This window comes from Sphingorhabdus sp. Alg239-R122, assembly GCF_900537065.1.
GTDB lineage: Bacteria > Pseudomonadota > Alphaproteobacteria > Sphingomonadales > Sphingomonadaceae > Alg239-R122.
The window spans coordinates 1-46,801 of the sequence record NZ_UNRC01000014.1 but is presented as its reverse complement, the minus strand read 5'-3'; the positions used below and the strand labels follow the sequence as shown (position 1 = coordinate 46,801).

General features: G+C 55.1%; 53 protein-coding genes and 2 pseudogenes. 27 read left to right on the top strand and 28 right to left on the bottom strand.

Annotated elements, in window-relative coordinates; translation table 11 throughout:
- A partial coding sequence (locus G6Q15_RS11430) for a PH domain-containing protein (RefSeq protein WP_164118898.1) occupies positions 1 to 265 on the top strand: 265 nt, incomplete at its 5' end.
- Positions 266 to 416: 151 nt separating this feature from the next.
- Here G6Q15_RS11430 and G6Q15_RS11425 read toward each other — a convergent pair.
- Positions 417 to 941 carry a hypothetical protein gene (locus G6Q15_RS11425; RefSeq protein WP_240330871.1) on the bottom strand — a complete coding sequence of 175 codons (525 nt, stop codon included), beginning with the start codon at positions 939 to 941 and terminating at the stop codon, positions 417 to 419.
- 56 nt (positions 942 to 997) lie between these two features.
- Between G6Q15_RS11425 and G6Q15_RS11420 the strand changes: the two genes are divergently transcribed.
- On the top strand, positions 998 to 2,758 hold the full coding sequence (locus tag G6Q15_RS11420) for a DUF885 domain-containing protein (RefSeq protein ID WP_164118896.1): 1,761 nt from the start codon (positions 998 to 1,000) through the stop codon (positions 2,756 to 2,758).
- 21 nt (positions 2,759 to 2,779) lie between these two features.
- On the opposite strand, the gene G6Q15_RS11415 is transcribed toward G6Q15_RS11420, so the two are convergent.
- The 9 genes from G6Q15_RS11415 to G6Q15_RS11375 all read right to left on the bottom strand — a co-directional run bounded on the left by G6Q15_RS11415 (position 2,780) and on the right by G6Q15_RS11375 (position 10,129).
- The gene (locus G6Q15_RS11415) at positions 2,780 to 3,367 is read right to left on the bottom strand and encodes a hypothetical protein (RefSeq protein ID WP_164118894.1); all 588 of its coding nucleotides are present in this window, start codon (positions 3,365 to 3,367) and stop codon (positions 2,780 to 2,782) included.
- A gap of 71 nt (positions 3,368 to 3,438) precedes the next feature.
- The gene (locus G6Q15_RS11410) at positions 3,439 to 3,969 is read right to left on the bottom strand and encodes a demethoxyubiquinone hydroxylase family protein (RefSeq protein WP_240330870.1); all 531 of its coding nucleotides are present in this window, start codon (positions 3,967 to 3,969) and stop codon (positions 3,439 to 3,441) included.
- Between the two features lie 5 nt (positions 3,970 to 3,974).
- Positions 3,975 to 4,502, bottom strand: a complete 528-nt coding sequence (locus G6Q15_RS11405; RefSeq protein ID WP_164118892.1) for a disulfide bond formation protein B — start codon at positions 4,500 to 4,502, stop codon at positions 3,975 to 3,977.
- Positions 4,502 to 5,848, bottom strand: coding sequence for a S41 family peptidase (locus G6Q15_RS11400; RefSeq protein WP_164118911.1), 1,347 nt, complete (start codon positions 5,846 to 5,848; stop codon positions 4,502 to 4,504). Before G6Q15_RS11400 ends, G6Q15_RS11405 begins: the two co-directional genes overlap by 1 nt.
- A 171-nt stretch (positions 5,849 to 6,019) precedes the next feature.
- Positions 6,020 to 7,243, bottom strand: a complete 1,224-nt coding sequence (locus G6Q15_RS11395; RefSeq protein ID WP_164118890.1) for a peptidoglycan DD-metalloendopeptidase family protein — start codon at positions 7,241 to 7,243, stop codon at positions 6,020 to 6,022.
- 3 nt (positions 7,244 to 7,246) lie between these two features.
- A complete protein-coding gene (locus G6Q15_RS11390; protein ID WP_164118888.1) occupies positions 7,247 to 7,669 on the bottom strand; it encodes a 23S rRNA (pseudouridine(1915)-N(3))-methyltransferase RlmH in 423 nt (140 codons plus the stop codon).
- Between the two features lie 37 nt (positions 7,670 to 7,706).
- The gene (rsfS, locus tag G6Q15_RS11385) at positions 7,707 to 8,045 is read right to left on the bottom strand and encodes a ribosome silencing factor (protein WP_164118909.1); all 339 of its coding nucleotides are present in this window, start codon (positions 8,043 to 8,045) and stop codon (positions 7,707 to 7,709) included.
- 183 nt (positions 8,046 to 8,228) lie between these two features.
- The gene (locus G6Q15_RS11380; protein ID WP_164118907.1) at positions 8,229 to 8,861 is read right to left on the bottom strand and encodes a nicotinate-nucleotide adenylyltransferase; all 633 of its coding nucleotides are present in this window, start codon (positions 8,859 to 8,861) and stop codon (positions 8,229 to 8,231) included.
- A 5-nt stretch (positions 8,862 to 8,866) separates the two neighbouring features.
- Positions 8,867 to 10,129: a glutamate-5-semialdehyde dehydrogenase gene (locus G6Q15_RS11375; RefSeq protein ID WP_240330868.1), complete on the bottom strand. Its 1,263-nt coding sequence runs from the start codon at positions 10,127 to 10,129 to the stop codon at positions 8,867 to 8,869.
- A 289-nt stretch (positions 10,130 to 10,418) separates the two neighbouring features.
- Here G6Q15_RS11375 and G6Q15_RS11370 point away from each other — a divergent pair, with 289 nt between their 5' ends.
- Complete coding sequence (locus tag G6Q15_RS11370) at positions 10,419 to 11,639, top strand: peptidoglycan DD-metalloendopeptidase family protein (protein ID WP_275897600.1); 1,221 nt, start codon at positions 10,419 to 10,421, stop codon at positions 11,637 to 11,639.
- A gap of 19 nt (positions 11,640 to 11,658) precedes the next feature.
- Positions 11,659 to 12,078, top strand: a complete 420-nt coding sequence (locus tag G6Q15_RS11365; RefSeq protein WP_240330867.1) for a polymer-forming cytoskeletal protein — start codon at positions 11,659 to 11,661, stop codon at positions 12,076 to 12,078.
- Between the two features lie 5 nt (positions 12,079 to 12,083).
- Here the strand turns inward: G6Q15_RS11365 and G6Q15_RS11360 are convergent.
- A pseudogene (locus G6Q15_RS11360) lies at positions 12,084 to 12,884 on the bottom strand (ATP-binding protein); the annotation flags it as partial.
- Between the two features lie 58 nt (positions 12,885 to 12,942).
- On the opposite strand from G6Q15_RS11360, the gene G6Q15_RS11355 reads away from it, so the two are divergent.
- Positions 12,943 to 13,374, top strand: a complete 432-nt coding sequence (locus G6Q15_RS11355; protein ID WP_164118882.1) for a hypothetical protein — start codon at positions 12,943 to 12,945, stop codon at positions 13,372 to 13,374.
- 325 nt (positions 13,375 to 13,699) lie between these two features.
- Here the strand turns inward: G6Q15_RS11355 and G6Q15_RS11350 are convergent, their stop codons facing one another.
- From G6Q15_RS11350 to G6Q15_RS11340, 3 genes are all read right to left on the bottom strand, one after another.
- Positions 13,700 to 14,068 carry a hypothetical protein gene (locus tag G6Q15_RS11350; RefSeq protein WP_164118880.1) on the bottom strand — a complete coding sequence of 123 codons (369 nt, stop codon included), beginning with the start codon at positions 14,066 to 14,068 and terminating at the stop codon, positions 13,700 to 13,702.
- The gene (locus G6Q15_RS11345) at positions 14,043 to 14,543 is read right to left on the bottom strand and encodes a type II toxin-antitoxin system antitoxin SocA domain-containing protein (RefSeq protein WP_164118879.1); all 501 of its coding nucleotides are present in this window, start codon (positions 14,541 to 14,543) and stop codon (positions 14,043 to 14,045) included. The genes G6Q15_RS11350 and G6Q15_RS11345 overlap by 26 nt, the downstream gene beginning before the upstream one ends.
- 63 nt (positions 14,544 to 14,606) lie before the next feature.
- Positions 14,607 to 15,572, bottom strand: a complete 966-nt coding sequence (locus tag G6Q15_RS11340; protein WP_164118877.1) for an IS1595 family transposase — start codon at positions 15,570 to 15,572, stop codon at positions 14,607 to 14,609.
- A 108-nt stretch (positions 15,573 to 15,680) separates the two neighbouring features.
- Here G6Q15_RS11340 and G6Q15_RS11335 point away from each other — a divergent pair, with 108 nt between their 5' ends.
- Together G6Q15_RS11335 and G6Q15_RS11330 are read left to right on the top strand one after the other, a co-directional pair.
- Positions 15,681 to 15,902, top strand: coding sequence for a DUF6471 domain-containing protein (locus G6Q15_RS11335; RefSeq protein WP_164118875.1), 222 nt, complete (start codon positions 15,681 to 15,683; stop codon positions 15,900 to 15,902).
- A 29-nt stretch (positions 15,903 to 15,931) separates the two neighbouring features.
- Positions 15,932 to 16,762: a hypothetical protein gene (locus G6Q15_RS11330; protein WP_205518160.1), complete on the top strand. Its 831-nt coding sequence runs from the start codon at positions 15,932 to 15,934 to the stop codon at positions 16,760 to 16,762.
- A 73-nt stretch (positions 16,763 to 16,835) separates the two neighbouring features.
- Here the strand turns inward: G6Q15_RS11330 and G6Q15_RS11325 are convergent.
- Positions 16,836 to 17,561 (bottom strand): annotated as a pseudogene (locus tag G6Q15_RS11325) (magnesium chelatase domain-containing protein); the annotation flags it as partial.
- Positions 17,562 to 17,741: 180 nt separating this feature from the next.
- On the opposite strand from G6Q15_RS11325, the gene G6Q15_RS11320 reads away from it, so the two are divergent.
- The 8 genes from G6Q15_RS11320 (at position 17,742) to dapE (ending at position 23,430) form a co-directional block, all read left to right on the top strand.
- The gene (locus tag G6Q15_RS11320; RefSeq protein WP_240330866.1) at positions 17,742 to 18,053 is read left to right on the top strand and encodes a hypothetical protein; all 312 of its coding nucleotides are present in this window, start codon (positions 17,742 to 17,744) and stop codon (positions 18,051 to 18,053) included.
- 149 nt (positions 18,054 to 18,202) lie between these two features.
- Positions 18,203 to 18,337 (top strand): 50S ribosomal protein L34, encoded by a 135-nt coding sequence (gene rpmH / locus G6Q15_RS11315; protein ID WP_164118872.1) that lies wholly within the window; start codon positions 18,203 to 18,205, stop codon positions 18,335 to 18,337.
- A 46-nt stretch (positions 18,338 to 18,383) separates the two neighbouring features.
- Positions 18,384 to 18,848 carry a ribonuclease P protein component gene (gene rnpA / locus G6Q15_RS11310; protein WP_345940299.1) on the top strand — a complete coding sequence of 155 codons (465 nt, stop codon included), beginning with the start codon at positions 18,384 to 18,386 and terminating at the stop codon, positions 18,846 to 18,848.
- On the top strand, positions 18,845 to 19,054 hold the full coding sequence (yidD, locus tag G6Q15_RS11305; protein WP_164118870.1) for a membrane protein insertion efficiency factor YidD: 210 nt from the start codon (positions 18,845 to 18,847) through the stop codon (positions 19,052 to 19,054). The genes rnpA and yidD overlap by 4 nt, the downstream gene beginning before the upstream one ends.
- A 66-nt stretch (positions 19,055 to 19,120) precedes the next feature.
- Positions 19,121 to 20,896, top strand: a complete 1,776-nt coding sequence (yidC, locus tag G6Q15_RS11300; RefSeq protein WP_164118868.1) for a membrane protein insertase YidC — start codon at positions 19,121 to 19,123, stop codon at positions 20,894 to 20,896.
- Positions 20,896 to 21,513 carry a ribosome biogenesis GTP-binding protein YihA/YsxC gene (gene yihA, locus G6Q15_RS11295; RefSeq protein WP_164118866.1) on the top strand — a complete coding sequence of 206 codons (618 nt, stop codon included), beginning with the start codon at positions 20,896 to 20,898 and terminating at the stop codon, positions 21,511 to 21,513. Before yidC ends, yihA begins: the two co-directional genes overlap by 1 nt.
- A gap of 115 nt (positions 21,514 to 21,628) precedes the next feature.
- Positions 21,629 to 22,297 carry a glutathione S-transferase family protein gene (locus G6Q15_RS11290; RefSeq protein ID WP_164118864.1) on the top strand — a complete coding sequence of 223 codons (669 nt, stop codon included), beginning with the start codon at positions 21,629 to 21,631 and terminating at the stop codon, positions 22,295 to 22,297.
- Positions 22,294 to 23,430 carry a succinyl-diaminopimelate desuccinylase gene (gene dapE, locus G6Q15_RS11285; protein ID WP_164118862.1) on the top strand — a complete coding sequence of 379 codons (1,137 nt, stop codon included), beginning with the start codon at positions 22,294 to 22,296 and terminating at the stop codon, positions 23,428 to 23,430. Before G6Q15_RS11290 ends, dapE begins: the two co-directional genes overlap by 4 nt.
- A 20-nt stretch (positions 23,431 to 23,450) precedes the next feature.
- On the opposite strand, the gene G6Q15_RS11280 is transcribed toward dapE, so the two are convergent.
- The 3 genes from G6Q15_RS11280 to G6Q15_RS11270 are packed head-to-tail and all read right to left on the bottom strand — an operon-like array spanning position 23,451 to position 26,023.
- Positions 23,451 to 24,050 carry a Smr/MutS family protein gene (locus G6Q15_RS11280; protein WP_164118860.1) on the bottom strand — a complete coding sequence of 200 codons (600 nt, stop codon included), beginning with the start codon at positions 24,048 to 24,050 and terminating at the stop codon, positions 23,451 to 23,453.
- Positions 24,047 to 25,327, bottom strand: a complete 1,281-nt coding sequence (locus G6Q15_RS11275) for a murein transglycosylase A (protein WP_164118858.1) — start codon at positions 25,325 to 25,327, stop codon at positions 24,047 to 24,049. Before G6Q15_RS11275 ends, G6Q15_RS11280 begins: the two co-directional genes overlap by 4 nt.
- 24 nt (positions 25,328 to 25,351) lie before the next feature.
- On the bottom strand, positions 25,352 to 26,023 hold the full coding sequence (locus tag G6Q15_RS11270) for a Tim44/TimA family putative adaptor protein (RefSeq protein ID WP_164118856.1): 672 nt from the start codon (positions 26,021 to 26,023) through the stop codon (positions 25,352 to 25,354).
- 344 nt (positions 26,024 to 26,367) lie between these two features.
- Between G6Q15_RS11270 and secB the strand changes: the two genes are divergently transcribed.
- The 4 genes from secB (at position 26,368) to G6Q15_RS11250 (ending at position 30,350) form a co-directional block, all read left to right on the top strand.
- On the top strand, positions 26,368 to 26,883 hold the full coding sequence (secB, locus tag G6Q15_RS11265) for a protein-export chaperone SecB (RefSeq protein ID WP_164118854.1): 516 nt from the start codon (positions 26,368 to 26,370) through the stop codon (positions 26,881 to 26,883).
- 32 nt (positions 26,884 to 26,915) lie between these two features.
- Complete coding sequence (gene murJ / locus G6Q15_RS11260; protein ID WP_164118851.1) at positions 26,916 to 28,511, top strand: murein biosynthesis integral membrane protein MurJ; 1,596 nt, start codon at positions 26,916 to 26,918, stop codon at positions 28,509 to 28,511.
- Positions 28,511 to 29,503, top strand: coding sequence for a tryptophan--tRNA ligase (trpS, locus tag G6Q15_RS11255; protein ID WP_164118849.1), 993 nt, complete (start codon positions 28,511 to 28,513; stop codon positions 29,501 to 29,503). Before murJ ends, trpS begins: the two co-directional genes overlap by 1 nt.
- Before the next feature lie 112 nt (positions 29,504 to 29,615).
- Positions 29,616 to 30,350, top strand: a complete 735-nt coding sequence (locus G6Q15_RS11250) for a DUF4136 domain-containing protein (RefSeq protein ID WP_164118847.1) — start codon at positions 29,616 to 29,618, stop codon at positions 30,348 to 30,350.
- Here G6Q15_RS11250 and dut read toward each other — a convergent pair.
- Positions 30,343 to 30,795: a dUTP diphosphatase gene (gene dut, locus G6Q15_RS11245; protein ID WP_164118845.1), complete on the bottom strand. Its 453-nt coding sequence runs from the start codon at positions 30,793 to 30,795 to the stop codon at positions 30,343 to 30,345. The two genes, G6Q15_RS11250 and dut, sit on opposite strands and share 8 nt — an antisense overlap.
- On the bottom strand, positions 30,782 to 32,023 hold the full coding sequence (gene coaBC / locus G6Q15_RS11240; protein ID WP_164118842.1) for a bifunctional phosphopantothenoylcysteine decarboxylase/phosphopantothenate--cysteine ligase CoaBC: 1,242 nt from the start codon (positions 32,021 to 32,023) through the stop codon (positions 30,782 to 30,784). The genes dut and coaBC overlap by 14 nt, the downstream gene beginning before the upstream one ends.
- A gap of 281 nt (positions 32,024 to 32,304) precedes the next feature.
- On the opposite strand from coaBC, the gene G6Q15_RS11235 reads away from it, so the two are divergent.
- Positions 32,305 to 33,057 carry a carbonic anhydrase family protein gene (locus G6Q15_RS11235; RefSeq protein ID WP_164118840.1) on the top strand — a complete coding sequence of 251 codons (753 nt, stop codon included), beginning with the start codon at positions 32,305 to 32,307 and terminating at the stop codon, positions 33,055 to 33,057.
- A gap of 106 nt (positions 33,058 to 33,163) precedes the next feature.
- Here the strand turns inward: G6Q15_RS11235 and G6Q15_RS11230 are convergent, their stop codons facing one another.
- The 3 genes from G6Q15_RS11230 to G6Q15_RS11220 are packed head-to-tail and all read right to left on the bottom strand — an operon-like array spanning position 33,164 to position 36,009.
- Positions 33,164 to 33,673, bottom strand: a complete 510-nt coding sequence (locus G6Q15_RS11230; RefSeq protein WP_164118838.1) for a hypothetical protein — start codon at positions 33,671 to 33,673, stop codon at positions 33,164 to 33,166.
- 52 nt (positions 33,674 to 33,725) lie between these two features.
- Positions 33,726 to 35,276, bottom strand: coding sequence for a 2-polyprenylphenol 6-hydroxylase (gene ubiB / locus G6Q15_RS11225; protein ID WP_164118837.1), 1,551 nt, complete (start codon positions 35,274 to 35,276; stop codon positions 33,726 to 33,728).
- Position 35,277: 1 nt separating this feature from the next.
- Complete coding sequence (locus G6Q15_RS11220) at positions 35,278 to 36,009, bottom strand: class I SAM-dependent methyltransferase (RefSeq protein ID WP_164118835.1); 732 nt, start codon at positions 36,007 to 36,009, stop codon at positions 35,278 to 35,280.
- A 111-nt stretch (positions 36,010 to 36,120) separates the two neighbouring features.
- Between G6Q15_RS11220 and mutM the strand changes: the two genes are divergently transcribed.
- The 5 genes from mutM to G6Q15_RS11195 all read left to right on the top strand — a co-directional run bounded on the left by mutM (position 36,121) and on the right by G6Q15_RS11195 (position 40,701).
- Complete coding sequence (gene mutM, locus G6Q15_RS11215) at positions 36,121 to 36,933, top strand: bifunctional DNA-formamidopyrimidine glycosylase/DNA-(apurinic or apyrimidinic site) lyase (protein WP_164118832.1); 813 nt, start codon at positions 36,121 to 36,123, stop codon at positions 36,931 to 36,933.
- Between the two features lie 158 nt (positions 36,934 to 37,091).
- Complete coding sequence (rpsT, locus tag G6Q15_RS11210) at positions 37,092 to 37,355, top strand: 30S ribosomal protein S20 (RefSeq protein ID WP_164118830.1); 264 nt, start codon at positions 37,092 to 37,094, stop codon at positions 37,353 to 37,355.
- Positions 37,356 to 38,019: 664 nt separating this feature from the next.
- On the top strand, positions 38,020 to 39,474 hold the full coding sequence (gene dnaA, locus G6Q15_RS11205; protein ID WP_240330872.1) for a chromosomal replication initiator protein DnaA: 1,455 nt from the start codon (positions 38,020 to 38,022) through the stop codon (positions 39,472 to 39,474).
- A gap of 25 nt (positions 39,475 to 39,499) precedes the next feature.
- The gene (locus G6Q15_RS11200) at positions 39,500 to 40,267 is read left to right on the top strand and encodes a HesA/MoeB/ThiF family protein (RefSeq protein ID WP_164118826.1); all 768 of its coding nucleotides are present in this window, start codon (positions 39,500 to 39,502) and stop codon (positions 40,265 to 40,267) included.
- A gap of 26 nt (positions 40,268 to 40,293) precedes the next feature.
- Positions 40,294 to 40,701, top strand: coding sequence for an MAPEG family protein (locus G6Q15_RS11195; protein WP_164118824.1), 408 nt, complete (start codon positions 40,294 to 40,296; stop codon positions 40,699 to 40,701).
- Here the strand turns inward: G6Q15_RS11195 and G6Q15_RS11190 are convergent.
- A complete protein-coding gene (locus G6Q15_RS11190) occupies positions 40,698 to 41,399 on the bottom strand; it encodes an NAD-dependent deacylase (RefSeq protein WP_164118899.1) in 702 nt (233 codons plus the stop codon). The two genes, G6Q15_RS11195 and G6Q15_RS11190, sit on opposite strands and share 4 nt — an antisense overlap.
- A 41-nt stretch (positions 41,400 to 41,440) precedes the next feature.
- Here G6Q15_RS11190 and dapB point away from each other — a divergent pair, with 41 nt between their 5' ends.
- Together dapB and nth are read left to right on the top strand one after the other, a co-directional pair.
- On the top strand, positions 41,441 to 42,169 hold the full coding sequence (gene dapB, locus G6Q15_RS11185) for a 4-hydroxy-tetrahydrodipicolinate reductase (protein ID WP_164118822.1): 729 nt from the start codon (positions 41,441 to 41,443) through the stop codon (positions 42,167 to 42,169).
- A gap of 5 nt (positions 42,170 to 42,174) precedes the next feature.
- Positions 42,175 to 42,825 carry an endonuclease III gene (gene nth, locus G6Q15_RS11180; RefSeq protein WP_164118820.1) on the top strand — a complete coding sequence of 217 codons (651 nt, stop codon included), beginning with the start codon at positions 42,175 to 42,177 and terminating at the stop codon, positions 42,823 to 42,825.
- On the opposite strand, the gene G6Q15_RS11175 is transcribed toward nth, so the two are convergent.
- The 4 genes from G6Q15_RS11175 to G6Q15_RS11160 all read right to left on the bottom strand — a co-directional run.
- A complete protein-coding gene (locus G6Q15_RS11175; protein WP_164118818.1) occupies positions 42,826 to 43,281 on the bottom strand; it encodes a nuclear transport factor 2 family protein in 456 nt (151 codons plus the stop codon).
- Positions 43,265 to 44,512, bottom strand: coding sequence for a dicarboxylate/amino acid:cation symporter (locus tag G6Q15_RS11170; RefSeq protein WP_164118816.1), 1,248 nt, complete (start codon positions 44,510 to 44,512; stop codon positions 43,265 to 43,267). Before G6Q15_RS11170 ends, G6Q15_RS11175 begins: the two co-directional genes overlap by 17 nt.
- A gap of 79 nt (positions 44,513 to 44,591) precedes the next feature.
- Entirely contained in the window at positions 44,592 to 46,379 is a 1,788-nt protein-coding gene (locus G6Q15_RS11165) for an SLC13 family permease (protein WP_164118814.1), read from the bottom strand.
- Between the two features lie 68 nt (positions 46,380 to 46,447).
- Positions 46,448 to 46,801: chorismate synthase (locus G6Q15_RS11160; protein ID WP_164118812.1), on the bottom strand; the 354-nt coding region annotated here is incomplete at its 5' end.

Here is a 46,801-nt window from a genome sequence, read left to right as displayed (position 1 = left end):
ACAGAACCATCACAAATATGTGCTGTCGGACAATCAGCTTTTCGTGCGTGAGGGTTTCTGGCGGCAGAAATGTACCATCCTGCCCATCCGCAAGGTGCAGTCGGTCGATATCAGTCAGAGCTTCCTTGCGCGCGCGTTGGGCAATGCCGACATTGTCATAGGCGTAGCAGGCGGCAGCGGCATCTTGCCGCTCACCGTTCATACGATCGCACAGCAAGAATGCCAAAACCTCAGGGCAAAATTACTTACTCCAGCGCTTACCTGAAAATCACTTTAGCGCTGGCCTGAAAATCAGTTCAATACTGGTGCATTAATAGCGGCGCAATACCGTCAACACCTGCCGCAACAGGCGCTGTCTCTGTGTTATTATAACGGCATAGCCACAATACATGACATATTGAATTCGATCGTGGGTTTTATCCAAATAACCATTGCCCCATGATGCGATTAAACGGGAAAGTAAAAAATCCGGCAACCAGCAAGGCACCGATAATAATACCGCGTACATGTTTACGGTGCGCAATCACATTGTGCCGCCGCGCAGATAAAACCAGCAAGGGCACAACCACGACAGTCAATAAAGACAGCAAGTGAATATAGCTGAAATTGCCGCGGGCAATCATGCGAATGTCAAAACTGACCAGCGCAGTCACTAACATGGCAATGGACCATATCCAGCCCATCCAACGATGCATTTTATCTCCGCGTTTACGCCACATCATAAAAGGAGTGGTGATCAAAGCGGTGAGTATCGTCGATAAATGCAACCAGACTTGCCAAGGCAGTATGTGCCATTCAGAGCGCCCCTTGAACAGGGAGACCAAAGCTGCCGCTAAGAGAATAAGCGATAAAGCACCCAGAATTTTTTCCAGAAGATCGGGTTTTAAGGATTTAGGCCTGCTCTTTATCGCAACAGTTTTACTGGTCATTTTGTCCCCCATCCGTTATCCCCCAGTGCGCAAACATGCACATATAAGTAATGCGAAGAGGATAGGTGATGCGCAAGCAATTTCTGGGACTGGGAACGGTTGTTGTGGCTGCCGCGTTGGCAGGAGCAAGCCCCGCTGCGGCACGGCAGGCCGAAGACCTGCAAAATGTCATCGACGACTATTGGGCCTATGTGCTGAAGGAAAGCCCTGTTTTTGCAAGCTCGCTGGGCATTGATGATTACGCCGACAAAGTCGCGTCCGCCACACTGGAAAGCGCGGCGCGGCAAGCCGAGGCCAATGCGGCGTTTCTGGCCCGAGTGAAAGCCATCCCCACTGACTCCCTTGATGCCAATGACCGCGTCAATTACGGCATATTGCGCCGCTCGCTCGAAGAAGCCGTAGAAGCCGATACATATGGCCAGCGTGCCATCAACTTCACCAACCGCAGCGGATGGCATTCCGGCTTTGCCAGCATGGCCAACAACCTGCCCTTTCGCAATGCGGCGGATTATGAAAGCTATGTCACGCGACTAAAGCAATATGACCGCGTCAACGCGGAGTCGATTGCAGTCGCAAATACCGCCATCAAGGGCGGTTATACCCTGCCCTGCGACGCGATTGATGGATATGAAAGTAGCATTTCCGGTCTGATTGTCGATGATCCCGCCAAGTCGCGTTTTTATGAGCCCTTTACCCGCGCCAAGCCTTCGATTGTTTCGCAGGCGGAATTTGATGTGCTTGCAGCAAAAGCGGCACAAACCATAACTTCGGTTATCAACCCTGCACTACAGCAGCATTATGACTGGTACATGCGCGATTATAAACCCAATTGCGCGGTACAGCCGGGTGTGTCTGCACAGCCGGGCGGCGACAAATATTATGATTTCCGCGTCAGGCAGATGACAACGACGAAGCTGAGCGCCGATGATATCCATAATATCGGTTTGAGCGAAGTTGCCCGTATCCGCGCCGATATGGTCAAAGTCGCCAAGAAAGCGGGCTTTGATACCCGTGAGGCTTTTATCGCGGATCTGCGCACCAATCCCAAATATTATGCCAAGACGCCCGAAGAATTGATGGAAAAAGTGGCGCGTGTCACCAAAATTATCGATGGCAAAATGCCTAGCCTGTTCGGCAAGCTTGCGCGTCTGCCTTACGGCCTAAAGGAAATTCCGGCGGAGATCGCCGAAGGCACCACCACCGCCTATTATAATCCCGGTTCACCCGATGTCGGCATTGCCGGGTTTTATTATGTCAATACGTCGAAGCTCGACCAGCGTCCCTTCTGGGAAGTCCCGGCACTTAGCGTGCATGAGGGCGTTCCCGGACACCATCACCAGATTGCGCTGCAACAGGAACTCGATATGCCTGATTTCCGCAAGCATGGCGCATTTTTCACGGCCTTTGTCGAAGGCTGGGGGCTTTATTCGGAACGGCTCGGCATAGAAATGGGCCTGTATGATACGCCCGCAAACGATATGGGGCGCTTATCCTATGAAATGTGGCGTGCCTGCCGTTTGGTAGTCGACACCGGTATCCACAGCAAAGGCTGGAGCAAGAAACAGGCCATCGATTATATGCTCGACAACACTGCGCTGACCGAGGCGAATGTCGAAGCCGAAGTCAACCGTTACATCAGCTGGCCAGGACAAGCGCTGGCGTACAAGATTGGGGAGCTCAAAATCCGCGAACTGCGCAAGCTCTCCGAAGAACGGCTGGGCGATGCGTTTGACATCCGTGAATTCCATGACACGGTACTGGGCCAAGGCGCAGTACCTCTGGACGTGCTGGAAACGCAGGTCATGGCATGGCTGGATAGCAAGGGCTGAATCAAGCCCGCAGCCAGACTATCATTCGGGATTGGGCAGTTCGCCTTCCGCCTCGACAGCTTCTTCTGCCGCTGCATTTTCAGCAGCTTCAGCGGCGGCGCGTTCGCGCGCTTCCAATTCGGCCTCAATCGCTTCACGGCGCGCCTGAACTTCGGCGGCTTCCTCGTCTATCCGCGACAAACGCTCACCGCGGGCTTCTTCAATCAGCTGACCATAACGTTTTTCCGGTGCCTGTTCCCGTTCTTTATAGGCACGGTTGATAAGCTGGGTTGTACAGCCAGTGAAACCACCTGCGCCAACGGGCGAACAACTTTCCGTACCCGTTGCACCAACATACTGGAATGATTTGACCTTTTGCGACCATGACTGATTCACAGGATCATTCGGGTCCTCACGCAGCACCTTGGGGATACGGTACCGGTCAACCACTCCGCAGATAACGATTTCCTCGTCCGTGCTGGGTGGGCATTCCTCACCTTCAAAGATCATCAATGTATTGACGCGATAATTTTCGGCATCCGCGGGAGGCAGCTGTTCCTGCGCCTGCGCTGGCGTCACTGCAAAAGCCGAAAAAACCATAATGGCCGGTATCGAAGCGAGAAATTTCATATATGTTGTCTCCAAACTCCAAATGCATTTGCATGGTGTGATGTGAACACATGCTGAAACATGCAAATATCTTATATACGCTTAGCGAGCGAAATGGCGGCGCGGCAGCCAAGGCGAATGGCAGCGCTCATCACCGGATAGCCAGGCGTATCTTCCGCACCGTGCGCCAGCGCCTGCTCTTTATGCTCCTGTTCTTCAGCCTGGAATTCGGCGATCGCGTCGCTTAACTCCGGATCGCTGTCGCCCAGTTCTTCGAGCTGCTCTGAATAATGTTTGTCAATTTCGGTCTCAACCGCCGCAGTACAGGCCATCGCGGCCTTCGGCCCCATCAGCGCCGTTGCCGCGCCCAGCGCATACCCAGCCACACCCCAGAAAGGCTGCAATGCGGTCGGCCGGACGCCGCGTTCTACGGCCAGTTTGTTAAAAAAGGCCAGATGCCGCTCTTCCTGTTCTGCCATATGCGCCACAACATCCGCACCGGGCGCTGAATCGCCCATTACGGCAAGCTGACCCGCATAAATGCGCTTCGCACCATATTCACCCGCCTGGTCGACGCGGATCATTGATGCACGGTCTGTTTCGTCTGCGGCTGTGTCGTTCATGAGCGTTACCTTAGTGTGGAGGGCGGCTTGACCCGCGCAAAACGGATCAACATCCAGATGGTGAGCGCCCCGCCCAGTGACAAGAGGAAGTTGAACCCGGCCAGCGAGATACCCCATAAAGTCCATTGCGGTACGTCACAGCGTATCAGCGGTGCATTGGTGATATTGGCCAGCATGCCCTCTGCGCTATTTGCGGGAGCCACATTATTGGCGCAGCCAGTAATGCCTTCCCACCAGCCATATTCAACGCCCGCATGAAAACCACCAATCAAACCGCTGATCGCAATGGCAATGGCCGCCAATATGATGAGGATATCTGACCAGCTTTCCTTGCGAGCGGCAAAACCCAGCACGCCAAAAAGCAATGCGGCCCAGTGCGGCCAGCGCTGCCAATAGCACATTTCGCATGGATAAAGTCCCATCGCATATTGACTGAATAATGCCCCGCCCAGCAATCCGGCAGGCACCAGCAATGCCAGCCAGAAGGCCAGATTGCGTGCCAGAAGCCGCGCGCCGCCTATAGCCTGCGCCATCAGTTACGCTTGGATTTCGTTTTGGCCGATGTCGCGGCGAGCCGCGCGCTGGCCTGTGTTGTCCGGCTGATTGTTTCCAGCGCATAGTGCAGCTGGAAATCTTCTATGCCTTTCGCCTCCAGGTCCTCGATACTGGCTGAAAAACGTGGGTCATCCTTGCCATCCTCTTCCAATACCTTGTCCTCAATACCGGCTTCGTTGATGAGATGGCCGCGCAGGTCGGACTCCCGGTAACGCGGACGGGTCTTGTAATCCGGATCGGACAGCTGCGGCACCTGAATATCGGGTTCAATCCCGCCTTCCTGCACCGAACGGCCATTTGGCGTATAGTAACGTGCCGTGGTCAGCTTCAGCGCGGTCGTGCGCGACAGTGGCAGCAGTGTCTGCACTGATCCCTTGCCAAAACTGCGTTCGCCCATAACAAGCGCGCGGTGGTGTTCCTGCAACGCGCCTGCAACAATTTCTGAAGCCGAAGCAGAGCCCGCATCGATCAGGACAATGACCGGTAGGCCATTCGTATCGTCACCCGGCCGTGCAAAATAGCGTTCATTGTCACCTTTCTGTCGACCGCGCTGTGAGACAATCTCCCCTTTTTCCAGGAATACGTCACTGACACTGATCGCCTCTTCCAAAAGACCGCCAGGGTTGGAACGAAGATCAAGCACATATCCCGACGGTGCACGGCCCAGTGACTTTTCAATATCACGTATCGCGCTGCGCACATCATCGCCAACCTCGGCGGTGAAGGACGCAATGGATATAACGCCCACATCACCTTCGACTTCCCAGGCCACAGGCTTCAGATCGATAATCGCGCGTGTAATGGTGAGGTCAAACGGTTTGTCGCGCCCTGGCCGCACCACTGTGATGCGGATATCCGTATCGGGCCGCCCCCGCATAGAATCAACTGCATCATCCAGGGTCCCGCCATAGATGAGCTTGCCATCAAGGTGCGTGATATAATCACCCGCTTTCATACCCGCGCGTTCCGCCGGGGTATCCTTGATCGGCGCAATCACCTTGACCGCGCCATCTTCCATCGTAACTGACAGGCCAAGGCCGCCATAGGCGCCGTCTGTCTGAGTGCGCAAATTCTCAAAATCACGCGCATCTAGGAAACTGCTATGCGGATCAAGGCTGGCCAGCATGCCGTCAATCGCGCCTTTCATCAGCGTTTCATCATCGACTTTCTCAACATAATTTGCACGTACCTGCTGATAAACTGCAATAAAATTGCCTATCTGCCGCTGGTTATTGGCATCAACCGCGGATAATCCCGCCGTGGTGAGCGGTAGCAGGGCGACCGCTGTCACCAATGCCGTGGCACGGAGAAAGTTGCTTTTAATCATGGCCTTTAATCCTTTTTGTGAGGTCTTCACGCATAGGCGCCAAAGTCCCGCATATTAAACGCATTAAAGCTGCAAAACAGGCTTTTGCCAAGGGCCTTTACCATTTGCAGGCGATCATTATCGACGAACGTCGCTGAACAGGGGCTGAGCGGGAAACTGATAGCCCCTCTATCCAGCGATGAGCTGGACAATATCAACTGCCTGCCCGCCGCGGTGCAATTCTACCGATATTGCGCGCTGCGTCCTACCCATACGTCCGATAGGTGCGCCTTGTTCCACCTGGCTGCCTACCTTGGCGGATATGCTTTCCAAGCCTGTCAAAAGGCTGGTCCATCCCGTTTCATGTTCAATAATAAGGATGTTATTATAGCCCTCATACGGCCCGGCATAGGCGATGCGTCCCGGCGCAGGTGCCACGACCTGCGCATATGGCTGTGTGGAAATGGTGAGGCCACGCGAACGTACCCCGCCATCGGACATTTCGCCAACGCCTGTCACGATATTACCAATCACGGGAAGCCGGTAAGAGAAACGGCCTCGCGTATCATCCGCCCGTGTGTCACGACGCAGGACGCGCGCTTCTCCCGGGCGCGCAGGCCGCAATACCGGCCCATCCAGCAGGCTGAGCGATTCGCGCACTTCACCCGCCACGTCTATCCTGTTCACCAGGTCGGTAATGTCACGGGCCTGTTCGGCCATGGCCAGCGCACGATCCCGCTGCAGGCCGGCATTACTTGCAAGCTGACGCGATTCTACACGGCGTTGCCCCTCCAGCCGCTTCAGCTCCTCGCGCCGACTATCCAGTTCGCCGCGCCGGTTGCGCAGCAACCCTGCGGCATCTTCCGCCTGTAGCCTTAACCGCTTGCCGTGATCAATTTCCGTGCGCAGGTCCGCTGTACGTTCTCTCAGCAGCGGGGTGATCGATGCCAGCAACCCTCGCACTCGTGCCATGTCGCGGATAGACCCGGGCTGCACCAGGCTGAGCGTAGTGGGTCGGCGCGCAAGGTTTTGCAGGGCAGCAGTCAATTCGACCAGCGGTTTTTGTCGCTCCGCAAGCCGGGCACGCTGTTCACGCTGTAGCTGGGCAACAATGCCAATATTGGCTTCAGCAACGCTGATGTTCGCTTCCGCTTCCTGGATACGGGCTGCCATCGTCAAAACCTGCGCACCCAGCCTGTCCGCAGACTCGTTGGTCGCCTCCGCCTGTTGTTCCAGCTGGTCACCCAGTTTTCGGGCATCCACGGCCTGTTTTTTCGCCCGTTCCAGTGCCGCGCGCTGGTCACCGCCCAGCTGTTCAGTGAAAACAGGCTGTGACCACAGCGCCTGACCGCCGATGAAAGCCAGGCCCAAAATAGCAGCCAGCAGCGTCAGGCCGATATAGCCGTCCCGCATCTCTCACCCTTCCCTATGATATGGATGCCCGGCAATAATGCTGGTTGCGCGCCATAACTGCTCCGCCAACATTGCCCGCGCTATCATGTGTGGCCATGTCGCCTTGCCATAGGCGATCAGCAGGTCCGCACCCTGCCGCACTTCATTGTCAAAACCATCTGCTGCGCCGATCATGAAAGCGGTCTCTCGTACGCCATCATCGCGCCAGTCGCGCAATATGTCCGCAAATTGCATGGAAGTAAGCTGCTTGCCCTTTTCATCCAGCACGACGCGCCGCGCATGTGATGGTAATTCGGGTAGTTTCCCACCCCTGTCGGGAAGTTCAGTTATATGTGTGGGCCAGCTGATCCGCTTCATATAGCGCTCGACAAGTTCCGCCTCTGCCGAGCGGCCTATCTTGCCCCGTGCTATGATATGAAGACGCATATTCCGGTTATCAAAGGCCTATGCGAGCGGCACAGGACTATGCTCCAGCCGCTTCGGTGGCTTCCGCACCTTCGGCGGGAACTTCATCACCAAATGCCCACATGCGTTCGATATTATAGAAACTGCGCACTTCGGGCCGGAATAGATGTACCAGCACATCACCCGTGTCTATGAGCACCCAGTCGGCATTGGGCAGGCCTTCAATGCGCGCCGTGCCACCCGCTTTCTTGACACGCTCCGCCAATTTCTGGGCAATAGATGCCACCTGCCGCGACGAACGGCCCGATGCGATCACCATATAATCCGCAATACTGGTCTTGCCCGCGAGCGGCACGGAAATGACTTCCTGCGCCTGATCATCGTCAAGCGATTGCATGACCAATTTGTGCAGGGCGTCATTCGGCGTAGAGGGAATGTTGTCGGAATTTTCGGTGTCGTTATGGGACGAAGGGTCGGACAATGTAGTTCCTTAAAATTTAATCCTGGATAGCATGATAGCGAGAAAACGTCTTTTGCTAAACCCCCATCATGCCCTTTGGCCGTATTGACCGAAAAAACTTCACAATAGTGACCTTGTTACATCATCACGGACAAGCCTGTCTGCATATTCGCTGTACCATTCCGGGTTGGCACGGCGAATGGCCGTGGCGGACCTGGAGTCGGCACGAAAGCGTAATATGGTGATGGCAGGCAACGACCATTCGGCCCATTGCCGCACCTCGCGTGCAGGGCGCATATACCGCCTGAGCCAGGCCATGGCCGGGGCCATCAGCGCAGATTCATTATAGCCGGGCCGTGCAATCACTACGATCGGCATTTCCCGCGAAATATCGCGCCAGGCGCGCCATTTGTGGAAAATCGCCAGATTATCCGCCCCCATGATCCAAACAAACTGCCGGTCGGGGTAACGCTTCTTGAGCTCCCTCAATGTATCGATGGTATAACGTGTGCCCAGTTCACTTTCGATGGCAGTGGCCCTGATCCGCGAGCGTCGCGACATTTTCTGCGCCGATGCGAGTCGCGCTTTGAGCGGTGCCATGTCGCGCGCCTTGTCTTTGAGCGGGTTACCCGGGCTTACCAGCCACCATAGCTCATCAAGATCCAGCGCATCGCAAGTGAACAGGCTGATATCGCGGTGTCCGCCATGCGCGGGATTGAAGCTGCCGCCCAGCAATCCTGTGGTTTTGCCTATATGTGTCAGGGCCGCACCTGCCCATCACCACGCACCCGCCATTTGTAAGTGGTAAGCCCCTCTAGCGCGACAGGCCCGCGCGCATGCAGACGGCCTGTGGCAATGCCGATTTCTGCGCCCAGGCCGAATTCGCCGCCATCAGCAAACTGACTCGACGCATTGTGCATGACAATCGCGCTATCGGTTTCCTGCAGAAAACGTTCGGCATTGGCATGATCTTCAGTAACAATCACATCGGTATGGCCGGAGCTGTGCCGGGCGATATGCGCCAGCGCTCCGTCCAACCCCTGAACGAGCGCCACTGACACTATAGGCGCCAGATATTCGGTGTCCCAGTCCGCCGCATAGGCGCTTGTCGCACGTGGTTCGAGTTCGAGCACGGCATCATCGCCGCGGATCGCACAGCCCGCCTCAATCAACGCGCGCAGCAATGGCCCTGGCGCAGCGTAATCCTGATCAATCAGCAGCGTTTCCATCGCACCGCATATCCCGGTACGCCGCATTTTCGCGTTGACCGCGATCGCTTCTGCCTTTTCACGGTTGGCATGGCGGTCAATATAAGTGTGACAGATACCATCCAGATGCGCGAGTACAGGTACACGCGCTTCCTCCTGCACACGTTTCACAAGCGATTTGCCGCCGCGCGGGATTATCAGGTCAATCCGGCCTTTTGCCCCGCCCAGCATCGCACCCACCAACGCCCTGTCCTGATCAGGCATTAACTGCACCGATTCCGCAGGCAGACCCACGTCGGCAAGTCCGTCCAGAATCGCTTTATGAATAGCACGGTTGCTGTGGACGGCCTCGCTGCCACCGCGCAATATCACGGCATTGCCCGAACGCAGGCAGAGCGCCGCCGCATCCACAGTCACATTGGGGCGGCTTTCGTAAATGATGCCGATCAGGCCGATAGGAATGCGGACACGTTCAAATTCCAGGCCATTGGGCTGACTATGCCGACTTATGCTCTCCCCCACCGGATCGGGCAGCCCAGCCACGGCATCTGCCGCGTCCGCCATTGCCATAACTCTTTCCGCATCCAGGCTAAGCCGCTCCAGCATCGCAGCGCCCAGTCCCTTCTGCTGCCCCGTATCCATGTCTTTTGCATTGGCCGCGCAAATTTCATCGCAGAAGTCGCGCACAGACCGCGCAATCGCCTGCAACGCCCCCGCTTTATCCGCCCCGCTTGCAGCAGCCAGACGGCGAGCGGCACGGCGTCCGGCAATGGCCATATCTTCCACTATGTCATTCGGGGAATTGCCAGTCATTTTAGATGATGAATCCTGCTCCATATCGCTGTGTCTAGAGCAGTTCAGCACGTCATTAAAGATGCAAATTCATGTCATTTTGCATGCGAATCGGCAGAAAACAGCGCGATTCCAACTCTCGCGAAGCATCATCTAACAGATTCGAAACCCGCATAAAACTGCGGGTTTTACAAGAAAATAACATTTCACCGCATGGCTAACTCGACTCGTCACGAGTCACCGGCCATCGATTCGTAAAATTAACCTCTAACCTCTAAATGCCGGTCCAACAAAAGAAGGTTATAGGGTCGTGAACAACGCAAAACGCCCGGCAGGGAAACATTCCCGTCAGGCAAAATGGTTCCCGGATCGCGAATTTTTGATGCGTTCCGACGGACACGTGAGATTTCTGAAATTATCATCCCGGTCACAAATCCTGATTGTGGCCGCGATTTCATTCATCCTGCTACTGAGCATTGTTGCAGCATCCTACATGGCTATTGACCAGTTCATGACAAAGCGCGAAAGCGCTGCACTAGACGCGAAAAAAGCTGAAATCACGGCTTCGCAAAAACAGGTCGAATCCTATCGCGCTTCGGTGGATGCAATCGCCGCCGATTTACAGAAACGCCAGGACGTACTGGACAATATTGCAGACAGTTATCTGGACGACGCAGAGCCTCAGTCGGGCGATACTGTCATTGGTGAAGAGGCATCTGAAAAAGATGTTACTGGTAAAAATGATAGCGAAGCCAGCAGGACCGCGGAAAAAATAGGTGTGTTCATCCCGGGGGCGATTACGCTGGCGGCCATAGAAACCCGTCAGCTTGCGCTTGTCGGTAAGTTGACGCGCATTGCAGAGGCGCGTGCAGCAGCCGCGGAAAAAGCGATCCGTAAATTTGGCTTGAGCCCTAATATGATGGCCGCCAGCCAGACCAGCGCGCAAGGTGGTCCCTTCCTGCCTTATTTTGATAGCAAGGCCGCCAAACGTATTGATCCGCGCTTTGCAAAACTTAGTAGCCTGCTGATGCGTATGGATGCGCTTGAGCGGTCGCTGGCCGCAATTCCGTCAGGCGAACCGGCGGACATGGACCGGATGAGCAGCAATTTCGGTTATCGCAGTGATCCGTTTACGCGTCAGGGCGCGATGCATAGCGGGATTGACTTTAAGGGCAGCCGGGGCCAGTCTATCCTTGCTGCCGCCAATGGTCAGGTCAGCTTTGCCGGCTGGAAATCCGGTTATGGCAAGACTGTAGAGATAAGCCATGGCAACGGCATGATGACACGCTATGCGCATATGTCATCAATCACAGTTAAACAGGGACAACGCGTGGATAAAGGCGTTCGTTTGGGGGGCATGGGCAGCACAGGCCGCTCGACCGGAACGCATTTACACTTTGAGGTACGCCTGAACGGCAAAGCCATTAACCCTCGCCCATTTTTGGAGGCAAATAGAGATGTTCTCAAAACCCAAGCCATCGCAAGAAAGCGAACCAATCCCGACGCCAACGCCCGCCCCGGCACCCGTTAAAAGGACCAGCAACAGCACAATGAACAATTCAACGTTTTCCGTTATCGGATCAGATGTCATTATCACTGGTAACGTCGCTGCTGAAGTCGATCTGCACATTGATGGCCGTGTTGAAGGCGATGTGAAGTGCCAATCCCTGGTGCAAGGTGAAAGCAGTGAAGTGCACGGCTCAATCGTAGCGCAAAGTGCAAAGCTCTCCGGACTTGTCAAAGGTTCAATTGATGCGCGTGACCTTGTTATAGAGCGTTCCGCCCGCATTACGGGTGACGTCGCCTATGACACGATCAGCATCGAACAAGGCGCCCACATTGACGGTTCATTCAAGCATAAGAGCACGGCATCAAAAACGCCGCGTGCCACAGGTGTCAAGCAGCAAGGTAGCAAACCTGCCAAACCGCCTGCACCTTCGCTTGAGCTGACGACCGAAGCAGCGGAATAGCGGGCTTAGGCCCGCGGTGCCTGCCGCCGATAGCTTAGCGCTTCGGCGACATGAATACGGGTTACCGCATTGCCCCCCGCAAGATCGGCTATTGTCCGTGCTACACGCAAGACGCGCGTGTAACTGCGGGCGGATAGGTGCATCGCTTCTGCTGCCTGCGCCAATAATTGCTGTCCAGCCTCATCAGGGGTAGCGTAAGCCTCTAGCGCATCGCCATCGATTTCCGCATTGGTGCGCGCATCAATATCGGAGTAGCGACGTGTTTGCAGCGAACGCGCAACGGCTACGCGCGCGCTAACTTCGTCCGACCCTTCTGCTGACGGCGGCATGGTGAGATCGCGTGCTGTCACAGCTTCCACCTCGACATGCAGGTCGATTCGGTCGAGCAGCGGCCCGGATACTTTCGCCTGATAGTCTGCCGCGCATCTGGGCGCACGCGAACAGGCCAGTGCCGCATCGCCCAGGTGCCCGCAGCGGCATGGGTTCATCGCAGCAATCATCTGCACACGCGCAGGAAATGTCACATGCGCATTGGCCCGCGCCACACTGACTTCCCCGGTTTCCAGTGGCTGGCGCAGCGAATCAAGTACACTGCGCTGAAATTCGGGCAATTCGTCGAGGAACAGGACACCCATATGCGCCAGCGAAACCTCACCCGGCTTTACCTTGAGCCCGCCCCCCACCAGCGCGGGCATTGACGCACTGTGGTGCGGCGCACGGAAAGGGCGCTGCTGCTGCATCCTGCCCTCTTCCAATGTGCCAGCTACTGACCCAACCATCGACACTTCAAGTGCTTCCGGCATTATGTAGCAACTGCACCAACGAAAAACTGGGATTATCCGGCATTATCTGGGATAAAGCGGGATGACAGATTACATGGTAACGGGGCTGGTAAAGAAGCGTGGTGAGGTAGCAGGTGAAATAGCCAGACTGCACGACCGGATAAACCAGCTTGTAAAGGACTTGGGTCATATAGATGGAACGCTGCGGATAGTAGCGCCTGATATGGAAGTCGAAAGCATACGCCCCAAGATGTTCAAACCGCCTGAGGATTGGTCCAAACGCGGCCAAATGAGCCGTATAGTGCTGTCGATACTCAGACAGGCTAAAGAGCCGCTCACTAGCCGTGAGATAGCCGCACAGCTTATCCTAGAGCGCGGCATGGCCATGGATAACAAGTTGCTTCGATTAATGACAAAGCGCGTAGGCGTGGCATTGAGGGATAAACGAGACAAAGGGCTGGCAGTATCAACAGCCGGTCCCGGTAATTACATGGAATGGGTTATCAAGCGCTAGCCGTTACAGGCGCAGCCCTTGCCTTTGTGACATTCTTTATCACGGGCAATGCAGCTATCGCCGCAAGCCTTGCCTTTTTTACAGACTTTGCAGCAAGCATAACCGCTTGCATACGCCATGGCAGCGCCAGAGCCGCACGGATTTATCTCGGTTGGACCCACAAGGCCAACAATTGCTGTAGCTACGATTAGTAGTGTTTTCATGATCTTACCCCTCATGGGATAATGCCATAATCGGGCTGAAGAGTCGAATCTGGTTTGGCGAGGCCGTTTCTAGAGAATGGTTGGGATTTTATTTATTGTGGAATATTGTGGGCGGTAGTTAATTAATCGCTACCATTTGAGAAGACGTGACGAGCTACAATTATCAGGAAGCCGAAGACAGTGGCTGTGGTAGTTGTCACTACTGCAATGAACTCACCAGTTTTCAAATGAAACTCCCCAAAGACAGGCAGAAGCCATAGTATGTAATGGTCTTTACTAAACCCCTGCGCCAAAATTATCCAAGCCAGAAAAAGCGACCAAGCTATTGCCAGCGTTCTTGATATTCTATCAATTCTGGTACGGGCCGCGTCAGCATCCCACTCGCCGCGCAGACGTGGAGGATTGTTCCAATCCTCATATTCTTCTTCGCCTGTGGGCGTTCGGTCTAACCGTAATTTATCTTTTTTACCCCAAGGGAACTGGATTGACACCACGCGCCTCCGCAAGCCTAGAAAAATAGGCGTGGTCTAAATGTGGTGGGATTTCAGTAAATCTAGGCACTCTAAAATTATGCTGTTCAGCAATTTGTCTCCAAGGTGTTCCTATTGCGTGCGTTTCATCTGAAAGCTGCCCAGCTGTTTTAGTGCCGTGCTCACCCCAAACCCACTCAAGAAATGCGCGAACATCATCGCCATTGTCTTCTAAAGCTGGTGGCTCACCACCGAAGGGGCCAGCAGGCACTGGTTGTCCAATGTTATCGTGTCCAAATCTTGAAAAAGTGCTATACAAGATGCTGAAAACAGGGCCATATCGCCAGACTTGTGGGTTCTCATTGAGCAAAGGCTTGCCGCGCAATGCCAACCACCAACCGTTTGTATAATACAACAGTTTCTGGAGCTTCATAGGGCTAATATCGCCATGAAGGCTCAATAGCTCATTGGCAACGCGAAGTGATGGATACGGCATATTGCTAATATAAGAGTTTTTATATCATATTTCAAATCTTTATATCGATTCTACATCAACTACTTAAGCCGCCCGCTGCCAATAACCCGACCATTTTCTGCTAACCTCTGACCGCATAGCCGCAACCGTTACCATTGCAGCCTGTGTCCCATTATCAACACGGCGATGATCTTCACGCCATACAGCCTCGGCTGCATAGTGAGCAAGATAAGGCCCCGCAATATGGTGGTGCGTTCCGGTTTCCATGCGGCGTAAGCGCGAGAAATAGCTTTCTGCCTGATTGGTACAAACGCCTTCATCCATGAACGCTACAGAGTGATTGACACGCTTTGTATCCCACCCTGCATGTAGAGCATCCCACCCTGTGCCTTCATCTGCATAGATGGTTGCCAGCGTTCCTACATGGTCACGCACGTAAGGAACGGCATCACCTTCATTGGCAACAACAAACGATAGCGACTTACCATTACGCTCACGCATGATGACAACGCACTCGCGTTTGCCAGAACGGTTTGCTTTAAGGCGCAAGTCTTTGCGATCTTCTTTGCGGTTTTCCGGCTTCACATAGCCGCCAAAGTAACCGCCATCCATTTCCACAATACCATTAAGCTGACGTCCTGCCTGTTCAGCCGCCATTGCCTCGCGCAGCTTGTGCGTAAGGATAAATGCAGTCTTGTATTGGCAATCTAGGTCGCGTGAGAGTTGAAGGGCTGCAACACCCTTTGCGCCGTTCACGAATATCACAATCGCCGCGAGAAGGTCCGTGTAGGACATTTTACGCGATGCAAACATTGTTCCGCTGGTAACGCTGAATTGATGATAACAGGCGGCACACTTGAAACGCTTGCGAGTGCTAATGTCATAGGTCTCTGTGCAGCCGCAGCGGGGGCAATATGCCTCGCCATCGGTTTCATGCCAGCGCATCTTCTTGAACGTCTCATATGCCTTGTCTTCACCCATGGTGAAAACAGCCTTGAGGCTCAATGTGCGCGCTTTTGCGGAAAGTAAAAAGTGTTGTTTCTGTTTCATTGTCATCATTTGTAGTGCTTATGCATCTTTTATAATGACATTATGTACTATTGTCAATGATAATTGTATCGTATATGATGATAATCATCACATTGCAGGATATGACATATGAAAACGGATAAGGAATGGTCAGATCAGGCCAAGCGTTTGCTGAAAGCCGAATTAGCCAAGCAGGGCATTACCTATGCGCAGCTTACTGGAAAGCTGGCAGATGTGGGCGTTATGGACTCTGAGCCGAATATCAGGAATAAGATTAGCCGGGGTAAATTTACAGCGGTGTTTTTATTACAATGTCTGGAAGCAATAGGGGTAACGGAGCTAAAGCTCTAGGCATATCAGCCTTAATTGTAGCAGTATCAATGATGGTTATGCTGCCTGTATCTGCTTACTACATCGGTAGCGTATCATCCTCTTATCATAGTGAGCAAAACGGCTACAGTCAGAATGAAACTACTGCCACCGAGCAGGCTGTAGCCCAATGCCGCCTTGAACCTAATCCCACGCTTGAACAATGCATAGCAGAACAAATAAAGGCTGGCAGGGATGACTATCGCTCCGAGCAGGATTTGTATGCTCAACGGAGTATGGCTCAATGGGCTTGGTGGCTGCTTGTAATATCCTTCGCTCAAATACCCCTTGGTTTTTTCGGCCTTATCGCCTTGATCTGGACTATTAGACAAGGACGAGAGGGACTCGGCAAAGCTGAGAGGGCTAATGAAATTGCTAGAGATAGTGCCGAAAAGCAGCTTAGAGCATATGTGTTGGTAACTAGTATAGAAATTGTTGATGTAGCACTTGATTATAAACCAATAGCTAAGATAAGTCTTATGAATAGTGGCGCTACTGTTGCGCAGAATGTTGATATGGATATTTGGTTTGATCTTTATCCTGTAGATGTTGAAGATAAATTTCTTAACCCAGAGCATGTTGAAGGAACATCTAAAGGACCGGTAGCGCCCGGGCAGAGCACAGGCGGTTTCCTGAAACTGAGGCGAATGCTTGATCAGCGCCTTTTCACAGCTTGGGAGCGTGGTGATGCAACTCTCATTTTTTTTGGTTGTGTCTCTTATGAAGATTGCTTTGGCGTGGCTCGAAAAACTCAATTCCGATTCATATGCAGTAGTGATAAACTTGACGATAACGGGCAGCCTTATCTCATTGTTGCTGCTAAGGGAAATCACGCCGAATAAGCATAAAATTAACTTAATCATCATCTACGCTCCTTTGGCAGAACGTAGCTTGGTGCAGTTGCTACATAATGCCGAGTGCTTCTCCAGATGAGAGCGGCGGCAAAATACCAGGCAGGCAGGAGGCCAATAATGACTTGCCTGCACCTGGCGGCCCGACCATCAGCAGGTTGTGCCCGCCCGCCGCTGCAATCTCCAATGCGCGTTTGGCGGTTTCCTGCCCTTTCACTTTTTTGAGATCCACGCTGCGTACGGGTGCCTCCGCCTCCCCCGCCTGTGGCGGCGCGAGCTGTGATACGCCCTTCAGATGGTTGAGTAGCGATAAAAGATCAGGTGCCGCCACGATATTGAGCTCCCCGGCCCAGGCTGCCTCTGGCCCTTGTGAAGCCGGGCAGATCAGTCCCCTGTCGCTTCCCGAAGCATGTAAGGCGGCAAGCAACACGCCAGGAGATGGCGCGATCCGGCCATCAAGCGACAATTCGCCAACGACAATAAATTCAGACAGCAATTCCGCGTCCACGATACCCATTGCCGATAATAAACCCAGCGCTATCGGCAAGTCATAATGCGATCCTTCTTTTGGCAGGTCGGCAGGTGACAGATTGACAGTGATTCGTTTGGGGGGCAGCGAAAGCCCCATGGCCGCAATGGCGGCGCGAACCCGTTCACGGCTTTCCGCCACCGCCTTATCAGCAAGACCAACGACGTTGAATGCGGGCACACCGGGTGCGATCTGCACCTGCACTTCCACCCCGCGCGCCTCCAATCCCAGATAGGCTGTAGTCGAAACAATCGCCACCATGCCGCATATTCCCTATTTGTTCTTTTATATTGCTAGCCCATGTTCGTAGCGAGAGTCGAGTAAAATCATCGACTTGTCCAAAACCGTCACCTTATTCCGACAGAATGCCCCCGTGTTTCGGCAAACATCATCCAGAAACAGACTGGCCAGCTTGTCAAACCGGTAATCGCACACCAGATAATGAATATGCGCAAAGGCAAAGTCATATCTTTTAAAAATCGCGGTGGCATGCGTATCGCCATGCTTGTCTCCGGTATATTTCTTGTGCTTATATCGCCCATTATTGGCGCAATACCCGGCCCCGGCTTTATCATTGTCTTTCCGGTCGGCCTGGCGCTCATCCTGAAAAGCTCACTGACAGCCAAGCGGTTATATGCGCGTTTTGTGCATAGATTTCCGCGCTACGGGAACTGGGCCAATCGGCTTTTGCGCCAGAGATACCGGCGCAAGGCAAAGGAGGCGGCCAAAACCGATGCCAGCAATACAACCTGAAAAAGTACGAAAAACAGGTCAGCAACGCTTGACTTTGCGCGCATCTCCACGTAATTGCCCTGTCTTTCGCGGGCTATGCGACAGAAGATTCTATCTTTGGCGCAGCCGCAAATATTTACGACAAGATTTTAGAATAAGGATCACGTGCCATGAAACGCACATTTCAGCCAAGCAACCTCGTGCGCCAACGCCGTCACGGCTTTCGCAAACGCATGGCAACCGCCGCAGGCCGCAATATTTTGCGTGCTCGCCGCGCACGCGGACGCAAATCACTTTCCGCATAAAGGCCTCGCCTGTCCGCTTTGCCGGGCAGATTGAGCGTATGGTACGCTGACACAGGAAAGCGTATCGAACCCAATTAAAGCCGCTCTGCCAGGCGGCTTTACTGATTCGTGCCGTCCCCCTTTACAAAAAATCCTGAAACGCTCCGATTTCCTCGCCGCGAATCAGGGGTTACGCATTGTCACGTCCGGCTTTATCCTGCTGGTACGCACCGACAGCTGTGCGCATGACACAATGCGTATGGGCGTCACCGTCACCAAGAAAATCGGCAATGCTGTGGTACGCAATCGGGTAAAGCGGCGTTTTCGCGCACTGATGCGGCAGATTCTGCCCGAACATGGTATTCCAGCCGCAGACCATATCCTGATCGGACGCGCACAGGGCATTGAGCGCGACTTTGCAACGCTGCAAGATGATCTGGTCCGCGCGCTTGAACGCATCCGCAGCGGGAAAACTGACCGTAAACCAGATTTCAAGCGAAGACCGCACAGCCGCCGAAAGGCGGCAAGATGAAACATATTTTCATCCTTATTGCGCGGTTTTGGCAGTGGGGTCCGTCGCGCATATTGCCCCCCACATGCCGCTACAGTCCCAGCTGCTCGCAATATGCAATCGAGGCGTTACAAAAATATGGCGCAATTAAGGGTGGCTGGCTCGCGTTTAAGCGGCTATTGCGCTGTCAACCATGGGGCGGGCACGGCCATGATCCAGTGCCATAGCGGGAACAGCATCCGGTTCAGGATGAATAGCTCGCTGAAATACAAGATTTTTTAAGGACGATATCGGTGGAAAATAAAGGCAATTTTTTGGCAGCGATTCTGTTGGCTGGCCTCATACTGTTCGGATGGCAATATGCGATGGGATATTTCTACCCCGCTGCGCCTGAAGAAATCGCCGGCACCAAGGCGGATGACCTGGAACAGTCCGGCGTAACCGAGAGTACGGGCAGCGCGGCGCAGCCAGAAGTCATCCGGCCCGTTGGCCAGGCGCTTGCGGAAAGCCAGCGCGTGCTGATCGACGCGCCGCGTGTGCGCGGCTCAATCAACCTGACTGGCGCACGTATCGATGATCTGATGCTGAAGGATCACCGCGAGACACTGGACAAGGATAGCCCGCCCATCCGACTGCTTTCACCAGCGGGGACATCAACCCAGCATTTTGCACAGTTCGGATGGAAAGGCGAAGGTGTAGAGACACCCAAAAGTGATACGGTCTGGAGCGCGAATGACACAACGCTGACACCTGAAACGCCGGTGACATTGAGCTGGGCCAACTCTACCGGCCAGCAGTTCCTGATCACCTATAGCATTGATAAAGACTATATGATCACGGCGGAGCAGAGTTTCGTCAATAATGGCGAAAACAATGCCGCCGTGCAACCGCTCGGCCTGATCAACCGCACCAACGCGAATGCCGACAATGATGAATGGACCATCCATTCAGGGCCCATTGGTGTATTTGAAGACGCGGCGAATTTCGACAATGACTATGACGATGTGGCTGAAGCCGGGCGCAAGGGCGTCAGCTTTGCGAATAATGTCGGCTGGGCCGGTTTTACCGATATCTATTGGCTCTCCGCACTTATTCCTGCCGACAAGGCTGACAACAACGGTGTAAAAGCGAATTTCCGCGCTTTCGGAGAAGAGATTTTCCAGAGCGAAATTGTCTATGACAAGACCATAGTGGGCGCTGGCAAGACACATACTACCACCAGCAAGCTGTTTGCAGGCGGCAAGGAAACCAACGTCCTTGAAGCATATGAGAATGCCGGAATTCCACTTTTCAGCCGCGCAATCGATTGGGGTTGGTTCCGTTGGTTTGCGCAACCAATGTTCCACCTGCTCGACTGGCTGTTCAAATATATTGGTAATTTCGGCCTGGCGATCATTGCCATGGTGTTCATCATCCGCGGCCTGATGTTCCCGATAGCGCAGAAACAGTTCAAATCGATGGCACAGATGCGCGCTATCCAGCCAAAGATGAAGAAAATCCAGGAGCGTTACAAGGACGACAAGCAGAAGCAACAGCAGGAAATCATGGCGCTCTACAAAAAAGAGAAGGCCAATCCACTCGCTGGCTGCCTGCCGATATTCCTGCAGATCCCGATTTTCTTCGCACTATATAAAGTGCTGCGTCTTGCCATCGAAATGCGGCATGAACCTTTCATTGGCTGGATCAAGGATTTGAGCGCGCCTGATCCGTTGACACCAATCAACCTATTTGGTCTCATCCCATTCGATCCACCTGCCCTGCTCGCAATCGGTATCCTGCCGATCATTGTCGGTATCACCATGTGGCTGCAGTTCAAACTGAACCCAGCGCCAATTGACCCTGTCCAGCAACAGGTATTCAGCATCATGCCGTGGATATTGATGTTCGTAATGGCACCGTTCGCAGCTGGCCTGCAACTATACTGGGCAGTATCGAACCTGCTCACCATCGCGCAGCAGAAATGGCTATATAGCCGCCATCCGCAACTGAAGGAGCAAATGGCGAAAGAGGCCGAGGAAAAAGCCCGCGAAAAACAACGCAAGGCAGCGGAAGCCGAAGCGAAAGGTTGATGGCCGATCCTGACAAACTTTTTTCCGGGCCTGTTGCGTTCCTGAAATCCGCACCATCGCTGGATTTCCTGCCTGCACCCAAGGTACCGGAGATCGCTTTTGCGGGCCGTTCGAATGTCGGCAAGTCTTCGCTACTCAACGCGCTGACCGGTCGCCGTGCCATTGCACGTACGTCCGTCACACCGGGCCGGACGCAGGAGCTCAACTTCTTTGATATTGGCGACCCGCTCTATTTTCGGCTCGTTGACATGCCGGGCTATGGCTATGCCAAGGCGCCCAAAGATGTGGTCAAAAAGTGGCGTTTCCTGATTAACGACTATCTGCGCGGACGGCAGGTGCTTAAACGCACACTTGTGCTGATCGATAGCCGCCACGGAATCAAGGATGTCGACCGTAACGTGCTAAAAATGCTGGATGAAGCCGCCGTCAGTTACCGAATTGTCATGACCAAGGCAGACAAGGTGAAGCCGACAGCACTTGCCAAGACCGTAAAACACGTCACGGCGGAAGTGCGCAGCCATCCTGCCGCCCATCCCGACCTGCTGGTCACGTCATCAGAAACGAAACAGGGCATCAGCGAATTGCGCGCTGCCGTTGTGGAAGCTGTTGAATCGTAACCGCTGCTGCTCACCCTTGCCTTGTCGCAGTCTCTTTCTCAAACCTTTCGCCATTACCCTTCGACAGATTCCCGGTGAGTGGTTATAGTGCGAAAAAAGAAGCAGAAAGGCGCGCATGAAACTGATTATTGGCAACAAGAATTACTCCAGCTGGTCGCTACGCGGATGGCTGGCGTGCAAACAGTCTGGCCTGCCGTTCGAAGAAATTACCGTCCCGCTTTATGGCGAGGAATGGGACAAGAAGCGCCAGGGCGAAGACTTTGCACCATCGCATGGTAAGGTCCCAATATTGTGGGATGGCGAAACGGTGGTGTGGGACAGTCTGGCCATAGTCGACTGGCTTGCCGACAAGACGCACCGCGACCGGTTTTGGCCCAAGGATGAGACTGCGCGCGGTATGGCGCGGTCCATGTGCGCGGAAATGCATAGCGGTTTTGCCTCGCTGCGCAACCAGCATCCGATGAATATCCGGCAGGAATACAGCAGCATCACCATTGCCGAGAATGTTCAGGCCGATGTCGTGCGTATCTTGGGGCTGTGGGCAGAGGCACGCGCGCGTTTTGGCAAGCAGGGCCCTTTCCTGTTCGGAACATTCGGCGCGGCGGACATCATGTACGCACCGGTTGTGTCGCGCTTTATCACTTATGGTTTCACCCTGCCCGGTTTTGCGCAAAGCTATATGGACACCATCATGGAACATGAATGGATGCGTGAATGGTGCGATGCGGCGGGCGAGGAAAACTGGGTGATCGAACAGTTTGAGCAGGACAACAGCGCAAAATGAACGATAAGCAGATCGCGCTTGATTATGCCAAACGCCTGATTGCCTGCGCCAGCATCACACCCGCCACTGGTGATGTGTTTGCCGAGCTGGAAGCGATGCTGGAGCCGCTGGGCTTTGACGTGACACGCTTTGTCAGCGGAGAAGCCCCTGATGGCCCGGTCGAGAACCTGTTCGCCATTCGCAGCCCTAAAACCGGGGAGCCGGGACGGCATTTTGCCTTTGCTGGGCATCTGGATGTCGTACCGCCGGGTGAAGGCTGGCACAGCGATCCGTTTACGCCGGAAATTCGCGGCGACCTGCTTTATGGACGCGGCGCAGTCGACATGAAAGGCAGCATCGCGAGCTTTGTCGCGGCGCTGCATGACATTCCGCAGGACGCAGGAACCATTAGCCTGATTATTACCGGCGATGAGGAAGGCCCGGCAGTATACGGAACCCGCGCACTGATAGATCATATGCAGGAGCGCGGCACCATTCCCGACCTGTGCCTGGTTGGCGAACCGACATCAGTGAAACAGCTCGGCGACATGGTGAAAATCGGGCGGCGCGGGTCGGTGAATATGTGGATTTCGGTGGACGGAACACAGGGGCATGTCGCTTATCCGCATATGGCGGACAATCCGATCCCGAAACTGGTGCGCATTCTGGCGGCGATTGATGACATAGTTCTCGATAATGGTACCGACTGGTTTCAGCCGAGTAATATTGAGATTACCGACCTGAATGTTGGAAACCCGGCGCATAATGTCATCCCGAAACGCGCCGAGGCCCGTACAAGTACGCGGTTTAACGACCTGCATACAGGCGCCGAACTGGTGGAACGTATCACGAATCTGGCCGAGGCGATGGGTGGCAGCGTGAAAGGTATCGTTTCCGGCGAAGCGTTCCTTACCCCGCCGGGTGAACTGTCCACTCTGGTAAGCAACGCGATCGAGGCGGAAACCGGCATCCTGCCCGAACTTTCGACCAGTGGCGGCACGTCTGACGCACGCTTCCTCTCGCAAATCTGCCCGGTCGTGGAATTCGGCCTGTGCAATGCTACCATGCACAAGCTGGACGAGGCCGTGGCGGTGCAGGACCTAGACCGGCTTGCAGTTATTTACAAACGCATAGTCGTGGCGGCTTTGGCCTGATCACTGGCCCTGCAACATCGTTACCGTTTCAGCACGATATAAAGCGCACCATTACCGCCATGTTTCGGATGCGCGTTCCTGACCGCCGCGATGCTAGGCGCATGGCGTGATGCCGCCAGCCAGTCGGACACTGCCGCGCGGATCGCGCCGCGCCGGTTGCCACGGGTATCCCGGGCATCTTCACTGCGCGCCTTGCCGGTAATCAGCAAAATCACGCGGAAACCCGCTCCAATGGCGAGCGCCAGGCTCTGATCCAGCTGTGTATAGGCGGTCGAAAGCGTGTGTCCGTGCAAATCAACAGTCAAGTCTGGCTCAATCCGGCCACGCGCAAAACGGCGATTCCAGTGGCTGTCGAGCCCCTGTCCGATAGCAATTGCGGGGACAGCGACTGATGCAACCCGCGCTACCGGCGGCGACTTTCCGGGCTTGGTGGTTGGCGCTCCGGCCAAAAGCGCGTCAAACTGTTTCCGGCTGGGTCTTTGGATCGGCAACTCATTAAAGACACCGGCCTGCGGCACAGGTTTTGCCAGATGTTTCACTTCCAACGGCTCCACTGTGGCCGCCACCTTGTTCCAAAGTGCAGCTTCCTGAGGCGATAACGGGCCGTTTTTGCGGTTCATTGCCCGGCAGAAAGGCGTGTAAATGTTCCTTTGGGCAGGAATATGAGTGCCTGTCCCTTGGCCGACATACCGCCCGCAATCGCGCGCGCTTCATCGCCCGCACCCCAGAATGTATCGAACCGGTTTGCGCCCTTGATTGCACCGCCGGTGTCTTGCGCCACCCAGATACCATTGGGTTCAGCCCGGTCCATTGACAGGAAAACAGGCGCGCCCATCGGCACAAACTTGGGGTCAACCGCTACAGTGGTGCGCGGTGCCACGGCATAGCCCATCGCGCCCAAAGGCCCTGCCCCGGTCAGCTCGTTAAAGAAAATGAAGCTTTTGTTCATCCGCATCAGCGCTTTGCCTTCCGCCGGGTTGGCGCGCAGCCATTCGATAATGCCCTGCATCGAAGCCTTGCCCGGAGCCAGCGCATCACGTTCGCGCAGCACCCGGCCAATGCCAACATATTCGCGGCCATTCTGCCCCGCATAGCCGATTCGCATGACACCGCCATCGGGCAGCAGCAAGCGCCCCGAACCCTGGATCTGCAGAAAGAAAAACTCGACCGAATCTGCAGCATAGGCAATTTCCAGTCCGCGCCCGACCAGTGCGCCCTCTTCTATCGCAGTGCGGTCATGATACTGCACCAATTGTCCGTTCTCGACGCGGCCACGTATCCGCTTGCCCTTCAGCTCATCGGAAAACTGGCCAAGGTCAACATCAACCAGATCAGCGGGTTTTGTATAAACCGGGGTCTCATAACCTGCGCGGCGGGTACGGCTACCACGGATCTGCGGTTCAAAATAACCCGTAGCAAAGGCGCTGCCATCACCGACCTGCACGGCCTCCATATGAGTTTCAAAGAAAAGCGCTGCACTGTCCGCAGGCCAATTTGCTGCTGCTTCACAGGCCTGTGCCCAGTCCTCAGGGCGCGTCAGGCCAGTGCGGTCCTCGCGTTTCACAAGCGAGGGGCAGCTTAGTTTGAAAGCCTTGAGACCATCTTGCGCTTTGGCAGAATAGATTGGCAATGACGCGATATCGGGGCCGAGGCGCAGTTCCTGCCCGACAGCCCGTGTGGCATCGCCGCCAGTGCGTATCGCGTCACCCGTAACCGCAGCGCGCACCGGCGGAGCGGCCACAGGCTGTGCCGCCTGATCCGGGGTTCGGGCAGAAGGTGGCGGCGGCACGGAAGTGTTTTGCGCCCGTGTTTCGGGAATAACACTGCACGCAGACAGCGTCAGTGCGCCGACCATCGCATATAGCCAGCGGTGGCGCAAAACATTCAGTCCAGCCATGAGGGTATCCAATCTTTCAGATGATCATGTTGCTTCGTCGGTTTCCACCAGTACCCAGTGCGGATCGACGCTGTTTACATCGCGGGCAAAGGTCCAGATATCATGGGTTTCCACGGCATCAGACAGTGACCCTGCGATAACATCGCCTTCCTTGTTGCGGGTGACGGCGGCAATATCGGCATCAAAACGCATGGTGATACGTGCCATCGGCGTATCATATTCAACATCGGCAATCACTGCGTTTTCAATGCGCACCAACCGGTTATCAAGTGTTTCGCCCGCTTCCTCACGCGCGTCGAGCGCGGCAGCGAAACCTCCATACACATCAGCGTCGCACAGCATTTTCAGGTCTTCACGCTCGCCCTTCCAGAATGCTTCCAGCACCATGCCATAGGCCATTTTCGCATTTTCCACGAAACGGGTGACATCAAAACCACGATCCGCGCCCAGCAGCATACGGATGCCGGGCTCTGCCGCAACGTCATAGAGTTTCGCATGCCCCTGACGTGGATCGAGCGTAACAGTATTTCCCGGCTGCGGTTCTCCGGTTTTGGGGAATGTGAGCGGCGACGGTGTCTGTTCCACCGGCCCAGCCATGGGCTCCTGTTCATGCCCTGTGCGCTTGCCGAGCACCGAATAGAGGCGCAGGCCCAAAAAGGCAGCTATCGCGGCAAGAATGATGATATCAATAGACATGAAACTATCCCATTATCCTGTAATCTGTCGGGCCATGCACAAAACAGCATAGTCCCTTGTTTTTCCCTACATGCCCTAAATAAGAAGCGAAAACAAATATGCAAATTGCATATGGACGAATTTATATGCCCTGCACAGATTATTTACATGTGATTGCGGGCAAGGGTTCCCATATCGCATACACGCCCTGACGTTGACCTGAATATGAGGGCAATGCGCCCCGTGTATTTCGCAAGGTCCGCATTGCCCTCGCCATCATGTCCTGCTAGGCGCTTTGACACGCCCGGTGGTTGGAAAACCATCCGGATTCTTGAAAAATGGACAGACAGGAAAAGGCAGAATTTATGGCCGAAGAAAATCACGGCAGCTTGGAAGCGGACATGGCAGCCGCAAATGGCAGCGACAATGGCCCCACCGTGGGCATTATCAACCAATATATCAAGGATATGTCGGTTGAAAATCCAAACGCACCAGAAAGCCACCAGTGGGAACAGCAGCCACAGATAGACGTGCAGTTCAATATCGGTTCACGCAGCTTTGGTGACGAAATGCATGAAGTTGAATTGAAAATCAACGTTACCGCCAAGGCGGAACAGGGCACCGCATTCATTGTTGAACTGGCTTATGCTGCAATGGTGGGCATGCGCAACGTGCCGGAAGATCAGGCACATGCATTCCTGTTCGGTGAAGCGCCACGCATTATTTTCCCGTTTGCACGCCGCATTTTGGCCGACGCCGTGCGCGATGCCGGTTTCCCGCCACTTATGCTGGAACCCATGGACTTCAACACGCTCTACCTGCAACAGCTGGCCCAGAAACAGGCCGCCGAAGCTGGCGAGCAGCCCGCAGGCAATGCGTAAGCATTCCCCGCACCTATAAGGTCATTTCCTAAATGAACCTTTTGAAATCCACCGGAATTATAGGCGGCATGACGATGGTCAGCCGCCTTTTCGGTTTTGTGCGTGATGTGCTCATCGCGCGTATATTGGGGGCAAGTGCGCTGAGCGATGCGTGGCAGCTAGCTTTCCAGATGCCCAACATCTTCCGCCGCCTGTTTGCCGAAGGGGCCTTTTCTGCTGCCTTTGTACCTTTGTTCAACGGCAAGATGGAAGAGAGCGAAGGTCGCGGCGCGGCACAGGGCTTTGTCACTGAAGTGCTGTCGGTATTCGTGCCCATATTGCTGCTCTTCACTGCCGTCATGATGATTATCATGCCCGGCGCCATCTGGGTGTTGGATGATTTCGGGCGTGGCGGCCGGTCGAGCGATTTTGCGGTGTCGCTCGCCCGCATCACCTTCCCCTATCTCGGCCTTATCAGCGTTACGACATTATTTGCCGCGATACTCAATTCACTCAGCCGCTTCACCGCTGCGGCTGCTGCGCCGATATTGCTCAATATTTGCATGATTACCGGCATGCTGGGTGTGCTTTATATTGATGGCGGGCATGACACAAAGCGCGCGGCCTATGTGCTCGCTTTTGCAGTCGCCATTGCCGGGCTACTGCAGATGTTCTGGCTCTATTACTGGGCCCGCAAATCGGGATTCCGTTTCCATCTTGCACGCCCGAAATTTACCGAAGACGTGCGCATGCTCGGCCGCCTGATTGTCCCCGCCATTTTCGGCGCTGGTATTTACCAGGTCAGCCGCTTTGTCGATCTGTTTTTCCTGGGCCGGTTGCAGGAAGGATCATTTACCTATCTTGCCATGGCGGACCGGCTTAACCAGCTGCCGCTCGGCATTATCGGCATTGCGCTTGGCACCGCCATCCTGCCTGCATTGTCCCGTTTTATCGCAAAAGACGATACAGGCGGCGCGCAACGCGTGCAGAGCAACGCCATAGAGCTGGGCATGCTGCTCACCGTACCCGCCGCAGTCGGGCTTTATTTCACCGCGCAGCCGCTGGTCAGCGCCATTTACCTGGGCGGCAAGTACGGCATGGCTGATGTGGACATGACTGCCGCTGTCGTGTCGATGCTGGTCATCGGTCTGCCCGCCTATGTGCTGGTAAAAGTGCTTACACCGGCTTTCTTTGCGCGCAAGGATACACGTACGCCAGTCATGACCGCCGCGATATCGCTGGCAATCAATATCGTGCTTAACCTTATCCTGATCCCGATCATGGGCGTGCCAGGCCTGGCGCTGGCCGGGGCGATTGCCGCCTGGTCAAACACCGTCATGCTCTATTTCATCCTGCATCGCCGGGGATATTATCATGTCGAGGGCAGCCTGCTGCTGCGCATAGGGCGCATTGCCTTTTCTGCCGCAGCGATGGGCGCTGTTCTCTATTACGCCATGCCCTATGGTGCATCCTATTATGGCGGCAATATCGGTGAGCGCGCGCTGTCGATCGCACTATTGTGCGGGGCGGGCGCCATTGTCTATTTTGCCCTGGCGTGGATGACAGGCGCCATCGACAGGGACAAGATCAACATGTTACGGCGCAGAAAAGCCGCCGAGCAAGCCGCAAATACAGAAGGAAATGCATAATGCGCACAGTATCCGGCATCCAGCCGACCGGGAATCTCCACCTTGGCAATTATCTGGGCGCGATCAAGAAATGGACACAGATGCAGGAAAACATGGAATGCCTGTTCTTCCTGGCCGACCTGCATGCCATTACCGTCTATAATGACCCGGCAGAGCTAAGCGCGAACACGCGCGAAATGGCGGCTGCGCTGATTGCAGCGGGCATCGACCCTGATAAGGCAATATTGTTCAACCAGGCACGCGTACCTGGTCATGCGGAACTGGCTTGGTTGCTGTTCTGCACTGCACGCATCGGTTGGCTCAACCGGATGACGCAGTTTAAGGAAAAGTCGGGCAAGAACCGCGAAGGTGCGAGTATCGGCCTGTTCGCCTATCCGGTGCTGCAAGCCGCCGATGTGCTGATTTACGGCGCAACGCATGTGCCAGTGGGCGAAGATCAGAAACAGCATCTGGAACTCGCGCGCGATATCGCCGCCAAGTTCAACGGCGATTTCAATACTGAACTTTTCACCCTGCCCGACCCGATTATCGAAGGGCCAGCGGCGCGCGTCATGAGCCTGCGCAACGGTACGGCGAAAATGTCGAAATCTGACCCCAGCGATGCCAGCCGCATCAATCTGACCGATGATGATGACACCATCGCGCAGAAGATCCGCAAGGCAAAAACCGATCCCGAACCATTGCCGGATAATGTGAATGACCTGAACGAACGCGCAGAGGCGAAAAACCTGATCGGTATATATGCCGCCGTGAAGGATATCACGCCGCAACAGGTGCTGGACGAGCATGCAGGAGCCGGTTTCGGGCAATTCAAACCCGCGCTTGCCGAGCTGCTGGTCGAAACGCTGCGCCCCATCCGCACACGATTTGTCGAACTGAAACAGGATCATGAACAGATTGACGCAATCCTGTGCAAAGGCGCAGCCGAGGCCCGTGAACTAGCCCAGCCCACCGTCGACGGTGCCTATAAAGCGCTCGGCCTACTCCACTGAATCTGTTTTACAACGCTTTACAGCTATAAATGCACCGTTCAACGCACGTTCAGCGCAGAACATCTATAAGTTGCGGTGCGTTGGGAGCTTAGAGTCTATTCGGAGTCGCATTATGAAATATCTGGCAACATCACTTAGCAGTCGCAAGCTGTCGCTTGTGTCGGTGCCCCTGCTCGTCCTGTCTCTGGGCGCCTGCGCCACACCTTCTTTCAAATCTGAAGTCACCCGGTTTCAGGAACTGCCCGCGCCCACAGGGCAGAGTTTTACAATCAGGGCAGCCGATCCTGAGCTGAAAGGCGGCCTGGAATTCGCACAATATGCATCACTGGTTGAAAAACAGATGGCGCGTATCGGTTACGTCCCCGCAAGTTCCGCCGATACAGCCGACATGACGGTCAGTTTTTCTTATGATATTGATCGCGGCAAGACAAAATACCGCCGTACCGGTTTCTACGATCCCTTCTATGCAGGTTACGGACGCGGGTTTTACGGCCGTCACGGATATTGGGGCCGCCGGGGCTATTACAGGCGTGGTTATTTCGGCCACCGTCGTTTCCGCCACCCAGCCTTTTATCGCTTTGGTTTCTATGACCCATTCTTCTTTGGCGGCACTGATCTGGACAGGATCACGGTCTATACCAGCCAGCTCAATATGAACATCGACCGCAATGCCGATGGCAAACGCCTGTTTGAAGGTAAGGCAGAAGCCATGTCACGCAGCCGCCGTCTCGGCTATTTGGTGCCGAACCTGGTCGAAGCCATCTTCACCGACTTCCCGGGTGAATCCGGTGAAACGGTGCGTATCTCCGTTGCACCTGAAAAGAAAACGGTGAAGCGGGTTAATTAACCCCCGTCGAGCCGAAGCCACCACTGCCGCGTGCAGTGCTGCCCAATTCATCCACTATTACCATTTTGGCGCGTTGCACTGGCGCGACCACCAGCTGTGCAATCCGGTCGCCGCGTTCAATAACAAAATCCTCTGCCCCGTGATTAATCAGGATAACGCCCAGCTCACCGCGATAATCGCTGTCGATCGTCCCCGGTGTGTTGGGCAGGCTTATGCCCTTTTTGATGGCAAGACCTGAGCGCGGACGTACTTGCACCTCATAGCCTTCAGGAATTGCCATCGCGAAACCAGTGGGCACAATGGCACGATCGCCGGATGCTATGGTTATCGCTTTTGCCGCGCGCACATCCATACCTGCAGAGCCCGGTGTTTCATATTCCGGTACCGGCAAGCCTTCGCCGTTTTCGAGCCGTTTGAGCTCTATATTGATTTCAGGAAAGCGCATCGGCCATTTTCTCCACCAGTTTGCGGGCCACATCATTCTTGTGTAATTTTTCCCAGCTGTCGACGCCATCGGCGGTGACGATATGCACGGTATTTTCCGTACCCCCCATTACACTACCGCCCGCACCGCCCGACACGTCATTGGCGACAATCCAGTCGCATTTTTTGCGCACCAGCTTGGCCTGGGCATGCTCCACCACCTTTTCGGTTTCGGCGGCAAAGCCGACAAGCAGGCCAGGACGCTGTTCATGCGCCGCCAGTCCCGCCAATATGTCAGGGTTTTCAGTCAACGTGAGCGGTGCGGGGCCCTTGCCGGTCTTTTTCATTTTCTGCTCGGCACTGTCCGATGCACGCCAATCGGCCACCGCCGCCACCATCACGGCGGCATCGGCGGGGAGCGCACTCTCCACTGCCGCCTGCATTTCACGCGCAGTCTGCACATCCACCCGCGTTACACCTGCCGGTGTCGCCAGATGCACTGGCCCTGCCACCAGCGTCACTTCGGCGCCCATATCCGCTGCGGCTGCGGCAATCGCAAAACCCTGCCGGCCGCTGGAACGGTTACCAATATAGCGAACCGGATCAATTGGTTCGTGTGTCGGGCCTGCCGTTATCAGCACATGCTTGCCGTAAAGCGGCCGATGCTCGTCATCAGCAAAAGCAGGCTGGCCTTCAAGAGGATTGTCATGGGCAAAATGGTTTTCGATTTCGGCAAAAACCGTTTCCGGTTCGGGCAGCCTTCCCTCACCAAATTCACCGCATGCCATCGCGCCACTATCTGGCTGCATCACATGGACGCCATCCCCGCGCAACTGCATAACATTACGCTGCGTCGCCTCATGGTGCCACATCCGCACATTCATCGCGGGTACGGCCATCACCGGCGTATCGGTTGCAAGCAGCAGGGTTGTGGCCAGATTGTCAGCAATACCCGCCGCCATTTTCGCCATCAGATCAGCGGTTGCGGGACACACCACGATCAGGTCCGCCTCCCGGCTGAGCTGGATATGCCCCATCTCGGTTTCGTTTTTCAGGTCCCATAGCGTCGTGAAAACCTCATTCTCGCTTAGCGCCGCAAGCGACATTGGCGTTACGAACTGCGCCCCGCCGTCGGTCAATACACAGCGTACTGTCATACCCGCCTTGCGGATCAGGCGGATAAGCTCGCACGATTTATAGGCCGCAATCCCGCCGCCTATAATCAGGGTGATATGTTTTGGTGTCGTCATGACACCCATCTACAGCGCAGGATATGCGAGAGTCCATAATTAAGGACCATAATGCACAGACAACCAAAAAATTTCATGCGGTTCGGAACAATATTGCATGCTACAGATTGATGAGTTGCGAGACCGGGCCCCTCTTGCGTATCAATTGACGCGTGATGTCGGATCGCATCGATGGATATCGGTGCCATTTTGGACAGCGGACGGTTTTAAGCGTAGCTTCCAAAATAACTGATTTTCCAAACTGACAAGTGTAATCAACAGGGTTTTGGGAGACAAATTGCATGAGAAAAATAGCTTTGATATGCAGCGGTGTAGCCGCTTTGGCGCTGACCGCATGTACACAGCAAGCGGACGATACAGAAGCAAAAGCAGACAAAGCGGACAAGGTCGTTTGGGACTATGACGGCGAAGAAGGCCCGGAAAACTGGGGCGATCTGTCTGCTGAATTTGCCACCTGCAAAACCGGCACACAGCAATCCCCGATCGACCTTCCCGCACGCGGTGAAGCCAAAACGGTCGATGTGACCACCAACTACGGTAGCCAGTCCGCAAAAATTGTTGATAAAGGCTATACTGTACAGGCTGATTTTGCTGAGGGCGCATCCTTTACCTCCGGTGACACCACGTTCAACCTGTTACAAATGCATATGCACACGCCATCCGAACATACCGTGACAGGCAAATCCTATCCCCTGGTAGCGCATTTTGTGCATCAGAGTGGCGAAGGTGAATTTGGCGTGCTCGGCATCCTGTTTGAGGAAGGCGAGGCCAATGCATCGTTGCAAACAATTTTGGACAATGTTGGCGGAGAAACCGACGTGGATATCGCTGCCATGCTGCCATCGGCGTTGACCGCGTATAATTACCCCGGTTCACTCACCACTCCGCCATGCAGTGAAGGCGTAAACTGGCATGTTGTGGCATCACCAGCGACAGCCAGCGCGGAGCAAATTGAGGCATTAAATGGCATGATGAAAAATAATGCCCGTCCGGTGCAGCCACTGAATGAGCGGACACTGACCGCAGCGGAGTAATCTTTTCCTGATTTTGCGCATAAAGGGCGCGGTCGCACATGACTGCGCCCTTTTTTGTTTCTGCGTCATTGCGAGGAGCGGAGCGACGTAAACTTACGGTGAAACCCTAATCCGCCTGCGAAAACAGTGTGCGGTTAAACTCGCGCCAGCCATTTTCGGTGAGTATCCAGTCGATCACTTCAATCTTGCCATCATCCCGCAACGTATAGCTGGATCGCCCTTGCTTACCGCCCGCCTTGCCCCATATCGTGCTCACCTGCGTACCCGTATATGTCGTCACCATCGAATGCAGATCGCCGCCATTATCGGCCCAGAACCCGTGCGAAGAACCGCGCTGATAATAGCCATGTCCGACAAAAGCCTGCACCTTGTCATCACGTTGCATTTCTATCGTGTAGGTCAGACGGTAAAACTTTCCATCCAACGCCTCGCGCCACACCATGGTCGATTTTGATGGCACACCGAAAGATGTACCCTCAGCTTTCCATGTACCAGTGAAGATTTTGAGGATATCCGCCTGTGCATCGCTCGTCGTTTCTTCTGCATAGGCCGCACCTGTAACAGGTCCGCCAAGTACGGCAGCCGAAAAAGCCAGTGCCAGTGATAAGCTACGCATAATCATTCTCCCGCTGTTACAGGACAATGCTACGCGCTAAATATGCGCAAGTCTAACCCCACATCCACATCGCACCCGCGCCTGCCGCGCCGAACAGCGCGGCAGTGAATGCATAGCGCCAGAAACTACGGCTTTGCGACTGTTTCTTGTCCCAGATCAGCTCGACTTCAGGGAGTGGGGGCGCATCGGGCGCACCGCCTTTTTTGGGGATTTGCTCATCAAGCCGCCGGATCATATCAGGCAGCTTCATGAGTGTATCGATATCGTTGTGGATACGGTCAGCCACCGCAGCTTCCGGCCCCAACTCGCCACGTATCCAGTTGCGCACATAAGGCGCGGCGACATCCCACATATTAATGCTTGGGTTGAGCGAAGTCGCAATCCCCTCCACCATCACCATGGTTTTCTGCAACAGCAGCAGATGCGGCTGAGTCTGCATGTCAAAGTCGCGCGTGATGGCAAACAGGCTGTCGAGCATCTGCCCCACACTAAGCTCACTGACGGGCTTGCCGCGTGTCGGTTCCCCCACGGCGCGCAGTGCGGTCGCGAACTCATCAACATTGTGATAGCTCGGCACATATTGCGCCTCGAAATGGATTTCCGCCACGCGCTTATAATTGCCGGTGGTCAGGCCATAGAGTATCTCGGCGAGCCAGAAACGTGCCTGCCGGTTGATGCGGCCCATAATGCCAAAATCAATCGCAGCGATCGTGCCATCTTCTTTCACAAACAGGTTGCCCTGATGCATATCGGCATGGAAGTAACCCGCCGAAATCGCCTGTTTCAGAAAATTGAGCACCAGCCGTTCGGCCAGGCCGTTGAGGTCATGCCCCGCATCTTTCAGCGCGCCCAGTTTCGATATCTTGATACCGTCCACCCATTCGAGCGTCATCACACGGCCCGATGTGCGGTCCCAGTCAATCGCGGGGATCTCGTATCCCTCTTCCACTTCCATCGCTTCGCGCAGTTCGGATGCGCTCGCCGCCTCACGCCGCAGATCCAGTTCGCGCAGGGTCCAGCGCTTGAAATTGGCGACAACCAGTCGCGGACGCAGCCGCGCCGCCTCCCCGCCCATATCTTCCAGATGCGCCGCCGCCCATTCATATGTCTCTATATCCTGCGCAAATTTCTCTCGAATGCCGGGGCGCAACACCTTGACCGCAACATCGCGGCCTTCGGTCGTTACTGCCCGGTGCACCTGCGCAATCGACGCGGAACCCACTGGTTCCGGGTCAACAGACTGGAACAGCTCGCTGACAGGCTTGTTCAGCCCGCGCTCCAGCTCCCGTTCAATCTCCGCAAAAGCCACAGGTGGCAGATCATCCTGCAGGTAGAGCAGGTTGCGGGCAGCTTCCTCGCCGACAATATCCGGGCGAGTCGCAAGCGTCTGGCCCAGCTTGATCGCCGCCGGGCCAATAGCGCGGAATGCGCCTGCGTAATCGGGCTCTTTTGGCTGGAATGTTCCGAAACGCGCAATCCGGCACAGGCGCTTCACCTGCGGCGGCGTGTTGTGGTCACGCTCAATCCCGCGCAACGCGCCATGCCGCGCCAGTATCCGGCCCCATTTCAAAAGGCGGAAAATATGCGTGCGCGGTTGGGTCAATCTATATCTTCCACCCGCTATGAATGGCGACAAGGCCGCCGAGCAATGGCTCCACTTTCGTACGCACGAAACCCGCATCGCGGATGAGCCCCTCAAACTTTTCCATATCAGGAAAGCGCCGGATCGATTCGATCAGGTAGCGATAACTGTCCGCATCGCCGGCCAGCGCTTCGCCAAGTTTCGGCACAACCTTGTGCGAATAGGCGTCATAGACTTCGCCAAATCCGGGCCAGAGCGTGGTTGAAAATTCCAGGCAATAAAAACGCCCGCCAAATTTAAGCGCGCGGTGCGCTTCTTTCAGCGCTTTATCGATATGCGTTACATTGCGGATGCCGAATGCAATTGTATAAGCGTCGAAACTGCGGTCATCAAAGGCCAGTTCTTCCGCATTCTGGCGTGACCAGACCAGCCGGTCCTCACCCGTTTGCATGGCGCGGTCGATACCGACATCCAGCATTTCCTGATTGATATCCGCCACCGTGACATTGGCGCCTGATTTGACCAGGCGAAAGGCAATATCACCTGTACCGCCTGCCATATCGAGAATATCTTCGTGCGCCTGCGGCTTAACACGGCGCACGAACCGGTCTTTCCACAAACGGTGCATGCCGCCAGACATGGCATCGTTCATCAGGTCATATTTGCTCGCAACGCCAGAGAAAATACCGCCCACCCGGGCCTGTTTCTCACTCGCGTCAATATCTTCATAGCCAAAGGATACTGTATCAGTCATGCATGGCTATGTAGGGATAAAAGAGCCGCTGGGGAAGTGGGTTTGGGGAGAGTTTTTTCACAACCAAAACCTCCCCTTCCCTCCCGCGCGCTAATCCCTTACACCCAACCCATGCCTGAGCTCCCCGAAGTTGAAACCACGGTACGCGGCCTTGAGGCCGTGCTGGACGGCGAAACCCTCGCCGAAGTAACACCGCGGCGCGCGGACCTGCGCTGGCCCATGCCGCCCGATCTGCGCCAGCGTTTGACGGGAGCTACGGTTACCAGCCTGTCGCGTCGCGCCAAATATGGTCTGATTGCAACCGACCGCGGTGATGTGCTGATTTTTCATCTGGGCATGTCGGGCAAATGGAGAATTGCGCCCGATGAAATTGGCAAGCATGATCATTTCGTTTTGCGGACGGAAAGCGGCATGACACTCGCACTCAATGACCCGCGCCGTTTTGGCTCACTCGATCTGGTACAAGTGGATGCACTGGACAGCTTCCCCGCTTTTGCCAAAATGGGGCCCGAACCGCTGGGCGATGATTTTAACGCCGCTTATCTGCATGGCGCGCTCGCGGGGCGCACTTCACCCATCAAATTGTCACTGCTCAACCAGCGTATCGTCGCGGGACTTGGCAATATCTATGTGTGCGAAGCGCTCAACATGGCGGGCATATCGCCCAAACGCAAAGCCAGAAATATTTCCAAGGCACGGCTGGCAGGGTTGGTAGATGCTATCAAGCAAGTCCTTGCGCAAGCCATCAAGGCAGGTGGTTCAAGCCTACGCGATTATGCAAAACCCGACGGTGAACTTGGTTATTTTGCCAAGGAATGGCGTGTCTATGGACGTGAGGGAGAGAAATGCCATTGCGGCGGCGCTGTGCAGCGTATCACCCAGAGCGGACGCAGCACATTTTGGTGCGAGGCATGTCAACGGTAGTTATGGCTCGCAAACACACCAAATCCTACGAAAGAATCATTGACCTTCCCGCAAAGCCGCATTATACGCCGCACCTTCATGGCGCTACAGCGCGCAATTGACGCTGCTCAGGGTCCATCAGATATTTTAAAACATACAAGTTTTTGAGGTAATTACACATGGCAAATACGCCGCAAGCAAAGAAACGTATCCGCCGGAATGACCGCCGTGCCGTTGTAAATGGCAACCGTATGGGCCGCATCCGCACCTATGTGAAAAAAGTTGAAGCCGCGATTGAAGCAGGCGATAAGAAAGCCGCCACCGAAGCGATGGCAACTGTTCAGCCGGAAATGGCACGTGGCGTCGCCAAGGGCCTGATCCACAAAAATACCGCCGCGCGGAAATATTCGCGCCTCAACAAGCAGATTGCCGCTCTTAGTTAAGCAGCATGACACTAGCCCGCATGAGAATGCGGCGACAATGACCCCGCCCGCTTCATGCGCCGCGGGGTTTTTTGTATCTGCATTTTGTACCACCGCACCTGCGATACATGGCGTTACAATGATTGTGCAGCGGAAGAGTGAATCAGCCCCAAGAACAGAATGATAGGGCCAATAAAAATGCCGCACTGCACAAGTGCAGGACTTTCCACGATTCGCAAAATGCCATTTTTTTGACTTCTGCAAAAACTGTTTTTTGTTATATACTTAACTATATAATCCACAATTTTTCGTTATTTTATTGAGTCAAACCTTTTATTTCATTTTTTTTACAAATCTGCCCTTGCTCGACTCGCCTGCGACTGTCTAAACACTAAGTCATCGGGGGCCGGCAGGACGGATCAGCAAACTGTGTTTGGACAGTAACGCAAAAACGTTCTCCGCTACTTTTATGACGTATGAAATGCGACCGGATTATGCATTTTTCCGGCCTGCTATCTTATTGTCATAACCGAACAAAACAGACACGGGAAACGTGGGCAGGATGCCGGAACAGCGATTTCGGTAAATAGGGGTGGTGAAGCGCATGATGGGTGATCGGTAAGGCATGAATAATAAGAACAAGAATGTTGATACGATCGAAGCCGAGGCGTTAAGCGCAGAGGATATGGCAGCCGGTTGGGCCGCCGACTGGTCCGAAATCAGCAATGGCTTGAAAAAAGATCTGGGCGGACAGATTCATGCACAATGGATCCGCCCGATGCAGCCAGGCCGTTTTTGCCGCGATACCGGTACGTTGGAACTATACGCGCCTTCCGATTTTTCCGCCAATTGGGTCAATGACCGCTTTGCCGACCGGCTTTCACTGGCATGGAAAATCGCGCGTCCCGAAGTACGTAGCCTGAAAATTTCCGCGCATCCCGGCAGTGTGCAAACTCATGAATTACGCGGGCGGCGCGGTGAAGGCGCTTCCGGTCATATGCGCCATGCGACTGGACAGGGCGCAACCGGCATGTTTGGCGACGCAACGCAGGCGGGCTTTACAGGCAATGGCGATTTCCTGGACGCGTTTGGCGATGCGCAAGGTCAGCTGGCGGCGCATCTGGGCCTGGACAGCTCACTGACGTTCGAGAATTTCGTGACAGGCGAAGCCAACATATTGGGCCGCAACGCCGCGCAGCGCATGGCCGCAGAAGAAAAACCGCAATTCACGCCGCTATATCTGAAAGCCCCCACAGGACAGGGCAAGACGCACCTGCTGCACGCAATTGGCAACCAATATGCCGAAACAAAACCAGAAGCGCGCATTTTCTATTGCTCTGCCGAACGGTTCATGATCGAGTTCGTCTCCGCCATGCGGCAGAACAAGATGATGGAATTCAAAGCACGCCTGCGCGGTTTTGATATGCTTCTGGTTGACGATATCCAGTTCATTATCGGCAAAGCGTCGACACAGGAAGAATTCCTGCACACGATTGACGCATTGCTGGGTGCGGGCAAGCGGCTGGTTGTCGCTTCCGACCGCGCACCGCAAGCGCTTGACGGTGTGGACCAACGCCTGTTGTCGCGGCTCTCCATGGGGCTGGTCGCCGATATGCAGCCCGCCGATATTGAGCTGCGCCGCGCCATCCTGCGTGCTCGCCTCAGCCAGTTTACGCCGTGCAATGTTGGCGAGGACGTGATCGAATTCCTGGCTCGCACCATCAGCCGCAATGTCCGCGAGCTGGTCGGCGGCCTTAACAAGCTGATCGCCTATGCGCAGCTTACTGGACAGCCTGTGACGCTGGCACTCGCGCAGGACCAGCTGTCAGATATATTGAGCGCAAACCGCCGCCGTATCACGATTGACGAAATCCAGCGCACCGTGTGCCAGTTCTACAAGCTGGACCGCAGCGAAATGGCCTCGAAACGCCGCGCCCGCGCCGTGGTACGCCCACGCCAGGTGGCAATGTATCTCGCCAAGGTGCTGACACCGCGTTCCTATCCCGAAATCGGTCGCAAATTTGGCGGGCGTGACCACAGCACCGTCATCCACGCCGTCCGCCTGATCGAGGATTTGCGCGAGCGTGATGCCGATATGGACGGCGATGTGCGCACTTTGCTGCAACAGCTGGAAAGCTGAGCTTATCTCGCCTACATAGGCCATCATGACTGACCTTACCGATGCACAGCTCGACCGTTATGCGCGGCATATCATATTGCCGCATATTGGCGGTGCGGGGCAGGCAAAACTGCTTGATGCACATGTGGCCGTCGTGGGTGCGGGGGGTATAGGCTGTCCGGCGCTGCAATATCTGGCGGCAGCGGGCGTAGGCCGCATCACCATTATTGACGATGACAACGTCTCGCTCTCCAATCTCCAGCGGCAGGTGCTGTTTAGTGAAAGTGATATTGGCACACCCAAAGTGAAGGCAGCAAAGACTGCCCTCGCCAAAATCAATCCCGATGTGGAAGTGGCGGCACTTGGCGAACGGCTGTCAGCGGACAATGGCGCGAACATGCTGGCAGGTGTGGACATTGTACTCGATGGCACCGACAACTTTGCCGCACGGCTTGCCGTCAACGACCTGTGCCACAAGTTAAAAACCCCTCTTGTATCAGCTGCGATCGGCCAGTTTCAGGGACAAATCGGCACATTTTATGGCTGGCGTGACGACGCCCCCTGCTATCGCTGTTTTGTCGGCGACGCGTTTGATGCTGAAGACTGCGACACCTGCGCTGAAAACGGTGTTTTGGGCGCAATAGTCGGCATGATGGGAAGCTTTGCCGCGATGGAGGCCATCCGCGTGCTTACCGGGTTTGGCGAAGAACAGACCGGAAGACTGCACGTTTTCGATGGCCTGAAGCCCGCCATGCGTACGATGAAACTGCATAAGGATGCAGCCTGCTCGACATGCGGGACAATTTCCGGCTAGGCTTCCTCACGAACAGGGAGAGAGACATGCTATTACCGATAACGGCCATGACCGCGGCCATCTGCGGCATTATGATACTCATCACGGCCATTGCCACTGTGCGACAAAGATTTAAGGGTGCAGTCGCTTTTGGTGAAGGGGATGGCAACCGGCCGCTTATCGCCGCGATGCGCAGTCATGGCAACCTTACCGAACATGCGCCGATTGCACTGATCATGATCGGCCTGCTGGAAATGGCCGGCGCGCATCATACCGCCCTGGCCGCAATCGCGGCTATATTCATCATTGCACGTATCCTGCATATATTCGGCCTGCACGCCGTGCACAGCCCGGGCAAACCGCCCCTGCCCCGCTCGTTGGGCGTGATCGGAACATGGTTCACACTGGTCGTACTCGCAGCATGGCTGATCTATATGGTGGCTGTGGCGGGCTAATCCTGTAGCAACCTCGCCACCCATTCCGGCACCAGCGTCCCCGCCGGGCCCTGCCGACTTTCATCGAACAAATGACTGCCTTCAGACGGGTCAAGGTTGATTTCCAGTGTTTTTGCGCCGCAGGCCCGGGCCGTCTGCACAAATCCTGCCGCTGGATAGACCGCGCCTGATGTACCGATCGAGACGAACAGGTCACATACCGCCAGTGCGGCTTCAATCCGTTCCATATAGTAAGGCATTTCACCAAACCACACGATATCAGGCCGTAAGTATTTTTGCCCGCATTCAGGGCAGTCCGGGAAATCCAGCAAAGTCCCCGCCCATGGCATCCGCGCATCACAAGCGAGACACCAGGCACTGTTCAGCTCGCCATGCATATGCACCAGCCGCCGTGACCCCGCACGATCATGCAGGTCATCGACATTCTGCGTGACGAGCAAAAGCTCGCCTTTCCATTCGGCATCCAGCCATGCCAACGCTTCATGGGCCGCATTGGGCTTCACGGTTTTTAGCTTGGCACGGCGCTCGTCATAAAATTTCTGTACCAGGTGCGGGTCGGTCACGAACGCGCCCGGTGTCGCGACATCCTCAACCCGGTGTCCTTCCCATAAACCATCCGGCCCGCGAAAGGTGGCAACACCGCTCTCGGCGCTCACACCTGCTCCGGTCAGGATTACGATATTGCGAATATTGTCCATCTGCCCCATGAAGCACATATGGGATGGACAGGACAAGACGCATGACCAATATCGGTATTTACGGCAGCGCGGGGCGCATGGGACAGGCAATTGAAGCAGTAATAGCCGAAGCGGGACTGGGCTATGCCGGCGGCACGGACCAGGGCGATGATCCGGCACCATTGGCGGCAAAGGCAGATGTGCTGGTCGATTTTTCCGCACCGAACGCGCTGGAAGCCAACCTTGATGCCTGTATCGCCGCAGGCAAACCTATTATCATCGGCACCACGGGCCTTGAGGAGCGTCACCATTTTCTTATCGACAATGCCGCCGAGCATATCGCCGTGCTCCAGACCGGCAATACCTCGCTTGGCGTCAATATGCTTAGGGCGCTGGTGTCTGAAGCGGCGACCCGGCTGGGCGAGGACTGGGATATCGAAATCCTGGAAATGCACCACCGGCACAAAATTGATGCACCATCAGGCACGGCATTGCTGCTCGGCGACGCGGCGGCAAAAGCGCGCGGAATTGATCCGGTCACAGACAGTGAGCGCGGGCGGGACGGCATCACCGGCGTGCGCGAACGCGGCAATATAGGCTATGCATCGCTGCGCGGAGGATCCGTCGCGGGCGATCACAGCGTCATACTCGCGGCCGAAGGCGAAAGCATCACCCTCTCCCACCGCGCCGAAAACCGCAGCATATTCGCCCGTGGCGCGGTAAAAGCCGCAGAATGGATAGTGAGTAAAGATGCGGGGCGGTATGAGATGAAGGGTGTGCTGGGGCTTTAGAGGGGATGAAAAAAGATGATATCTTCGAATTTTACAGCCGCCTCGCTGCCGATAATCCTGCGCCGGAGACCGAGCTGAATTACGGCAATGTCTATCAGTTGCTGGTCGCGGTCACGCTGTCGGCACAATCAACCGATGTGGGGGTGAATAAGGCGACGCGCGCGCTGTTCGAGAAAGTGACAACACCTGCGCAGATGCTCACGCTCGGTGAAAAAAGCCTGAAAGAGCATATCAAGACAATTGGCCTGTATAATACCAAAGCAAGAAACGTAATCGCCATGGCCGATATACTGGTAAACGAGCATGGCGGTGAAGTACCCGAAGACCGCGACATGCTCACCACCCTGCCCGGTGTGGGCCGCAAGACCGCCAATGTGGTGATGAATTGCGCATTTGGTGCGGAGACATTTGCAGTCGATACGCATATTTTTCGCGTCGGCAACCGCACCGGCCTTGCGCTCGGCAAGACGCCACTGGCGGTCGAAAAGAAGCTCGATAAGGGGACGCCTGCCCCGTTCCGCGCACATGCACACCACTGGCTGATCCTGCATGGCCGCTATGTGTGCAAGGCGCGCACGCCCGAATGCTGGCGCTGTAACGTCGCGGACCTGTGCCGCTTCAAAAAGAAAGTAACGGAGAAACCGAAGGGACGGTAGTTACCGCGTCTCCGGATAATACCACACGCGGCGGACCAGACCGCTCTCTATTTCATAAACCGCCAGTGCGGACTGCGCTCTCGATTTTCCTTCACCATCTCTCCAGCGGGCAATTTCGCGCACTGCCACGAAACGGCCATCACGCACGCTTCCATCGATTTCGCTGGTGGTCACCATGGGCGACGCAAGATAACTTTCCATCTGCTTCGCAAGGTCCGCTTTGCCATTGGCGAAAACCTCTACCTCGCTGCCTTTGATGCTGAGCCATTGCACCTCATCGTGCATCAGCACCAGCATGGCAGGCAGGTCGCGACTATTATAGGCATCGACATAGGCGGTTGCCGTGCGCAGCTCGCCGGACGGGGTTGCTGCGGGTACATGCGCGCAGGCGGAAAGGGCGAGCACCGCCGCAAGCGGCACCAGTGCCCGCAATACGGCCTTAAACGTCGTCCGCACTGATCATTTCCGCACGATCGATTTCACCCGTCATGCTAGCGACCGTTGTCGCCACCGCCGCGTCACCGCTGACATTCGTGGTGGTGCGCATCATGTCCATGATCCGGTCAACACCCGCGACAAAAGCAATGGTTTCAAGCGGCACGCCAACTGCGCCAAACACCAGCGCCATCATGATAAGGCCGGCACCCGGAATACCTGCCGCGCCGATTGCTCCCAAAGTGGCAAGGATAGAGATAAGGAAATACTGCCCCCAACTCAGGTCCACGCCAAAAATCTGTGCGCCGAACAGGGTCGCAAGACCCAGGTACATCGCCGTGCCGTTCATGTTCACCGTCGCGCCAAGCGAGATGACGAAACTGGCCACCGAATTACTGATGCCCAGGTTGCGGCGCGCACAGCGCAGTGTAACCGGCAACGTTGCATTGGAACTGGCAGTGGAATAGCTCACCGCAATCGCATCCACGATACCGCGAAAGAAATCACCCACAGGCAGTTTGGCGATAAATTTGATCATCGCGGAATATAGCAAGAGGATAATCAGAAGACAGCCGGTATAGTTGAGGATCACCAGCCAGCTGAGCGCCTTCAGCGCGTCCACACCCAGCGTGCCCGCCACCCATGCCATCAACGCAAAGACACCGAACGGCGTGAGTTCCATCACGATCATGGTGACTTTTTGCATAATTACCGAACCGCTGTCGAATATCTTTTGTACCGGCTTACCGTCTTCTTCGGCCATCAATATGCCGATGCCGACCAGCAGCGAAAACACGATCAGCGGCAGCACCGCGACATCAGCCATGACCTGCACCGGGCTTTCCGGTACGATCGAAAGGATCATATCAACAGGCGTTGTCGGATTAGGTTCAGGCGTTGGTACATCCGGTGTCCCCAGCGTCTCACGGTCCGGAAACAGACCAAGGTTGACCGCGCCTGTACCGAGCATGAGGCCCAGCCAGACAGCAATCTGCCCGCTGACCACAAACAGCAGCAACGCACGCCCCCCGACGGCGCCAAGCTTGCGCAAATCGCCTATCGCGGCGACACCGGCAACCAGGCTGAAGAAAATCAGCGGGACGACCAGCATCTTGATTGCCTTGATGAAAAAGTCACCGATCCATTTGATACTTTCGGCGCCCGGGCCCCAGTACAAACCAAGTGCAACACCCAGTATGAGCGCGGCAATCACGCGTTGCCACAGTGGAATAGCAAACCAGAATTTCAGCATGATGCCTCCCCGATATTGTTATAGGCCCGATATTGTTATGGACGAAGGCTAGACGCTGTGCCACATCGCCGCAAGCTGTTTACATAAAGTATGAAATCGCAAAGCAGGTGGCAAAGCCTACGCCCAATGTGAGCGGAATACCGGCCTTGAAGAAGTCGGTGAAACGGTAATTGCCCGCCGCATAGACAAGTGTGTTGGTTTGATAGCCAATCGGTGTTGCAAAGCTGGCCGATGCGGCAAACATTACGGCAACCACCAATGGACGCGGATCTACCCCCAAGTCCCCTGCCAACGTAATGACAATGGGCGTAACCAGAATTGCCACCGCATTATTGGTGATCATTTCGGTCATCAACACCGAGAAAGCATAGATCGCGAACAGCAGCGCCCATGGCGGCATATTAGACAGAAACGGCGTCAACAGTGATACGAGCAGGTCGACACTACCCGCTTCCTGCAACCCCAGCCCGACAGCCAACATCCCGAAAATCAGTACCAGCACACTACCATCAATGGAACTCCATGCCTCTTCGGCATCGATACAGCGGGCCAGTAGGATTGCGCCCACTCCCAATATTGCAGCCACGGCAATCGACAGGACATTGAAAGCGGCAAGCAGCACAACCGCCGCCAGTGCGGCAATGGCAATCGGCGCACGGTCCCGGCGAAAGGCGCGGGTCTTAGTTTCCGCAATGCCAATCAGATTCTGGTTCTCGTACATCCGTGCAATGTCTTCTTGCGATCCTGTCACCAGTACGCGGTCTGCGCCATGGATCTTGGCATTGGGCAAATCACTGCGCGGCAGGTTGCGATACCGGCTGAGTCCCAATATGCGGACATTGACCTGAGACAGGAAAGGGATGTCATACAGGCTTTGGCCTATGCTGGGATGCTGTGGTGAAATCATCGCTTCGACGACTTCCTCTCCCATGGCACCCGGATCACCCTTGCGTACAATTCCAACCTTATAGTCATCACTCGTACGCAATGACATGAGCTCGGCCAGGTCAAGCTGCACCACTATGCGGTCATCAGGTTCAAGATACACCTGATCAAGATCATGGCGGACAAACAGGTCGTCACGTTTGATCGCCTTGATCGAAATATTGGCGCGTTTGGACAGTGCCACATCGCCCAGTTGCTTGCCTTTGTCTGCCGATGCATTGCGCACGGTCAGTTCAGTCAGATACATATTTTCGTTACTGTCAGTTGGACGAATTGAACTATCATCACTGGGCAAAAGCCAGCTACTGAACAGCACCAGCATAATCATACCGGCAAGGCCCGCGACAAGACCATAAGGCGTAATTTCAAAAATCCCGAACGGTTCCAACCCTGAATCGCGCGCCACCGCATCGACAATCAGGTTGGTCGAGGTTCCAATCAGGGTGGTTGTACCGCCCAATATGCAGACAAAGCTGAGCGGGATAAGCAGCTTTTTCGCGGAAAAACCGGTGGCCCGGGCCAGCCGCAGGATGATCGGGATCATCACCACAACAACCGGCGTGTTGTTCATAAAAGCCGATGCGACATAAGCACCCAGGAACATCTCTGCTACGGCCAGTTTGGGCCGTTTGCGCGCGCGGCGGATAATCATGCCAGCAATCGCGTCAATCGTACCGGTGCGCAACAGTGCGCCCGACAGGATAAACATCGCGCCAATGGTTATCGGCGCAGTGTTTGAAAAAGATGAGAACAATCCATCAGAATCGATAATGCCCAGAAACAGGAAAGCACAGGCACCCAGTATTGCGACAACTGCTGCTGGAAAGCGTTCCATCGCAAAGGCGACAAACATCGATGCCAGTATAAACAGGCCGATTTCAGCTTCATAGGCGCCAATTGTCGCGCGGATCAAATCAAGCATGGTTTACTGCGTCCCCTGTGATCTGCCTATAGGGCAATGGCCTGTCATAAAACAAGATTATCCGCGCATCATCCGCACTGGGCACGGTGCAACAGCTTCTGGTCTGCGAGAACCAGTGCCATCATTGCCTCCACCACCGGAGTGCCGCGTATACCCACGCATGGATCATGGCGGCCCTTGGTGACAATTTCAGCTGCCTCACCTTCATTGGTAATCGTTTCAACAGGCGTCAGGATCGAGCTTGTCGGCTTGAACGCCGTGCGGCACACAATCGGTTGCCCGGTGGMTATACCGCCCGCCGTACCGCCTGCATGGTTGGCGGCCAATTCTGGTTTCCCGTCCTTGCCCGGGCGCATCGCATCGGCATTTCTTTCCCCACCTCTCCGCGCTGCCGCCAACCCGTCACCATTTTCCACGCCCCT

What these genes read in the sequence shown, in the direction of transcription:
- G6Q15_RS11425 (WP_240330871.1), bottom strand. Translation starts at nt 941, where the DNA reads ATGGGGGACAAAATGACCAGTAAAACTGTTGCGATAAAGAGCAGGCCT.
- rpmH (WP_164118872.1), top strand. Translation starts at nt 18,203, where the DNA reads ATGAAACGCACATTTCAGCCAAGCAACCTCGTGCGCCAACGCCGTCAC.
- secB (WP_164118854.1), top strand. Translation starts at nt 26,368, where the DNA reads ATGGCCGAAGAAAATCACGGCAGCTTGGAAGCGGACATGGCAGCCGCA.
- rsfS (WP_164118909.1), bottom strand. Translation starts at nt 8,045, where the DNA reads ATGCAATCGCTTGACGATGATCAGGCGCAGGAAGTCATTTCCGTGCCG.
- G6Q15_RS11355 (WP_164118882.1), top strand. Translation starts at nt 12,943, where the DNA reads ATGACAGATTACATGGTAACGGGGCTGGTAAAGAAGCGTGGTGAGGTA.
- G6Q15_RS11365 (WP_240330867.1), top strand. Translation starts at nt 11,659, where the DNA reads ATGAACAATTCAACGTTTTCCGTTATCGGATCAGATGTCATTATCACT.
- G6Q15_RS11170 (WP_164118816.1), bottom strand. Translation starts at nt 44,512, where the DNA reads ATGCTGAAATTCTGGTTTGCTATTCCACTGTGGCAACGCGTGATTGCC.
- coaBC (WP_164118842.1), bottom strand. Translation starts at nt 32,023, where the DNA reads ATGACGACACCAAAACATATCACCCTGATTATAGGCGGCGGGATTGCG.
- G6Q15_RS11415 (WP_164118894.1), bottom strand. Translation starts at nt 3,367, where the DNA reads ATGAAATTTCTCGCTTCGATACCGGCCATTATGGTTTTTTCGGCTTTT.
- trpS (WP_164118849.1), top strand. Translation starts at nt 28,511, where the DNA reads ATGCGCACAGTATCCGGCATCCAGCCGACCGGGAATCTCCACCTTGGC.
- yidD (WP_164118870.1), top strand. Translation starts at nt 18,845, where the DNA reads ATGAAACATATTTTCATCCTTATTGCGCGGTTTTGGCAGTGGGGTCCG.
- nth (WP_164118820.1), top strand. Translation starts at nt 42,175, where the DNA reads ATGAAAAAAGATGATATCTTCGAATTTTACAGCCGCCTCGCTGCCGAT.
- mutM (WP_164118832.1), top strand. Translation starts at nt 36,121, where the DNA reads ATGCCTGAGCTCCCCGAAGTTGAAACCACGGTACGCGGCCTTGAGGCC.
- G6Q15_RS11220 (WP_164118835.1), bottom strand. Translation starts at nt 36,009, where the DNA reads ATGACTGATACAGTATCCTTTGGCTATGAAGATATTGACGCGAGTGAG.
- dnaA (WP_240330872.1), top strand. Translation starts at nt 38,020, where the DNA reads ATGGCAGCCGGTTGGGCCGCCGACTGGTCCGAAATCAGCAATGGCTTG.
- dapE (WP_164118862.1), top strand. Translation starts at nt 22,294, where the DNA reads ATGAACGATAAGCAGATCGCGCTTGATTATGCCAAACGCCTGATTGCC.
- G6Q15_RS11200 (WP_164118826.1), top strand. Translation starts at nt 39,500, where the DNA reads ATGACTGACCTTACCGATGCACAGCTCGACCGTTATGCGCGGCATATC.
- G6Q15_RS11235 (WP_164118840.1), top strand. Translation starts at nt 32,305, where the DNA reads ATGAGAAAAATAGCTTTGATATGCAGCGGTGTAGCCGCTTTGGCGCTG.
- G6Q15_RS11330 (WP_205518160.1), top strand. Translation starts at nt 15,932, where the DNA reads ATGATGGTTATGCTGCCTGTATCTGCTTACTACATCGGTAGCGTATCA.
- G6Q15_RS11190 (WP_164118899.1), bottom strand. Translation starts at nt 41,399, where the DNA reads ATGGACAATATTCGCAATATCGTAATCCTGACCGGAGCAGGTGTGAGC.
- G6Q15_RS11335 (WP_164118875.1), top strand. Translation starts at nt 15,681, where the DNA reads ATGAAAACGGATAAGGAATGGTCAGATCAGGCCAAGCGTTTGCTGAAA.
- G6Q15_RS11290 (WP_164118864.1), top strand. Translation starts at nt 21,629, where the DNA reads ATGAAACTGATTATTGGCAACAAGAATTACTCCAGCTGGTCGCTACGC.
- G6Q15_RS11230 (WP_164118838.1), bottom strand. Translation starts at nt 33,673, where the DNA reads ATGCGTAGCTTATCACTGGCACTGGCTTTTTCGGCTGCCGTACTTGGC.
- G6Q15_RS11345 (WP_164118879.1), bottom strand. Translation starts at nt 14,543, where the DNA reads ATGCCGTATCCATCACTTCGCGTTGCCAATGAGCTATTGAGCCTTCAT.
- G6Q15_RS11270 (WP_164118856.1), bottom strand. Translation starts at nt 26,023, where the DNA reads ATGTCTATTGATATCATCATTCTTGCCGCGATAGCTGCCTTTTTGGGC.
- G6Q15_RS11420 (WP_164118896.1), top strand. Translation starts at nt 998, where the DNA reads ATGCGCAAGCAATTTCTGGGACTGGGAACGGTTGTTGTGGCTGCCGCG.
- G6Q15_RS11280 (WP_164118860.1), bottom strand. Translation starts at nt 24,050, where the DNA reads ATGAACCGCAAAAACGGCCCGTTATCGCCTCAGGAAGCTGCACTTTGG.
- G6Q15_RS11275 (WP_164118858.1), bottom strand. Translation starts at nt 25,327, where the DNA reads ATGGCTGGACTGAATGTTTTGCGCCACCGCTGGCTATATGCGATGGTC.
- G6Q15_RS11410 (WP_240330870.1), bottom strand. Translation starts at nt 3,969, where the DNA reads ATGAACGACACAGCCGCAGACGAAACAGACCGTGCATCAATGATCCGC.
- G6Q15_RS11195 (WP_164118824.1), top strand. Translation starts at nt 40,294, where the DNA reads ATGCTATTACCGATAACGGCCATGACCGCGGCCATCTGCGGCATTATG.
- G6Q15_RS11340 (WP_164118877.1), bottom strand. Translation starts at nt 15,572, where the DNA reads ATGAAACAGAAACAACACTTTTTACTTTCCGCAAAAGCGCGCACATTG.
- G6Q15_RS11405 (WP_164118892.1), bottom strand. Translation starts at nt 4,502, where the DNA reads ATGGCGCAGGCTATAGGCGGCGCGCGGCTTCTGGCACGCAATCTGGCC.
- G6Q15_RS11320 (WP_240330866.1), top strand. Translation starts at nt 17,742, where the DNA reads ATGAATATGCGCAAAGGCAAAGTCATATCTTTTAAAAATCGCGGTGGC.
- rpsT (WP_164118830.1), top strand. Translation starts at nt 37,092, where the DNA reads ATGGCAAATACGCCGCAAGCAAAGAAACGTATCCGCCGGAATGACCGC.
- murJ (WP_164118851.1), top strand. Translation starts at nt 26,916, where the DNA reads ATGAACCTTTTGAAATCCACCGGAATTATAGGCGGCATGACGATGGTC.
- G6Q15_RS11250 (WP_164118847.1), top strand. Translation starts at nt 29,616, where the DNA reads ATGAAATATCTGGCAACATCACTTAGCAGTCGCAAGCTGTCGCTTGTG.
- G6Q15_RS11395 (WP_164118890.1), bottom strand. Translation starts at nt 7,243, where the DNA reads ATGCGGGACGGCTATATCGGCCTGACGCTGCTGGCTGCTATTTTGGGC.
- dut (WP_164118845.1), bottom strand. Translation starts at nt 30,795, where the DNA reads ATGCGCTTTCCTGAAATCAATATAGAGCTCAAACGGCTCGAAAACGGC.
- dapB (WP_164118822.1), top strand. Translation starts at nt 41,441, where the DNA reads ATGACCAATATCGGTATTTACGGCAGCGCGGGGCGCATGGGACAGGCA.
- G6Q15_RS11165 (WP_164118814.1), bottom strand. Translation starts at nt 46,379, where the DNA reads ATGCTTGATTTGATCCGCGCGACAATTGGCGCCTATGAAGCTGAAATC.
- G6Q15_RS11375 (WP_240330868.1), bottom strand. Translation starts at nt 10,129, where the DNA reads ATGACTGGCAATTCCCCGAATGACATAGTGGAAGATATGGCCATTGCC.
- yihA (WP_164118866.1), top strand. Translation starts at nt 20,896, where the DNA reads ATGGCCGATCCTGACAAACTTTTTTCCGGGCCTGTTGCGTTCCTGAAA.
- G6Q15_RS11390 (WP_164118888.1), bottom strand. Translation starts at nt 7,669, where the DNA reads ATGCGTCTTCATATCATAGCACGGGGCAAGATAGGCCGCTCGGCAGAG.